At 43.6% G+C, this 57,195-nt stretch carries 59 protein-coding genes and 2 pseudogenes (2 of these 61 only partly in view); 17 read left to right on the forward strand and 44 right to left on the reverse strand.

Annotation, left to right across the window (positions count from 1 at the left end):
• A protein-coding gene (locus ACUN27_RS18825) for an SRPBCC family protein (protein WP_315950291.1) crosses the window boundary here: on the forward strand, positions 1-177 show its final stretch. The gene continues 252 nt to the left of window position 1, outside the view; the window shows 177 of its 429 coding nt (coding positions 253-429); its start codon lies beyond the left edge, outside the window; the stop codon is at positions 175-177.
• Positions 178-244: 67 nt separating this feature from the next.
• Here ACUN27_RS18825 and ACUN27_RS18830 read toward each other — a convergent pair whose 3' ends face one another.
• The 9 genes from ACUN27_RS18830 to ACUN27_RS18870 all read right to left on the reverse strand — a co-directional run bounded on the left by ACUN27_RS18830 (position 245) and on the right by ACUN27_RS18870 (position 9,865).
• Entirely contained in the window at positions 245-1,837 is a 1,593-nt protein-coding gene (locus ACUN27_RS18830; protein WP_445559402.1) for a hypothetical protein, read from the reverse strand.
• A gap of 18 nt (positions 1,838-1,855) precedes the next feature.
• A complete protein-coding gene (locus ACUN27_RS18835; protein WP_315950288.1) occupies positions 1,856-2,743 on the reverse strand; it encodes a carbohydrate ABC transporter permease in 888 nt (295 codons plus the stop codon).
• A 36-nt stretch (positions 2,744-2,779) separates the two neighbouring features.
• Positions 2,780-3,739, reverse strand: coding sequence for an ABC transporter permease (locus ACUN27_RS18840; RefSeq protein ID WP_315950286.1), 960 nt, complete (start codon positions 3,737-3,739; stop codon positions 2,780-2,782).
• A gap of 110 nt (positions 3,740-3,849) precedes the next feature.
• Positions 3,850-5,577 (reverse strand): sensor histidine kinase, encoded by a 1,728-nt coding sequence (locus ACUN27_RS18845; RefSeq protein ID WP_445559403.1) that lies wholly within the window; start codon positions 5,575-5,577, stop codon positions 3,850-3,852.
• On the reverse strand, positions 5,574-7,118 hold the full coding sequence (locus tag ACUN27_RS18850) for a response regulator transcription factor (protein ID WP_445559404.1): 1,545 nt from the start codon (positions 7,116-7,118) through the stop codon (positions 5,574-5,576). The genes ACUN27_RS18845 and ACUN27_RS18850 overlap by 4 nt, the downstream gene beginning before the upstream one ends.
• Positions 7,119-7,307: 189 nt before the next feature.
• Positions 7,308-8,273, reverse strand: a complete 966-nt coding sequence (locus ACUN27_RS18855; RefSeq protein WP_445559405.1) for a right-handed parallel beta-helix repeat-containing protein — start codon at positions 8,271-8,273, stop codon at positions 7,308-7,310.
• A gap of 114 nt (positions 8,274-8,387) precedes the next feature.
• Positions 8,388-8,732 carry a DoxX family protein gene (locus ACUN27_RS18860; protein WP_445559406.1) on the reverse strand — a complete coding sequence of 115 codons (345 nt, stop codon included), beginning with the start codon at positions 8,730-8,732 and terminating at the stop codon, positions 8,388-8,390.
• Positions 8,733-8,804: 72 nt separating this feature from the next.
• Positions 8,805-9,230: a MarR family winged helix-turn-helix transcriptional regulator gene (locus tag ACUN27_RS18865; RefSeq protein WP_315950281.1), complete on the reverse strand. Its 426-nt coding sequence runs from the start codon at positions 9,228-9,230 to the stop codon at positions 8,805-8,807.
• 161 nt (positions 9,231-9,391) lie between these two features.
• On the reverse strand, positions 9,392-9,865 hold the full coding sequence (locus tag ACUN27_RS18870; protein ID WP_315950280.1) for an SRPBCC family protein: 474 nt from the start codon (positions 9,863-9,865) through the stop codon (positions 9,392-9,394).
• A gap of 174 nt (positions 9,866-10,039) precedes the next feature.
• On the opposite strand from ACUN27_RS18870, the gene ACUN27_RS18875 reads away from it, so the two are divergent.
• A complete protein-coding gene (locus ACUN27_RS18875) occupies positions 10,040-10,372 on the forward strand; it encodes a nuclear transport factor 2 family protein (protein ID WP_315950279.1) in 333 nt (110 codons plus the stop codon).
• A gap of 147 nt (positions 10,373-10,519) precedes the next feature.
• The gene (locus ACUN27_RS18880; RefSeq protein WP_315950278.1) at positions 10,520-10,681 is read left to right on the forward strand and encodes a hypothetical protein; all 162 of its coding nucleotides are present in this window, start codon (positions 10,520-10,522) and stop codon (positions 10,679-10,681) included.
• Positions 10,682-10,733: 52 nt separating this feature from the next.
• Here the strand turns inward: ACUN27_RS18880 and ACUN27_RS18885 are convergent.
• From ACUN27_RS18885 to ACUN27_RS18920, 8 genes and pseudogenes are all read right to left on the reverse strand, one after another.
• A pseudogene (locus ACUN27_RS18885) lies at positions 10,734-11,212 on the reverse strand (GNAT family N-acetyltransferase).
• Positions 11,213-11,216: 4 nt separating this feature from the next.
• The gene (locus tag ACUN27_RS18890; protein WP_315950275.1) at positions 11,217-11,804 is read right to left on the reverse strand and encodes a histidine phosphatase family protein; all 588 of its coding nucleotides are present in this window, start codon (positions 11,802-11,804) and stop codon (positions 11,217-11,219) included.
• Positions 11,805-11,833: 29 nt separating this feature from the next.
• The gene (locus tag ACUN27_RS18895; protein ID WP_445559407.1) at positions 11,834-12,445 is read right to left on the reverse strand and encodes a class I SAM-dependent methyltransferase; all 612 of its coding nucleotides are present in this window, start codon (positions 12,443-12,445) and stop codon (positions 11,834-11,836) included.
• 140 nt (positions 12,446-12,585) lie between these two features.
• Positions 12,586-13,413 carry a carbohydrate ABC transporter permease gene (locus ACUN27_RS18900; RefSeq protein ID WP_315950273.1) on the reverse strand — a complete coding sequence of 276 codons (828 nt, stop codon included), beginning with the start codon at positions 13,411-13,413 and terminating at the stop codon, positions 12,586-12,588.
• A 14-nt stretch (positions 13,414-13,427) separates the two neighbouring features.
• Positions 13,428-14,318, reverse strand: a complete 891-nt coding sequence (locus ACUN27_RS18905; protein WP_315950272.1) for a carbohydrate ABC transporter permease — start codon at positions 14,316-14,318, stop codon at positions 13,428-13,430.
• A 74-nt stretch (positions 14,319-14,392) separates the two neighbouring features.
• Positions 14,393-15,751, reverse strand: coding sequence for an ABC transporter substrate-binding protein (locus ACUN27_RS18910; RefSeq protein ID WP_445559408.1), 1,359 nt, complete (start codon positions 15,749-15,751; stop codon positions 14,393-14,395).
• Positions 15,752-16,245: 494 nt separating this feature from the next.
• Entirely contained in the window at positions 16,246-17,679 is a 1,434-nt protein-coding gene (locus ACUN27_RS18915; protein ID WP_315950419.1) for a DHA2 family efflux MFS transporter permease subunit, read from the reverse strand.
• Positions 17,680-18,106: 427 nt separating this feature from the next.
• Positions 18,107-19,039, reverse strand: coding sequence for a helix-turn-helix transcriptional regulator (locus tag ACUN27_RS18920; protein ID WP_445559409.1), 933 nt, complete (start codon positions 19,037-19,039; stop codon positions 18,107-18,109).
• Here ACUN27_RS18920 and ACUN27_RS18925 point away from each other — a divergent pair.
• A complete protein-coding gene (locus tag ACUN27_RS18925) occupies positions 18,933-19,184 on the forward strand; it encodes an NACHT C-terminal alpha/beta 1 domain-containing protein (protein ID WP_379174349.1) in 252 nt (83 codons plus the stop codon). The two genes, ACUN27_RS18920 and ACUN27_RS18925, sit on opposite strands and share 107 nt — an antisense overlap.
• A gap of 352 nt (positions 19,185-19,536) precedes the next feature.
• Here the strand turns inward: ACUN27_RS18925 and ACUN27_RS18930 are convergent, their stop codons facing one another.
• The 8 genes from ACUN27_RS18930 to larA form a co-directional block, all read right to left on the reverse strand.
• On the reverse strand, positions 19,537-19,743 hold the full coding sequence (locus ACUN27_RS18930) for a hypothetical protein (RefSeq protein ID WP_315950269.1): 207 nt from the start codon (positions 19,741-19,743) through the stop codon (positions 19,537-19,539).
• 127 nt (positions 19,744-19,870) lie between these two features.
• Positions 19,871-20,689, reverse strand: a complete 819-nt coding sequence (locus ACUN27_RS18935) for an SDR family NAD(P)-dependent oxidoreductase (protein ID WP_445559410.1) — start codon at positions 20,687-20,689, stop codon at positions 19,871-19,873.
• 117 nt (positions 20,690-20,806) lie between these two features.
• Positions 20,807-21,385, reverse strand: a complete 579-nt coding sequence (locus ACUN27_RS18940) for a TetR/AcrR family transcriptional regulator (RefSeq protein WP_315950266.1) — start codon at positions 21,383-21,385, stop codon at positions 20,807-20,809.
• A gap of 133 nt (positions 21,386-21,518) precedes the next feature.
• Positions 21,519-22,808: an ankyrin repeat domain-containing protein gene (locus tag ACUN27_RS18945; protein ID WP_445559411.1), complete on the reverse strand. Its 1,290-nt coding sequence runs from the start codon at positions 22,806-22,808 to the stop codon at positions 21,519-21,521.
• A gap of 21 nt (positions 22,809-22,829) precedes the next feature.
• Positions 22,830-23,273 carry a GyrI-like domain-containing protein gene (locus ACUN27_RS18950; RefSeq protein WP_445559412.1) on the reverse strand — a complete coding sequence of 148 codons (444 nt, stop codon included), beginning with the start codon at positions 23,271-23,273 and terminating at the stop codon, positions 22,830-22,832.
• Between the two features lie 13 nt (positions 23,274-23,286).
• Positions 23,287-23,658 (reverse strand): VOC family protein, encoded by a 372-nt coding sequence (locus ACUN27_RS18955; protein WP_315950261.1) that lies wholly within the window; start codon positions 23,656-23,658, stop codon positions 23,287-23,289.
• A gap of 43 nt (positions 23,659-23,701) precedes the next feature.
• Positions 23,702-24,163, reverse strand: a complete 462-nt coding sequence (locus ACUN27_RS18960) for a MarR family winged helix-turn-helix transcriptional regulator (protein ID WP_445559413.1) — start codon at positions 24,161-24,163, stop codon at positions 23,702-23,704.
• A 156-nt stretch (positions 24,164-24,319) separates the two neighbouring features.
• Entirely contained in the window at positions 24,320-25,585 is a 1,266-nt protein-coding gene (gene larA / locus ACUN27_RS18965; RefSeq protein WP_445559414.1) for a nickel-dependent lactate racemase, read from the reverse strand.
• A 227-nt stretch (positions 25,586-25,812) separates the two neighbouring features.
• Here larA and ACUN27_RS18970 point away from each other — a divergent pair, with 227 nt between their 5' ends.
• The 4 genes from ACUN27_RS18970 (at position 25,813) to ACUN27_RS18985 (ending at position 29,857) form a co-directional block, all read left to right on the forward strand.
• Positions 25,813-26,238, forward strand: a complete 426-nt coding sequence (locus ACUN27_RS18970) for an SRPBCC family protein (RefSeq protein WP_445559415.1) — start codon at positions 25,813-25,815, stop codon at positions 26,236-26,238.
• Between the two features lie 149 nt (positions 26,239-26,387).
• Positions 26,388-27,722 (forward strand): spore germination protein, encoded by a 1,335-nt coding sequence (locus ACUN27_RS18975; protein WP_315950255.1) that lies wholly within the window; start codon positions 26,388-26,390, stop codon positions 27,720-27,722.
• Positions 27,715-28,794 (forward strand): GerAB/ArcD/ProY family transporter, encoded by a 1,080-nt coding sequence (locus tag ACUN27_RS18980; protein WP_315950253.1) that lies wholly within the window; start codon positions 27,715-27,717, stop codon positions 28,792-28,794. The genes ACUN27_RS18975 and ACUN27_RS18980 overlap by 8 nt, the downstream gene beginning before the upstream one ends.
• Positions 28,781-29,857 carry a Ger(x)C family spore germination protein gene (locus ACUN27_RS18985; RefSeq protein ID WP_445559416.1) on the forward strand — a complete coding sequence of 359 codons (1,077 nt, stop codon included), beginning with the start codon at positions 28,781-28,783 and terminating at the stop codon, positions 29,855-29,857. Before ACUN27_RS18980 ends, ACUN27_RS18985 begins: the two co-directional genes overlap by 14 nt.
• Before the next feature lie 72 nt (positions 29,858-29,929).
• Here the strand turns inward: ACUN27_RS18985 and ACUN27_RS18990 are convergent, their stop codons facing one another.
• Entirely contained in the window at positions 29,930-30,514 is a 585-nt protein-coding gene (locus ACUN27_RS18990) for a GNAT family N-acetyltransferase (RefSeq protein WP_315950250.1), read from the reverse strand.
• 185 nt (positions 30,515-30,699) lie between these two features.
• Between ACUN27_RS18990 and ACUN27_RS18995 the strand changes: the two genes are divergently transcribed.
• Positions 30,700-31,548 (forward strand): nicotianamine synthase family protein, encoded by an 849-nt coding sequence (locus ACUN27_RS18995; protein WP_445559417.1) that lies wholly within the window; start codon positions 30,700-30,702, stop codon positions 31,546-31,548.
• Here the strand turns inward: ACUN27_RS18995 and ACUN27_RS19000 are convergent.
• On the reverse strand, positions 31,511-32,272 hold the full coding sequence (locus ACUN27_RS19000; RefSeq protein ID WP_315950247.1) for a spermidine synthase: 762 nt from the start codon (positions 32,270-32,272) through the stop codon (positions 31,511-31,513). The two genes, ACUN27_RS18995 and ACUN27_RS19000, sit on opposite strands and share 38 nt — an antisense overlap.
• A 1-nt stretch (position 32,273) precedes the next feature.
• Positions 32,274-33,167: a LysR family transcriptional regulator gene (locus ACUN27_RS19005; RefSeq protein ID WP_315950246.1), complete on the reverse strand. Its 894-nt coding sequence runs from the start codon at positions 33,165-33,167 to the stop codon at positions 32,274-32,276.
• Positions 33,168-33,379: 212 nt separating this feature from the next.
• Here ACUN27_RS19005 and ACUN27_RS19010 point away from each other — a divergent pair, with 212 nt between their 5' ends.
• Positions 33,380-34,171 (forward strand): SDR family oxidoreductase, encoded by a 792-nt coding sequence (locus tag ACUN27_RS19010; protein ID WP_326061398.1) that lies wholly within the window; start codon positions 33,380-33,382, stop codon positions 34,169-34,171.
• A gap of 83 nt (positions 34,172-34,254) precedes the next feature.
• Here the strand turns inward: ACUN27_RS19010 and ACUN27_RS19015 are convergent, their stop codons facing one another.
• Positions 34,255-34,680, reverse strand: a complete 426-nt coding sequence (locus ACUN27_RS19015; protein WP_445559418.1) for an HIT family protein — start codon at positions 34,678-34,680, stop codon at positions 34,255-34,257.
• Between the two features lie 143 nt (positions 34,681-34,823).
• On the opposite strand from ACUN27_RS19015, the gene ACUN27_RS19020 reads away from it, so the two are divergent.
• From ACUN27_RS19020 to ACUN27_RS19030, 3 genes and pseudogenes are all read left to right on the forward strand, one after another.
• Positions 34,824-35,516, forward strand: coding sequence for a Dph6-related ATP pyrophosphatase (locus ACUN27_RS19020; protein WP_445559419.1), 693 nt, complete (start codon positions 34,824-34,826; stop codon positions 35,514-35,516).
• A gap of 175 nt (positions 35,517-35,691) precedes the next feature.
• Positions 35,692-35,841 (forward strand): annotated as a pseudogene (locus tag ACUN27_RS19025) (ABC transporter permease); the annotation flags it as partial.
• Position 35,842: 1 nt separating this feature from the next.
• Complete coding sequence (locus ACUN27_RS19030; RefSeq protein WP_445559420.1) at positions 35,843-36,376, forward strand: ABC transporter permease; 534 nt, start codon at positions 35,843-35,845, stop codon at positions 36,374-36,376.
• Between the two features lie 57 nt (positions 36,377-36,433).
• Here ACUN27_RS19030 and ACUN27_RS19035 read toward each other — a convergent pair whose 3' ends face one another.
• The 4 genes from ACUN27_RS19035 to zwf all read right to left on the reverse strand — a co-directional run bounded on the left by ACUN27_RS19035 (position 36,434) and on the right by zwf (position 42,540).
• Positions 36,434-38,065, reverse strand: a complete 1,632-nt coding sequence (locus ACUN27_RS19035) for a hypothetical protein (RefSeq protein WP_445559421.1) — start codon at positions 38,063-38,065, stop codon at positions 36,434-36,436.
• 121 nt (positions 38,066-38,186) lie between these two features.
• A complete protein-coding gene (gndA, locus tag ACUN27_RS19040) occupies positions 38,187-39,605 on the reverse strand; it encodes an NADP-dependent phosphogluconate dehydrogenase (RefSeq protein WP_445559422.1) in 1,419 nt (472 codons plus the stop codon).
• Between the two features lie 15 nt (positions 39,606-39,620).
• Positions 39,621-40,970: a glucose-6-phosphate isomerase gene (locus ACUN27_RS19045; RefSeq protein ID WP_315950235.1), complete on the reverse strand. Its 1,350-nt coding sequence runs from the start codon at positions 40,968-40,970 to the stop codon at positions 39,621-39,623.
• Positions 40,971-41,016: 46 nt separating this feature from the next.
• Positions 41,017-42,540 carry a glucose-6-phosphate dehydrogenase gene (gene zwf / locus ACUN27_RS19050; protein ID WP_445559423.1) on the reverse strand — a complete coding sequence of 508 codons (1,524 nt, stop codon included), beginning with the start codon at positions 42,538-42,540 and terminating at the stop codon, positions 41,017-41,019.
• Between the two features lie 134 nt (positions 42,541-42,674).
• Between zwf and ACUN27_RS19055 the strand changes: the two genes are divergently transcribed.
• On the forward strand, positions 42,675-43,553 hold the full coding sequence (locus tag ACUN27_RS19055; RefSeq protein ID WP_127457218.1) for a LysR family transcriptional regulator: 879 nt from the start codon (positions 42,675-42,677) through the stop codon (positions 43,551-43,553).
• 74 nt (positions 43,554-43,627) lie between these two features.
• Here ACUN27_RS19055 and ACUN27_RS19060 read toward each other — a convergent pair whose 3' ends face one another.
• A complete protein-coding gene (locus ACUN27_RS19060) occupies positions 43,628-44,086 on the reverse strand; it encodes a hypothetical protein (protein WP_315950233.1) in 459 nt (152 codons plus the stop codon).
• 15 nt (positions 44,087-44,101) lie between these two features.
• A complete protein-coding gene (locus tag ACUN27_RS19065) occupies positions 44,102-44,404 on the reverse strand; it encodes a hypothetical protein (protein WP_315950232.1) in 303 nt (100 codons plus the stop codon).
• A gap of 161 nt (positions 44,405-44,565) precedes the next feature.
• Here ACUN27_RS19065 and ACUN27_RS19070 point away from each other — a divergent pair, with 161 nt between their 5' ends.
• The 3 genes from ACUN27_RS19070 to ACUN27_RS19080 all read left to right on the forward strand — a co-directional run bounded on the left by ACUN27_RS19070 (position 44,566) and on the right by ACUN27_RS19080 (position 48,922).
• Positions 44,566-45,141, forward strand: coding sequence for a CBO0543 family protein (locus tag ACUN27_RS19070; protein ID WP_445559424.1), 576 nt, complete (start codon positions 44,566-44,568; stop codon positions 45,139-45,141).
• A 198-nt stretch (positions 45,142-45,339) separates the two neighbouring features.
• Complete coding sequence (locus ACUN27_RS19075) at positions 45,340-47,088, forward strand: ABC transporter ATP-binding protein (RefSeq protein ID WP_445559425.1); 1,749 nt, start codon at positions 45,340-45,342, stop codon at positions 47,086-47,088.
• Positions 47,089-47,119: 31 nt separating this feature from the next.
• Positions 47,120-48,922 (forward strand): ABC transporter ATP-binding protein, encoded by a 1,803-nt coding sequence (locus ACUN27_RS19080; protein ID WP_445560646.1) that lies wholly within the window; start codon positions 47,120-47,122, stop codon positions 48,920-48,922.
• 62 nt (positions 48,923-48,984) lie between these two features.
• Here ACUN27_RS19080 and ACUN27_RS19085 read toward each other — a convergent pair whose 3' ends face one another.
• From ACUN27_RS19085 to ACUN27_RS19125, 9 genes are all read right to left on the reverse strand, one after another.
• Positions 48,985-49,326 carry a DUF1801 domain-containing protein gene (locus ACUN27_RS19085; RefSeq protein ID WP_315950229.1) on the reverse strand — a complete coding sequence of 114 codons (342 nt, stop codon included), beginning with the start codon at positions 49,324-49,326 and terminating at the stop codon, positions 48,985-48,987.
• Entirely contained in the window at positions 49,307-50,602 is a 1,296-nt protein-coding gene (locus tag ACUN27_RS19090; protein ID WP_445559426.1) for an RNA polymerase sigma factor, read from the reverse strand. Before ACUN27_RS19090 ends, ACUN27_RS19085 begins: the two co-directional genes overlap by 20 nt.
• The gene (locus tag ACUN27_RS19095; RefSeq protein ID WP_445559427.1) at positions 50,599-51,033 is read right to left on the reverse strand and encodes a YciI family protein; all 435 of its coding nucleotides are present in this window, start codon (positions 51,031-51,033) and stop codon (positions 50,599-50,601) included. The genes ACUN27_RS19090 and ACUN27_RS19095 overlap by 4 nt, the downstream gene beginning before the upstream one ends.
• A gap of 119 nt (positions 51,034-51,152) precedes the next feature.
• Entirely contained in the window at positions 51,153-53,024 is a 1,872-nt protein-coding gene (locus ACUN27_RS19100) for a heparinase II/III domain-containing protein (protein ID WP_445559428.1), read from the reverse strand.
• 17 nt (positions 53,025-53,041) lie between these two features.
• A complete protein-coding gene (locus ACUN27_RS19105) occupies positions 53,042-53,548 on the reverse strand; it encodes a GNAT family N-acetyltransferase (protein WP_445559429.1) in 507 nt (168 codons plus the stop codon).
• A gap of 140 nt (positions 53,549-53,688) precedes the next feature.
• Positions 53,689-54,687, reverse strand: coding sequence for a 4-hydroxythreonine-4-phosphate dehydrogenase PdxA (pdxA, locus tag ACUN27_RS19110; protein WP_326061410.1), 999 nt, complete (start codon positions 54,685-54,687; stop codon positions 53,689-53,691).
• Positions 54,684-55,994, reverse strand: a complete 1,311-nt coding sequence (locus ACUN27_RS19115; protein ID WP_315950223.1) for a four-carbon acid sugar kinase family protein — start codon at positions 55,992-55,994, stop codon at positions 54,684-54,686. The genes pdxA and ACUN27_RS19115 overlap by 4 nt, the downstream gene beginning before the upstream one ends.
• A gap of 33 nt (positions 55,995-56,027) precedes the next feature.
• Positions 56,028-56,987: a 2-keto-3-deoxygluconate permease gene (locus ACUN27_RS19120; RefSeq protein WP_127457205.1), complete on the reverse strand. Its 960-nt coding sequence runs from the start codon at positions 56,985-56,987 to the stop codon at positions 56,028-56,030.
• A gap of 122 nt (positions 56,988-57,109) precedes the next feature.
• On the reverse strand, positions 57,110-57,195 hold the 3' portion of the coding sequence (locus tag ACUN27_RS19125) for a PrpR N-terminal domain-containing protein (RefSeq protein WP_445559430.1). Its footprint extends 1,756 nt past the window's final position; the window shows 86 of its 1,842 coding nt (coding positions 1,757-1,842); the start codon falls outside the window, past its right edge — the gene reads right to left on this strand; it ends in the stop codon at positions 57,110-57,112.

The raw sequence follows: 57,195 nt of genomic DNA on the forward strand, positions 1-57,195 counted from the left end.
ACGCCAAAGGACGAAATGAACACGATTGTCGAAGTGAACGAGGACGGTTTTGCAGATGACAAGGAGTCAATTCCGTTACTTGTAGGCAACAAAGAAGGTTGGGTATATACCTTGACATGCCTTAAGGGTTATCTGGAACACGGCATCTCGACCTTACGTGCAGCGTTAGTTCATTAGCCGATTCAAATTTAAAAAGGAAAGCACGCGGCACATGTCTGGATGCCTCCTGCTTTCCTTTTTCTTTTCACTTTTTGAAATTCTCTTCATATTTCTTCTGGGCTTCGGCCATTACCTTGGAACCGCCGGCTTTTTTCCATTCTTCCACATACTTATCGAAATCGCTTACAGGACGCTGTCCGGTAATGATATCGATATAAGTTTTCAGCGTCAATTGGTCAAGCGCATCGATGTTTTCGTTATACGCTGGAATCGCAATCGGCTGCATGATATCGTATTTTCCTTTGCCAATATGTTCGGAAGCCTTGCGTAAAGACATCAACTCATTAAGGGTCATATACGGAGTTTGGAAGTCATAATCGTTAAATGATTTGCCTAGGAACGTATACTGCTGACCAATACCGAACTTGATCTGCTCTTCTTCTTTATCGTAAGGAGGGAGATAACTGTAATCTCCTTTCTCTCCCTTCTTATAGGTTTTTCCTTTTTCCCCATACACTATATTCTCAAAAGTCTCCGCATCAAAAGCCGTCGCATCTGCAACCTGCAAATATTTGGCCATTTTCTCCTTGTCATTTTCCATATGCTTGCCGAATTGGCCGCCTGAACTTGCGATTGGGTTTAACTGGACGGTGCCCTGTTGTCCGTCAGGACCTTTGGGGCCAGCGGTTAACACCCAATTGGCATTCGGTACATTGACACGAAGTTTATCGTAATATTTTCCATCAAAAAAAGCGGCTTTCGTAATAAATTGGTACCAGGAAGCGGTTACAATTCCGGCTTTGCTGGAGATGATCTTATCGTCCACATTCTGTCCTTTGTTTAGCACAAATTCTGGATCGAGCAGCTCTTCCTTGTACCATTTATTAAGCAGCGTAAGCGCTTGTTTCGCTCCCGGCTCAATCTCTCCCCGAACGATTTTTCCGTCCTTATCGGTAAATGTACCTGGATATACACCGAAAGCACCGAATACCGGGCTGAAGATATCTTTCACGCCTACAGCTTGTCCCGTCCAACCGTAGGTATCTTTTTTGCCGTTTTTATCAGGATCATTATTGCGGAATTTGCGCAAAGCATCTTCAAACTCTTCCAGCGTTTCAGGGTTTTTCGTGATACCCACTTGATCTAGCCAATCCTTACGCAAACCAACGACCGTACGATCCGGCCCCAACGTCTGGATGATCGGCATGGAATAATTTTTACCGTCTCTCTTATATAACTTCAACGGATCATCACCTAGATGCTTCTTCAACCAAGCCCAATAATGCGGGGCATTCTTCTCAATCATCTCCTGCGGAATTTCGGCAACAGCTCCCTGATTCACCAGTTTCTCATATTCAGGAAAACCTAGATCCACCCAAACATCCGGGATTTCTCCAGAAGCCACTTTCAGCAGAAGCTCGTCTTTATAGTTGTCTTTCGAACGTGGGAGTTGTTCAATATCAACATTGAACTTGTTCTCGACATACTTAATCGCATAAGAATCTTTGACGGTTTTATCGAAATTCTGATTCAGATAGCTTAACTTCATTTTTTTCTGGACCTGTGGTGCAGCGGTTTGCTCCCCTTTTACATCATTTCCCGTTGAACAACCAGCCAGTACGCCCCCAAACAAGGCAAAGCTTAATGTCACTGGAATAACCTTTTTCAATCTGATCACCCTTTCTATTCTCATTGTTTATCCTTTCACGGCACCGATCATGATCCCTTTTACAAAATACTTTTGCACGAAAGGGTAAATCACTAACATAGGAATGACAGAAAACATAATGACGGTAGCTTGCAACTGACGAGTAGAGAACATATCCTTCTGATCAAATTGATAGAGCATTGCGTTTAATTGATCCATATTGTTATCCACGATGATTTTTCTGAGGACGACCTGCAGCACCTGCTTCTTCGGGTCGGTTATGTAAATTAAAGCGTCAAACCAAGCATTCCAATGCTGAACCGCGATCCACAAAGCAACAGTAGCCAGAACCGGTTTGGATAAAGGCACAATGATTTTACGAAAAATAAAGAAGTATCCCGCTCCGTCCACACGCGCAGACTCTTCCAAGCTGTCCGGAATCGATCGGAAGAAATTCCTCATAATTAACGCATTGAACGCACTAATCATACTCGGCAACACAAGAGCCCAGATGGAGTTATAAATGCCAAGCTTTTTAATCAGCAAATAATTGGGAATTAAACCTCCACTGAACAGCATGGTGAATAGTACGAGCGATGTGACGGTTCGGTTAAAAGGCAAATCCTTTTTGGATAATGGATAAGCGAACAACGCGGTAAAGGTTAGACTTAGACTTACGGCCAGAACTGTACGCAGAATCGTGTTGCCATAACCGTTCCAGATCGCTTTGTATTGAAAAATAACGTGGTAGCTTTCAAAGGAAAGCTTGCTCGGAAAAAGCAGCATCCCTGTCGTATATAGAGTGTTTTCGGAACTGATCGAAGTCACCACTTGATTCCAAAAAGGATACAAGGTGATTATCGTAATCACAATCATAACCAGGTAGAGCGAGAATTCGCCGATTGTCTCTGCGGTTGTTTTTTTCGTATTATTCATAGGCAGTTTTCCTCCATCCCCTTAATCCTTACAGCCTTACCAAAGGGTATGGTCCTTTCCTCCCATCATGTGAACGGCTTTATTGACAAGCACGATTAGCACAAGGGCCACGACGGATTTAAAGAGCCCAACCGCTGTCGCATAGCTATAGTTCGTTTCCAGTAAACCCTTTCTATATACGAAAGTATCGAGAATGTCTGAAACTCCGTACACTTTGGGGTTATACATATTGAAAATTTGGTCAAAGCCGGCATCAAGCACATGAGCCATACGAAGGATAAGCATAATGGAGATAACGGGTAATAGCATAGGAAGCGTAATGTAAATGATTCTTTTGAAACGGCTGGCACCATCCATAATGGCTGCTTCCTGAAGCTGTGGGTCGATCCCGGCTATCGCTGCAAAATAAACAATGGAACCCCAACCGAATCCTTGGTAAATGTCCGTTAGGACCAGGATAGTACGGAAGTAACGATCGTCTGCCATGAATAAAACCGGATCGCCACCGAATAGTTTGACAATCGCATTGACAGGACCGTTCAGCGAGAAGATGCTAATGAATATCCCTGCCAAAATGACCCAAGACATGAAATGAGGTAAATAGGAAATCGTCTGAACGAGTTTTTTAAACCGTTCTCTCGTGATTTCACTTAATAAGAGGGCGAAAATAATCGGAATTGGGAAAGCAAATACGATTTTATACAAACTGATGATCAGGGTATTATTGAGGACGCGATAAAAATTCGGATCTGCAAAAACTTTTTCAAAATGATCAAACCCCACCCATGGGCTCGCCATAATGCCCTGCATAATTTTGAAGTTTTTAAAAGCCAGCACAACGCCATAGATCGGGATGTAGTGGAAAATAAGAAAATATAGCAAACCTGGAAGCAGCATAAAGTAAAGAACGCGATAGCTTTTCAATTTTCGTCTGAATTCGCTTTTCGCTCTGGAAACGGTTTCAACTCTTGGGTTTGCCGCAATGGATTCCTGCAAAAAACCCTCTCCTTTCCCATCAATTTGAAATGAATGCGCATTCACTTGTTATTTAATATAGCACAGCGATGATTTCATTGATTTATCTCATTTTTTAGAAAATTATTGATTTATTGTGATTTCGTGTTTTTATATTTCGGAATCGTCATGATCATCGTCGTTCCTTGCCCAATTTCACTGATCACTTCAATGCCGTATTCTTTCCCGAACACGAGTTTAATGCGCTCGTTCACATTTTTTAATCCATATCCCTTGGACTGTTTAATCAGAATCTCACCAAGTCGTTGTTTATCAATACCAGGCCCGTTGTCCGTTACATGAATGTCAATCGTGTCCTGGTTAGCAAGAGCCTTAATTATCAGCTTGCCTCCGCCTTCTTCCTTTTGGTCGATCCCATGCACGATTGCATTCTCGACAAGCGGCTGAATGGATAGATTCACCGTATCGTACTGATAGACATCTTCTTCAATTTGGTAGCTGACTTCGAAGCTGTAATCGTGCATCACTAGCTGAATTTCCACAAACGACTGAGTGTTCTGCAGTTCATCCTTCACAGAGGTCATACTTTCACCACGGTTTAAAGCAGTCCGATAGAAGCGGGATAACATCGTGACAACATGGCTTATATCCGTAGCCCCGATCTTCAATGATTTCCAGTTAATGACGGACAACGTGTTATATAAAAAATGGGGATTTATTTGGGCCTGGAGGGCTTTAAACTCCGCTTCTTTCTGAATAAGTTTGTTCTGGTAAACTTCTGTCACCAGCTCATTGATCCGGCGCAGCATGATACCGAAACGATTCGTTAATTCCCCTATTTCATCCCTACTGTCGCTTCGAATATCCATTTGCAAATTTCCGAATTGCACTTGCTTCATCCATTTATTTAAGTGATAAATACGCTTGATCATGGTATGAGAAAATATGGATATAAGGGCAACCAATATGATCATACACGTCATAATGAGTGTAATCGTTGCTTTGACAATGCTGGTCGCATCCATGGCTATGTCCTGTTCCGGTATGTAATAATGAAGCGTCCAATTGGCTTGGCGAAGAGGCTCCTGAATCAGGATATAACGAAGGCCATCGATTTCTACCATATCCTTGGCGTTTACTGGAACCTTCAGCATTTGTTGTTGGATCTCCACAGCTTCATCGTTGTTGGAATAGACAATATGATTATTTATGTCAGAGATAAATAGTCCATCGTGTGCGGACTGTGCCGTTGTCATCGTAGTAAGCGAATCAAAAAAGCGCTCCTTATTCAGCTTCATATACAGGATTCCGGTCATCTGATTGTACAGAATCGTTGGGAACGGTCTGAATACGGCCAGTTCAGATCCTTCAAGATACCAACCTGTTTTCTTTTGTTCGGCTATGTCCTTATACCACGGACTTACCTCCTTAATCCGGTCCAACGAAAGAATAAACTCACCATATTCGGGCATTTTGCCAGATGTATAGACGGTGAGCTGCAGGATGTCCGTATTCAAATTTCTGATCATGCTAAAATAGGGGCTCACATAGTTTCTTAGATCCTCGGAAAGAGTTGTAAGGCTTGTATAGTTCGTAGCAAAAATACGCTGCAGACCTGTATTCATGACGACGGAATCCACTGTCCGCTCAACCTGTTCCGTCTTATCGTTCATCCCTCTAGCTAACGTACCAACCGTATTCTGCAAGCCTTGGATCGCTTGTTTCTGGAGAAATAGCTTGGATTGATTGTACGAATAAGCGCCTAGCAGTGCTAGAGGAATTAAGCTAACAACCAGGTACGACAGGATCAGCTTTTGTTTGAAGCGCATATTCTTAAACACGTCCAGCCAGTGACTCATGCGGAGTCCCCTTCCCGGTACTTGGCCGGAGTTTTCCCGTAATAATTTTTGAATATGGAACAGAAATAAGCGAAGTTTGTATAGCCTACCTCCTGCGAGATATCGGAAATTTTCTTAGTGGTACTCCGAAGCAATTCACCCGCTTTGTCCAACCTGTAGCAGGTTATATATTTCACAAGACTGGCTCCGGTTTCTTTCTTGAACAGGTGGCTTAAATAACTCGGGGATAAATAAGCCTTCTCCGCCAAAGAATCCAAGCCGATATCCTGCCCATAATCGCGGTGAATGAGCTTTAGCACCTCTCCGATCACCTTTCTGGGGGACTCCGTAGACGTTTTCTCCCGCTTTTCAATCAGTTCGATCATCAAATCTTTCAGTTGGACCAGGTTTTGTGTCGTATAGATTTGCTCGACAAACCTTTGAAAGCAAGCATGGTGTTCACGTTTATACGTTTGGACATATTTCTTTGCAATTTCCGTGCAAATGTATTTCACATAAATGGTGGAAAGTCTATTGCTATTTCGAAGAGACTCGAACATTCGTTCGATTCCAGTTCGAATCAAATGAGATTCGCCATAGTTGATGTAAGTTGAGATCTTTTCGAGTAAACCGTCAATATCCGCAGGTTCCTCCTGCCGTTGAGCGCAGGTTTGTTCGGTAAACATCATGGCTGTTGCAGGCAGGAAAAACTTGTGTTCCAACACTTTTTCCATCTCCTGAAATTCGGCTGAAAGCAACTGGAAGCCGTTAAGTACTTTACTGAAGATAAGCACATGATCAGCAGAATACTTTGCAAGCAGGAACTCTTGCAGTTGTTGGCCATACGGCTCTAAGCTCGTGTTATTATCCCAACTATCTTCAATATGTAAGAACAGCAAACTCTGATATTCATTCAGATTTACATACAAACATTCCCAAGGAAGCTTTGATTTCACTTCGGATTCGAATCCATGATCAACAGAATCAAAAAACTTCCTTTGCATATCCAATAGAACCATACGATATCTTGTATTTTCATCTAGCCAATCGAATACACTCTCACCCGCTATCCCATTGCGCGTAGACGCGCTACCTTGCAATAAGTTAAGCAGCGTTTGCTCCTGTACGTAACGGCTTCCTATTTCGTACACCTGCTGAAGCTTAAGCGTTCTTTCCCTTTGCTCCCGATCTTCATCACATAAGTGGACAACCTGCGTCACAACCTCCAGAAACTCAGATACCTCAACGGGCTTGAGCAAATAGTGAACAACATGAATTTGAATAGCTTGTTTGGCATACTCGAAATCCCCGAATGCGCTTACAATAATAACTTTAAGTTTGGGATTTAGTTTCTTGGCCTTAGTTGCAAGCGCCAGACCATCCATAAAAGGCATGCGGATATCTGTGAACAGGATGTCCACTTCGTTGGCTTGCAAGTACTCCCATGCTTTGACACCATTTTCCGCTTCGGCAGTTTGTAAAGACAGTCCTAACGTTTCTATTAAAAACTTAATGCCTTCGCGTTCAATTTTTTCGTCGTCAACAACCAATGCTTTGTACATCCAACCACCTTCCGCATCCAGATTTACCCATTAACGGTTACTTAGATGATACATGGATTGAGACATACACGCCATGTGATAACTTTTATGCGTTTGTGTTTTTTTATGATTCATAACATACGAAACAGGCTGCCGCGTGTAACTCTGCGCCAACCTACTTGCTCCATGATCCATGATCCGAGAGAATACTTATTCCTTGATCGTGTTCTGGATAATCGTATTGTTTTCTCCTTGATCTTTAATGTTATGTGGGTTATTGCGCTTAAATTGATTTTCGAATACAAAATTTGCAGTTTGTGGATGGTGTATAAAAACGCCGTTATCTTCATTTTTTTCAATCTTATTATTCTGAATATCATTAAAATCAGATGAAACTTGAATTCCGCTTTGCTTATTATCTTTGATCTCATTGAACCCGGCAAAGTTATAATTCAAAGCGATGAATAAGCCGTTTTCGCGATTCCCTTTTATTTTACTATCCAAGACCATTGTATTCATGCTCTGCGCATTCACCCCGTTATTCCCATTGTCAGTTATCTTATTATCATAAATAAGGTTGTTATCTACCCGATTCACCAGAATCCCGTCGCCTTTATTATGGGAGATCTGATTACCAATAATCGCATTATGACTACCATCAAGGACCTCGATGCCTTGAGCTGAATTGTGTTTCAGCTTATTTTTAATCACCCAGTTGCCTGTGACCGTTTGAAGATAAATCCCCGATCCTGATTCTGCGATTCCAATTCGCTCGACTACATTCTTCATGAATAGATTGCCCACGGAATTATTCACAAAAATACCAATCGGATCAACGCCACCAGTTATATGGTAAATTTTATTACTAAGAATATGGTTCGATTTTGCGTTAATAAGCTGAATGCCGCGTGAAAAATAGTTTTTAATTTTAAAACCGTAGATTTCGACACCGGCTACTCCATTTAACTCAAATGCTTCAAGCTCCATGCACCTTCCATCTAAAATCGCAGCATGTTTATGCTTCGATATGATGCGAATGTTGTTTTTAACACTTGATACCTGTACACTTTCATGGTACACGCCTCTATGTACCAATATGACGTCACCTTCATTCGACATCGTAACCGCATCTTGAATGGCCGTCGGACTGTTGGGAAATACCTCAATGATCGCCATTCTATCACCTCAATCGATAAGAATTCACTATCTGTTCTATAGTAAATTCAAAACGATGTTGATTAGAAAGGAACAATTGACCAGTCATTTTAGTATTTTTATACAGCTTCACTTTCAGAGGTTTAAATGATATAAAGCAATTCCAAATGACAGCAGACATAGGATTATGACAGGGAACGATTTGGTAAATGGATCGCGTGCAATCACAAGCAGAGTAAAGGCTGCGGCCAGCATTGTCGCTCCTAGAAGCAAACCGGCTAACAGGGCAACGAGGGGATACCATATCCCTACGATCATACCAATTGAGCCTATGATTTCAAAGAAACCTGTTAAGAAATTAAAAATGGAAGGCAGGCCAAATCGGCTGAATTCCTTTGCCATTTTACCTGAGATGATTCTCGTTCCTGTTATCATGAAGAAAATACCCAAAATAACTTGTAAAATATTAGCTATTATCATTGTTTTCACACTCTTTCATTTTAAAATGATTAAATTTATATGCTATAGCATATATTTGAGTTGCCAAGGCACTCATTCATCTTTTACGGTTGCATATAGTTTGCTTAGAATCTCATGCAACTGTTGAATTTCATCGTCACTCAGATATTTGGTTACATGATCGTGAGCGGCCTTTACAATCGGCATAAGCTTGGTTTTGAGACTCATTCCTTTATCGCTAAGGAACAAGTTGTGGGAGCGTTTATCCGCTTCATTCTGAATTCTTCTTACGATTTCTTTCTTCTCCAGTGAATAAATCATCCTCACAACGGTAGTTTGATCTCGATCGATGGCTTCAGCAAGCTCTTTCTGGCTCGTCGCTCTTTCTGTATCAAGTACAAGGAGGATTCCCCATTGTTCCGGAGTTACTTCATATTGTTTAAGTATTTTTGTGAAAAAATTAGTCATCTTAACATCAGTTCGATGAACAAGAAATCCAGTGAGATTACTCAGCTCCATCTTATGCGCTCCCTTCTTTATCAAATTAATATATGCTATAGCATATAAAATAACTTAAAAACGTTTGTTTGTCAAATGGACCGTTGAGCAGAGAAAATTATGATGAATCCAGCGGCATAATTGAATTTTATCCTACTGCCGCTGGTTAATATTGCCTTACGTTAAATCAAACTTGCCAAATGCTCCCCAAGGCGGTCCATGGTCTGTTCAGCTCCTGGAGCGGCGTAAACCTTCACCTTGTCAAAGGTAGCTACTGTTTCTTCAAAAACCGAGCTATATGTAAGTTTGGTCTTCCCATCCAAGTCTTCAAAAACGGCTGTTGCGGTAAAATGAGGAAACACAGCGTGTTTAAGCACAATACGTTCTGGTTTATCGACTACGAGGATCTCATTCGTATTAGGAAAATTAACGCCATCAGGACCATGCATGATAAACTCCCATGTACCTCCTGGTCTCATTTCGAATTTCTGAAAAGTAGACGAAAAACCTCTCGGCCCCCACCATTTCGACAACTGCTCTTCGTTCGTCCAAGCATCAAACACTAGTTCACGCGGAGCATTAAATACACGGGTGATCACAATCTCGCATTCTCCTACTTGCGCCGCGGCGATGTTTGTTTCATTGTTGTGGCTCATGTCCCAATCCTCCCAAATATTCAGCTTGATGTAATCTAACTCACTAAGTAGTTAAATCATAACAAATACCAGTGAAGACATCCATTGAATATGTATGTTGTTACTCTTCTACAATGCGGCTAATTTGTTTATACTATACTTCTGCCACGATATTATTTTTTTGGAGGAAAGCACATGGAAAACTCGGTTGTAGAAAGACAATTACAGGCATACAACGATAAAAATATTGATTTGTTTATGAGCTGTTATAGTGAAGATGTGAAAATCTATGATTTTCCTGACACCCTTACTATGGAAGGTCAGGTTGCTATGAGAGCGCGTTATGAAAAATTGTTTGAGACCTTCCCCAACATGTTTGCAACGGTGGATAAAAGAATCCATCATGGCAAATATGTCATCGACCATGAGCAAATAACCGGTAGATTAGAAGGCGCCATTTTGGAAGCTGTGGCTATGTACGAAATAAAGGATGATATGATTATTAAGGTTTGGTTTCTTAGGAATTAAGCTGCTGTTCCGATATCTCCACAGGACCTGCAGGCCCTGCTTTTCAAGATGCGTGGAAAACAAAATAATGGTAAAATACGTATAGGCAGATGAACTCTGCGCATGCTAACACACAGATTTCCAAAATGTCATTTGGGAGGCAACAAAATGGATGATTATTTCTTGGTTAAAGACGGTAGAGTTGTACGTTGGGACGGGCTTACACTTGGTGGAACGAAAATCCGAGCTGATGAACTCATTGAGTCTTTTGGACGTAAAGCTTTAGATGAAATCGAACAGTATGGTTTTTATACGATAAAGAAATCTTAATACGTCTGCTCGTTAAAGAAAGAGACTGCCGTTGGTTCCGGCAGCCTCTTTTTCATATCTGGATCCAAAAACGTCTAACCACATTTCCATGATCCTCTATATATTCTGATTCAAACTTACCACCATTTTTTAGAATAGTTCTTTCTCTTTCATCCGTTCTAACGTTAAGGCCAAGAGCTGAGTGGCATATCCTTTTCTTCTTGCTGACGGCCGTATGCCATATCCGATATGTCCACCGCAATTAAGCAGTTTTTCATTAAGTCTATGCCTAACATTTGCGGCGCCAATAATCATTCCAGAATCATCGTCTAATAGCCAGTAGGTGGAGTGCGGCACAAAACTTCCGTCCGTTATCTTCTCTTCTGAATCTTGTGAGTATAAGAAATTCAGCATGACGGTGAAATCATAAGGCTCCTTCTCTACAGTCCAAGGAACAATATCTTCACCACTCGCTATCCAATCCTCATAAAACGACATATATTCTTCCTTATACTCAGCCGAAGGTTTTACCAACCTAATCGAATTTTGCATTTCTTCACCTCTTGTTTGATGTCCATAACCTCGCAACACTTCTTAATTCCTTTTCATTGAATTCAAGTTTGTAGATATCAGGTTTGCTTGTTTGTTTCCAAAATTCAAACCCATAATTTGAATCAAAATACTTTAATATGATGGTCATAATATTCCCATGTGTCCCAATAACAATTTTCTTACCTTGATAGTCAGACAGTAATTTCATTATAATAGGTATCGCTCGTTCTTGAGCTTGCCTTGTTGTCTCTCCCTCAGGCATGCAAAAATCAATGTCTGTGAACGATTTTTCAATTCCAAGTAGTAGCTGTTCATCTGGTATTGGATAAGTTAGGCTCGCAATAGGTCTTTCAATGAGTTCATCATACTGGATAATTTCTTTCTTTAGCAGCTCTGCTAATGGAGTTACCGTTTCTTTTGCTCGATGATAGGAACTAGAAATGATAGCGTCTATCTTCTCGTTGCCTAACAACTCTGCCACTCTTTTGGCATCTGCTTTTCCTTGTTCTGACAGGCTTGCTCCTCCTGCTCGTTCAAGTTCAAGTGAAAAGGGTGCGATACCATGACGAACAAAATAAATGTGCGTAGCCATATATAACCATAACCTCTCTAACAAATTTTTTAATGAATGTCCGTCGGTTTATCCCATGAAATTAAATAACGGTAATAAAAGCGGCGCCGGACAATTGCCCCTGGAAGTATCTCGTGGACTGTTCGACGAATCTCCGTAATTGATTCTTTAGGTTCTGCAATCCGCACATTTGGATCTCGCATCCCGCCATGGGCTCGGTCCATGATACGGATTGGGAGAAGCAGCAGTCCCGAGAGGATAAAATCCAACATTGACTTATCCGCCGCAAGCCCAATGATGAGAAGCCGGTCACCAGGTGCGAGTACTTGTTTCATTTTTAACAATGCGCTTCTTAAATCCATATGGTGCAAAGTCGCGACACAAATGACAGTAGAAAAGCGTTCTTTATGAGAAGGGATTGGCATGGTGAGGAAGTCACCGTTTACGAGTGTCACATTTGATACTGCAGCAAGCCGCGTCCGTGCACGTTCAATGGCTTGCGAATCGGGGTCAATGCCGACAACCTGCCCAGCGAAGGGCGCGAGGCGTTGAAGCAATAGTCCGTCTCCACATCCGATGTCGAGTACTCTGCCGCCACGAAGCTTGGCGTTGTCCACCAACTCTTCATGAAATGCTGTATTATGATTCCAATATATCTCCATTCGCTTTCTTCGCTCCCTTCCTCAAATCTCTTTGTTTAGACACTTTAAATCTAATAAAGTTTCATTATTCCTCCCTAATTTCTACCAGTTATTGCAAAAAGCCGCCGAGCTATCGCTCAGCAGCCTAATATTTCGTCCGTTCATCCCTTCACAGCAGAACTGACCGTCAATGCGTTTTCCACTTGTTCGGTGAAAATTAAATATAACACGACCATCGGCAAGCTGGCGATCGTCATGACAGCCCCCATTCCACCCCAGTCGGTCGCATGAAGACCTTGAAAATAGATGAGTCCAATCGGCAAGGTCATTAATTCCTCTTTTGTTATTAAAATCGATGCCAAAAAGAATTCATTCCACGTTCCCATAAACTGTAGAATAACAATGGTGGCGACGGCTGGAGTGAGAATCGGCAGCATGATACGAAAAAATGCGAGGTATATTGAAGCGCCATCCATACAAGCCGATTCTTCCAACTCTTGTGGGATTCCACGCAGGAAACCGTAAAAGACCATCGATGCAAAAGGGAGCCCAAACGCTATGTAAGGGATCAGTAGAGCGCCGTAAGTATTCGTCAAGTGAAAATCTTTCACGATAATCGCCAAAGGAATGATAATGACTTGAATCGGAATAAACATCCCTATAATCATGTATATCCGTACCGTTTCCCGAAATTTCCATCGAAGCCTGGCAATGGCATAGGCAAACATGACGGCGAACAAGACAACACCTATCGTTGTTATCGTTGAAACAATCATGCTATTGGTGATATAAGTCGGGACACTGAATTTATTCCAGGCATTCACATAATTTTCGTATCTAAAGTGCGTTGGTAGTCCGAAAGGATTGGTTACGAAGATTTCATCATTGTTTTTCAACGAATAGGAAACCATCCAAATTAACGGATAGACGGAAATAACGAAATAGGCCCATAAAAAGGACTGCAGGACGACTCCAACGATTTTGTTCATACTATGACTCTCCTTTACCCTTGTTCCAATCCGGTTTCTCTGCTATCAAACACTTTATTGATGATTATGGTGGCGATTAGGCTAATCACAATCAACAAAACCGAAATGGCACACGCATACCCATATTGATTGCCCGAAAATGCATTCCGAATGATCATGAACGTTATCGTATAGTTTGTCGTTCCTGGTCCGCCATTTGTCATAATAGCCATTTGCACATAAGCCCCTATCCCAGCTGTAATGGCAATAATAAAGCAAAACTTGAACGTCTCTTTCATTAATGGGAGCGTGATGTGCCAATGCGCCCTCCATTTGCCTGCGCCATCAATTCGAGCAGCCTCTGTATAATGTTCTGGAACGGATTTCGCGCCGGCATATAGCAAGGCAAACTGAAACCCCATATACTGCCAAGCATTAACGAAGGCAATTGCAATAATGGAGACGCTCGGTGAGTTCAACCAGTCTTGACGATAAGCGATCCCAAGTGCTTGAAACAACTTATTGATGATTCCGTTAACCGGGTCATACATAGAAAGCCAAAGTTGACACACGACCGTGACCGACAGTACTACAGGAATGAAGTATGCGGTTTTCAGGATTTTTCGTCCCTTCACCGTGGGATCCGAGCAAATTAGCGCCAACAACGTACCTAGACCGATTTGGAAAATGACTAGCACCAGGGCGAACAAAAGCCCGTTTCGCAGCGATGTCGTCAATAAATAATCTTGACTAAGGTCGATGTAATTTCGGATGCCAATAAAAGTGGCTTCGCTAAGCCCATCCCATTCAAAAAAACTGCGATAAACGGTCTGAAGAATGGGATAAAACACAATGACACTATAAAGCACAATAGCCGGGGTTAAAAAAATGAGGATAGCCCATTTATTTCCTAAGTATTGTTTCATCTCTATGCTCCCTTTCTTGAAAAAAACTCACACCGACTTACAGGTCGATGTGAGTCATCAGGTACTGAAAGGATTTATTTCTTCAGCGATTTATTGAGATTCGTAACAAACTGATCCGCTGTAAATCCTGCTACAATTAAGTTCTGCGAGTTGTCGTCAATGCTAAGATTCACATTTGTATCATTCTGTACGGTTGCGAAGCTCGTGATATTGGGGATCACTTCTTTACCAAGACGAGACAGCATTGCAGGCACTTGCGCCGTGATCGGCTTATCCACCTTGATGGAGACAATCGGTGTACCCACTTGCGTATACTTGTACTCTGCATATTTACGCGCCATGAATGCCGCTACTTTAATTGCGGCTTCTTTGTTTTTTGTTTTGGCGGAAACGGCGAAGCCTCCTGGTCCCCCTGCCCCATTCATGGCAAACTTGGCCTTTTCGTAAGTGGCTTCATCTTTCGCTGGGAAATTCATGAACTCTACATTGTCTCCGAGATTTTTTTGTGAGGTAGGAATTTCCCATTGACCATTAACGAACATAGCTGCCTTGCCTTGATAAAAAAGTGAAGAAGCTTGATCATAGTTCGTCTGCGTCGCATTTTTAGCAAATAAGCCTGCCTTTTGCAGCTCCTCTACTTGCTTGGCGGCCAGTTTCAGAGCTTCCGGCGTTTCTGCCGCGCCATTGAGGGCTCCGTAGCCTTTCGGCTCCTCGCGAGTCATGAAGCCTTGCAACAAGGCGTTGCCAATCCATTTCTCTTTGGAGAAGATCGCGAGTGGAATAATTCCCTTCGCATTGAATTTTTTAGCGGCATCCTTCAATTGATCGATCGTTTTGATCGGCGCCTCAATGCCTGCTTCAGCAAAAAGCTTTTTATTATAGTACAAAATAATAAATTCAGTGCCGGCATACGGATAGCCATACACATGGCCATCTGGTGCAATAAGTTTTGCTTCGTTGCCTTTGTTCAAATCTTTCTTGAATTGTGCAGTTTCCGGAGCATCATCTAAGGTCAGAATATTGTTCGACTTGCTTCCGATCTGCATGATATCCCAATTCGTGTCAATAATATCAGGCAAATCTCCGGTTGCCATTTGCGTTTTGATTTTCTGTCCATTATCTTGCAGACCAGGGACTAGCGTAACTTCAATGTTTGGCATTTCTTTTTTAAGCTCCGCAACCGCGTAATCATAAGGCTTCGATGTGTCATCGTCGAAATGATTGGTATAGATGCTAATCTTAACAGGAGCATTTGCTGGTGTTGAAGCTGTTGTCGCAGCCGTAGCAGCAGGAGTTGCCGCGGCAGGTGATGCCGATGTTGCTGGCGTTGTTTTTGAGCCCGCATCATTTTTCGTTTCCGTTCCACACGCTGTAAGTGAAACAGCCATGATTGATGCGAGTCCGATGCTGCTCAATTTCGTCCAATCCCTCATTTCGAATACCCCCAGTAATAAAGTCAAGATAATTGTAGCGCTTACATGACTGATTGTAGGGGAAAAATGATTACACGATAAGGTACGATTACGCCTTATAACGTACAAAAAGCCCGTTTTCTGGCGGACAATTTTCAGAAGAACGGTCTTTACTCCTTGTTTATAACTTACTTTTTTTTGACGGGGCCAAATTAGGCAAAATACTTTCGACATATGATCTATCCAAGAATATATTGGTAAACGTAGACCCTCCCCCTTGCCGCACCGCCGTTCCCCTATCGGCGAGGCGGTCTTTTTATATGTTCAGTTTAGCGATCGAGCGGAAATCTCTCGTCAACGCGAGAAGCTGGCTCCCTTTCAGATAAAAGTCGTCTTTCACCCGCCAAGTATGGCTCTGTTTATTTTTACGACGGATAATAATTCAACATACGTCTATGGAAGATCATTTGTGAAACAAAAAAAAGAAGCCCGCCTGAGCGAGCTTCTTACTAATCTTAATGCATAGCATTCATCGTCGCGTGCTTCACAATGACACGGCGGATGAAGAAGGCTACGGCTAACCCGATAAGTGTCACAATCATAGCGAAAATGAACACGTTCTGGGAACCAAGCATCATGGCTTTTGCAGCCTCGATGGGTTCACTTGGTTTGGAAGAGCTATCTAGATACTTCTCCATACCGCTAGTCAGGATACTGATTGCAATTGCTGTACCGATCGCCCCTGCAACCTGTTGCAGCGTGTTCATCACCGCTGTTCCGTGCGGATAAAGTTCCGGCGGAAGTTGGTTAAGTCCGTTCGTCTGAGCCGGCATCCACACCATGGAGATCCCAATCATGAGTCCGATGTGCAAGACGACGATAAACGCTACGGAAGAGGCAACCGTGATACTGGAGAAAAACCATAACATCACAGCTACTATGGCAAGACCAGGGATTACAAGCCATTTAGGTCCATACTTATCGAATAAGCGCCCCATACGTGGAGACAAAATACCATTCAACGCGCTACCCGGAAGCAGCATGAGCCCTGTCGTAAAGGCAGATAGTTTCATGCCATTTTGTAGATACATCGGCAAAATGATCATAGTCGATAAAATAATCATCATACAGGACAACACAAGAAGCAGTCCGATGATAAACATTGGGTATTTGAAAACGCGCAAGTTCATCATTGGCTCGCGCATTGAGATCTGACGAAGTGCAAACAATAAAAGAGAGATTAGACCGATTATGATCGATGTAAGGACGATTGCGCTAGTCCAGCCGCCCTCTCCTTCGCCTGCTTTACTGAAGCCAAACACAACGCCGCCGAAACCTATGGATGATAAAATAATCGATAGTATATCAATACGCGGTTTTGTAACCTCGGTGACGTTTTCCAGGTTTCTCAAACCGATCAAGAGTCCAATAATCAAAAATGGAAGAGATAACCAAAAGATATAGTGCCAAGTTAAATATTCGATTAAAAGTCCCGCCACAGTTGGGCCGGTTGCCGGTGCGAACATGATGACTAGACCAACGAAACCCATCGCTGCTCCGCGCTTCTCCGGAGGATAAACGACTAGAATTGTATTAAACATGAGTGGAATTAATAACCCCATTCCTGCTGCCTGAAGAACACGAGCGACCATCAACATTTCAAAATTGACTGCCAGAGCTGCAATCAATGTTCCAACGATCGAGCTTGAGAGCGACACAATAAAAAGCTGCCTTGTTGTAAACCATTGCAGCAGTAAACCAGTCATCGGCATCAGAATTCCGAGAGTCAGCAAAAACCCTGTCGTTAACCACTGGGCAGTGGCAGCTGAAATCTGGAACACATCCATCAAATTACTAATAGCTATATTGAGTGCCGTCTCACTGAACATGCCTACGAAACCGCAGATCAGCAGCGACGCCATAATAGCCTTAGTATTATATTGCTTCATTTGTTTCTTCACTTCCCTCTCCTGAAAACTAATTGAATAGTTCTCTATCTTTATAGTCCGCTTAAAAATACAACAGTCTGTCGAATTATACAAGTGCAAAAATAAATTAAATGATATTCTCCTTTCCAGAAAAAGAAAACACCTCCAAATGACACAGGGAGGTTCCGTTCATCATTTTAGTCCAATTAGGGTTAGAAGACTGGACAACATGGTCAGTTTTTTTGATTGTTTGACTTGTTTCGCACTAGATCGCGGCGTCCACTTCCAGGCATTGTTTTCAATTGCTTTAATCTCCTGTCTATGCTCATTCATCGTTTCCTCAAAAAAATAAGGATCATGATGCAAGGCGCACACCTCCAATTCCTTATTAGGATGACTTCCCTTCGCTTTAAGCTCATTATACGAAAACAACTATGACAACAGTCTGTCATACTTGTGGGTACCGATTTAACATTTTTTCTATTTTTACTTTGAGCAGTTGCCTTAACGACAGGGGTTCAAGAACCTCCACATCTTCACCAAAACTTAATATCATTTCAACTAACCATTCAACTTCTGAAGGATTGATAATGGTAATTGTAAGCGTGCCATCTTCATTAAAATATTTATCTTCCGCATAGAAACAATCTAAAGCATGTGCCAATGATCTCCCAGAGAAATGTAGAACAGCTCCCACGATTTCATCTTTTCGATAATCCAAAGAGAGATCTTGTAGAAAGGCTGAATGAATGCACGGATAGATCTCAGGCAAGGTGACCAAATCTATCATTCTTGTAAGTTTAAATACGCGATAATCCTTACGAACTCTACAATACCCATGCAAATACCAAGAATAATATTTAAATAGCAAACTAACTGGCTCAACGATCCTATGAGCTCTCTCATTCTTAGAATTCATATATTCGAATCGAATGACTTGCCGCGTCGTTATCGCGGCACGAAGCGTATGTAACGTTTCGTTGTTGGCTCGCCAGCTTCCTAAATCCATGGTTAAGCTCGGCATTTTATCCTTTTGAATGGTTTGAAGCCTATGGATCGTCTCCGTTGCTCCCTCATCTTTGAACACCGTCGCCGTACTGTGAAGTAGCGTGATTAAGGACTCAATGTCGTTGTCATGCAATAAAGTTTTCTCCATTTTATACTCTTTAATAATTCCATATCCGCCGTTGACGCCCTGATAAGATACGACAGGGATTCCAGCCGCACAAATAGCCTCTATATCTCGATAAATGGTTCGTTGAGAGACCTGATACTTGTTCGCAAGCTCTGAAGCGGAAATCACTTCATTATTCAAAAGCGCATACGTAATCGAAATTAATCGTTCTAACTTCATCTCATCACCCTTTAAACTCAAGAACATATGTTTGTATATATTACACCATAATTGCCCAATTGGTTCAAGGGGAACAGCGAAAAACTGCATTAGCCTTCGACTCTACTACCCAGACGCCTCTTCTTCACCTCATCACATCAACCCATTTATTACTCAACACCTACCACTATAGAATCACATAACGAAGTTGCGACTGTAACCGTATTCTACGTTGTACTTCTTGCAACCATTTAGCTGAAATTTGGCTTCTGATCAGCTTTTTATTGTACTTTATACAACGAATCTTGAATTAAAACGCTTCCATCACGACTTTTCGCAACAAATGGTTGTATATTGTGCAACGAATGAATGCCTCCGCGGTCAAACCACACTGTTATGTTGTATAAAATACAACGTATGCCTTCGAATTCGCTGCTTAGCTGTCTCGACAACACCTCACCCACATCCCCATCACCATTCCTTAAACTATAACGGGAATTAGTACGGCCTAGCTCATCAATAAGGTTAAGAGAAACTTACTCCGATCACTCATTCCTAGCTTGATTGTAGTCTGCCCATAACGGGCTGATGTATTTTTCTAAGGCTTTTTTTACGTCACTTCTTCGGCTCTCTTCAATGTTTACAGTGTCATTTAAAATATCATTTCTTATTCGTATAAGCACATACAAAGGAGGCAGTGAAGCCTCACGCAGAGCTTTTATCATCTCTTCTTCTTGCGGCGTAATATCCATTATCGCACCTCTTCCTTAATGTAAAAGATACTTCCATTCTATACCCTACCATAAGTGTTAGGGTCAAGACCATGAAAGCCAAAAAGGCAGTCCGCTATAACCAGCGAACTGCCTTCTTCTATATATATTAATTCGAGTCTGCTTCAGCTGACCGATCATACCACGCGTTGAGTTCTTCCAACCGTTTGTTGTAAGCATCACGAATGGAATAAGCAGATTGGGACCCAACCGGAAGCCGCAGCGGCGCATTTCCTTCATTGATGACGGAAATAATATATTGGACCGCTTTGGCCGGATCGCCAATTTTGATGTTTGATAAGTTTTTTTCATACGCTTCGTAGTACGGGATATACTCCGGCTTTTTCTCCGTCTGCTCCAAGGAGTGTCCGAGAAACTCAGTGGCAAAAACAGCCGGCTCGACAATCGTCGTCTTGATGCCAAAGCTTGCAAATTCCTTCGCGAATGCTTCAGAGAATCCTTCTACTGCAAACTTGGAGGCGGCATATAGGCTGAACGGCGGGAAGGAAACAACTCCGAAGAAAGACGAGAAATTAATATAATGTCCGGATCCCTGACGTTTGAATACAGGAAGTGTCGCACGAATGACATCCAATACACCAAATACATTAACGTCGAATTGTTTCCGAATTTGTTCTTCCGTGTACTCCTCTAGCATACCGAATAGTCCGTAGCCCGCATTATTCACGACAATATCGATTTTTCCAAATACAGCAACAGCTTCTTGAACAGCGGCTTGAATTTGGTCGGGTTTGGTGACATCCAGAGCGACAAGATGAACACGATCCGGTGCTAATGCTTTAAAATCCTGAATAGCTTCAAGTTTGCGCGCTGTAGCGACTACTTTATCCCCAGCTTGAAGCAGCTGCTCCACAAAATGGCGGCCGAATCCTGTCGAAGTTCCTGTAATAAACCATACTTTACTCATCATCTATTTCTCCTTTTTGTCTATCTAATTTTGTCAATGATTTTTCTCTAATGCTAGATAGAGCCTAGAAATATCAAGAATGAACATTCTAGAATTTACAAAAAAATAAGGCTCCAATTAACTATCTAGCAACGACATAGCGGAACCAGCTATGCGGTGAAGCTTCTCTTTGTCGGTAGAGGTTCGAGCTAGTACACGCAAACCTAGCATTGAGTTATGCATTTCTTCAGCAAGCTCACTTGCGTTACGAGTCGAAGCGAACTCACCACTTTCTTGTCCCCGCTGAATCAGTTCAGCGAGAAGCTTCTCCACCTTATCGAAGCTTTGTACTGTCTTGACATCCACTTCGTGATCCCAAGGAGCAACCTCTACAGCCATATTGACAAGCAGGCAACCTGGCGGCTTGTCGTCTTTTCCTTCAATCATGTAGTCAAACAAAAAACGAATAGCTTGCTTAGCACTATCGGCGCGGGTGATGCCTGATTGAAATTGCCCGTTCAAGTACTCATTGTAACGTTCAATGGCTTGTAGAAACAGTTGATGCTTGTCGCCAAATGTATCGTACAAGCTTCTGCGATGAATACCTAAATGATCAACCAGATCATTGATCGATGTTTTCTCATAGCCTTGTTCCCAGAATAACTTCACAGCTTTCAGCAACGCCACATCGACATCAAATTCCTTGACTCGAGGCATTTCACATCACCTCCCTTCTGAATATAGTTATATCACATTGAGAACGTTCGGTAAAGAATTATTTTTACCGAACGTTCTCATATTCCAGTTAAAAAAGGATTATTCCAAACAAAATGGAATAACCCTCTAATTTTCATGCCGGTACTCCGTGCCGGATTAGAACAGACTTAACAAGCTCACTACCCGCGGCTTTCTCCGGAAGCCTTACGCCTGCTGCAATGAGACTCTCAGCTACCGCGGCATAGTCCCCTTTAGCGTCCTGATCATGCATCGAGCCCCACATACAGCTATTGAGCGGAGTCCCCCCAAACTCATTACGAATTTCGATGGATGCCCCACGCCCAAGCAGCAATTGGACAATTTTGTTGTCCCCCCGGATTGCAGCACGATGAAGGGCTGTCATCGAATGCTCATTACGCCGGGCATCTGGTTGAAAACCAACATCCAACATGAGTCGCACGGCCTCTATCCGATGATCCCATGCTGCGTTCGCAATCATACTGTGGTATTCCGAATCTAGCGATTGGATGATATTCCGATGCTCGCTTAACATGGCATTGACGGTTTCGGCATCCGCCTGCATACAAGCGTACAGCAACTTCTGCTCAACAGAACTGTACGGCAACAGCAACTCCGTAATGGCATCATGACCCAGGTGCATCGCAAGAAAAAGCGGCTTAGCTCCAGCGCTGATCAAGTACTCGTAAATGTGCCCACCATTCGATTCACCGGAGGTAAACTCCCCTTTTCCCACCTGAGATTGAAGGGCATACGGATTCTCGTTAAAAATCCCGCGAACAAGGTCAAGGTCTCCCAGCTGAATGGCCATAAAGATATCCGTCTGAGCACCACGTTTAATCAAATGTTTGCATTTGTCAGGTTTATTAACCGCATATTGAGCAGGTGTACTATTGTGGTCAATATCCCGCTTATCAATGTCAGCCCCGTGATCCAGCAGGAAATCGATGACGTCAGGTGAGTCGGCATAATGCAGCGGAACCTGCCCATCTGGGCCACGCTGATTGACAACCTCTGGGTCCTCTTCCACCATCTTTTGCAAGACATCAAGCATGCCTAATGCTGCAGCAGCGTGTGGATCGACACGAGCTCCTCGTTCTATTAGGTAACGGGACAATTTATGATGATCATGATGCAGAACACCAAATCCGCCGGCCCACCAGCTGCTCTTGGCATTGATGTCTGCCCCGAATTGAAGCAGCACATCAACCATCTGGCGGTTACCTCTGTATGAAGCGATCACAATCGCTGGTGTATCAAAAGAAAAACTTGGTTCGTCTATCCGTGAAACTAGCGATGGATGACTTTGCAGAATCTGTTTTACAGCTTCCGGGTCATTACGATCAACCGCCTGCTTGAATTGTTGAATAACCTTCACGTCCAGATCATTATTCAATTCCGTCACGTAAGCATTCCTCCTCCTTTGCTACGACTTGAGATTATAGAAAATCTCCGTTTCTAGTTTGGTTTCATCCTCATTCCAATGTCCGTACACTTCCATTAAAGGAAGCTCATGAATGTCACCTGAAGCTTTTACTTTTGCACGAATGCTTTCATAAGTTTTATCAAGTTCACTATAGGGCCCGATGTGTTTGCAATAGGCATATTTTTCTAAAATAACATCCTTCTTTTCCAATAATGAATCTTCATTCGGAGGAAGAACTAGCTCAATGCCGGCAAATATATGGTGACCATTTTCATAAACTACGTGGTTCGTTCCCTTATAAGAGAGCCCCTTCTCACGTACTTCCTTCCAAATTTTATCCAACAGTTCGAAAATCGTATCACTGTACCTTTTTTGTTGATCATGCGTTTTAGAAAAGCCGAACAATGTAACCATTTTTCTTTGATTGAAAATGACTGGTTCCATTAGGATCTCCCTTCTACTCTCGATAAAAGGACAGCACCCAGCACACGCCGTTCCGGTCAGTCACTATCGCCAGCAGACCGTTAAACGGAGCCTCGTATACTTCGGTAAGGATAGTCCCGCCGGTTGACAATGCTCCGTAAATCGCACGGAACGATTCTTCCGAATCGATTTTCAGGAAAACTCTCACATAGTCACCTTTCAACGTTGGTTTCGCCGCTTGAACATCGGCAAATTTAAGTGTTGCCGCCCCAACATGAAGGTCCGCGTTTAACACCACTTCACCTTGCTTGCGCAGAATAATAATCTCACCACCAAAAATACTTTGGTAGTATTTAATTTCGTCTTTACAGTTCTCCACTACGATAAAAGGGATCGCAATCATCATGTACATCCTCCTTAAATTTATACTCCATATAAAGCACTTGCCTCTACACGTCTTCTTGTTCACTCAGATTATGAAGGACAGTCTTCAATAGGTCGTTCAACAAGTCATACTCCTCATCCGAAATACCTTTTCGGGTCTTGCTCTTGACGCGGCTTAATGCTTCTTGTACTTTGGGCACCACCTCACGACCTGACTCTGTCAAATAGAGTAGTTGATAGCGATTGTCCGCGGGATCGGCTTCCCTCCGAACATATCCTTCTGCTTCCAGCTTTGCAATGGCTTTAGCCGTAGTCGTCTTGTCAATGAGCAGCCTCTCGCTTAGCGATTTCTGTGTAATGGGCTGATGAAAAGCTATTGACATGAGGAAGATGTACTGACCGCTTCCAATGCGATAAGGTTGCAGCTCGGATGAGATCAGTATTTGCATGTGTCGATATATAGCAGAGATGTATTGCCCGTGTGATTCCGTGCTGTCCTTATTACCAGGCTTCCAGTGATTGCTCAATTTACGCCTCCTTAGATAGGATGTCATTGCAACTAATTTCAGTATATGGCATATAGGATGTTATTGCAACTAATTTTATACATATAGGCTTGACACCCGTGCAGTTCAACCATTTTAGAGGTCAAAACGCAAGGAACATCAAGCTTTTATTGAACTTTACTCTTCATTCACATATGGAATTGTTAAAGGTCCCAAAGGCAAAACGGCTACCGTCATCTTCTCGCCATACTTCTCTTTCAATTGCTCCAATGTAACTTCAATATCATGAGAAGTTTTTAACATCGCTTTTTCAACGTCTTCGTCGGCTAATGAAGAGTGCAAATAAACATCTGCCCAGACCTGAATAACGGCTTGTTTTTGTACTTGCCATTGATCGAACTTTTTAAAGCTTCCGTCGTTAATCATTTCGAGAATTTCATGTGGTGTTTTACGCATCTGTAAAATTTCTGCATAATTGCCGTGGTTCGGAATCCCATCCGAGCATTCTGAGGCACAGATGATGGTTCCACCCTCTTTAACAATCTTATGGGCCGCACTCATCCCTTTGACTGCCTGATACAGATTCTGGTCTAACGGGTAGCCTGAATTGGAAGTAATGACAACATCAAACCGTCCCTCAACCGGGATCATGGCATGCTGTTTGGTGAAAGCACACCCTTGGTCATGGGCTTCAAACAACTCACCGGCAAAAACTTGCGTGATTTCCTTCGATTTATTCAGAGTCACATTGAGCATAAAATGGGGCTTGCACATCCGATTGACTTCACGGGTCATATCCTGCAGCGGATTATTTACCATATTCCCCCACGTTGCCAAAGGGTCTCCGATCATTCGGGCGTTATGAAAGGTCAAAATGGTCTCAATTCCAGCAATACCAGGCATGATCCCTTTCGGTCCTCCGGAAAAACCTGCAAAAAAGTGAGGCTCAATAAAACCTGTAACAATTCTGAAATCTGCCTCTACATACTCTTTATTGAGATAGACATCGCACCCAAACTGGCTATACCCCACCTTCACAAGTTCATCGTTGTTGTGGCAATGGTGATTAATCACGCGTACATTGTCGACAACCGTCTTGCCCAACATTTGAATCAGTTCTTCCTCGGTTTGATCGCGATGCGTTCCCGTACCGTTAATGATGACAACATTTTCTTTAGGCACGTGAGTCAGTTCTTCAAGAATCCACGGGACCAACTTCTCGTTAGGTGTTGGACGTGTAATATCACTAATGACAATGGCAACCTTGTCCGTAGATTTGACCAACTCAGCCAAAGGCGGCGATCCAATCGGATGTCTGAGAGCTTCCAGCACGGCTAGTTTCTCTTCTTGCAATCCATCCATATGATAAGGCTCGATAATCTTGGAATGGTCTGGCACATCAACAGCTAAAGTTCCTTTACCGTACAGCAGGGTCGTCTGCATATCTTTCCCTCCATTGTGAACATGAATTTGAGTCGTAATATTATTTACAAGAGTTATGAAAGCGTTTAATAGTAAAATTATAACATAGACAACTAGTAATAGACTTCTCCATTTTTACAGGAATAACCTTGACGCCTACGGGACAACTTTAACATTATGGCTAACCGTTATTTAATGGTATAATTACCATTGTTCATCAAAATACTTAGAGTGAGGCGGTAATCGTTATGGAAACAGCTAAACAGACAGTAACGGTTGAAACTACAGTACATGCACCAGTTGAACAAGTGTGGGCATTTTGGACACAACCAGAACATATTACACAATGGTCTTTCGCCTCTGATGACTGGCACGCGCCAAGAGCCGAAAATGATTTAAGGGTTGGCGGAACATTCGTTACAAGACTCGAAGCCAAGGATGGAAGCTTTGGATTTGACTTAGGCGGCGTTTATGATGAAGTGAGAACGCATGAATTCATTTCTTACACCATGGGCGATGGAAGAAAAGTTGAGATCTCATTTATTCGTCAAGATAACGATACAAATGTAATTGAATCATTTGATGCTGAAAGCGCAAATCCTGTTGAAATGCAAAGAGCTGGCTGGCAAGCGTTTCTAGATAACTTTAAAAAATATAGCGAAACTGCCAAATAAGATTTGGCCATATGATTTGATATGAATGAAAACCTCCCTTACTTCCGGGAGGTTTTTTGTCATTTCATTTGCTGATTAACTTTGTATATATTCCTTGCCGGTGGGAAATTATAACAAAAAGTTTTGAAAGATAAAGGGGACTCAGGACAATGAATCCATTAATAAAAGAAATTACAGCTAAGTTTCTGAATAACGATGATTTCTTTCTTCAACAGGATTATTTTATGAATAACTCTGTTATCTTAATGGGCTTCAACACATTGGTCGACTTGACTGAGTCTCGAGAAGCTATGCATATGTACATAGAAAAGGCAATTTCTGTAAATATAACAGAGGAAGAATTATTAAGCTTGTTCGGGGAAGTCAAAGAGAGTGATATTAATGTTCTCATCTCATCTATTTTGCAGGGAAAATTAATCATATTTTTCGCTAAATACAACAAATTTGTTGTGTCGCAGCCGATACCCAAATTGCTTAATCGGTTTACTGAACCTCCTACGAATGAAAACGTGCTTCAGGGGCCGCTTAGTTCCTTTGTCGAAGACATTGAACAAAACATTGGTATTGTCAGGAAACAAGTAAGCACAGATCAACTTTTTGTCAAATCGGTTTATGTGGGCAAGGATGAGAAAAAAAAGATTTCGCTTCTGTATTGCGAGAACTATGTGCAAATGGAGTTGGTGAATAATATTGTTCGTCAACTCGAAATGAACCTGGATAAGGAAGTTCACAATTTACAAAACTTATCAAAAACGATGGGATTTTCCGCCTGGGAATCCTTCTCTAAATTTAAAACGACAGAACTTCCTCTGGAGGCAGCTCAATGCTTGCGTATGGGGAAAGTCGTACTATTTGTAGATAGATTACCTTTAGCACTGATTCTGCCTAGTTTGTTGTGGGATATGTTTGCAATGGAAAACGATCGCAATTATCCGCTCCCTTTAATGCTGTCAGTCCGATTTTTGCGAATCATTGGCGTTTTGATGACGTTAATTGTTCCTGCTTTATATGTAGCCTTAGTAGCCGTTAATCCCGAGGTGTTAAGAATAGAACTTGCGTTAGCGGTCTCTCAAAGCCGTGATAGCGTGCCATACCCTGCCCTTGTAGAAATCCTGCTGATCCTAGTTATTCTAGAATTAATTGTGGAAGCCAGCGTCAGATTACCCAAAAGTATCGGGCCCACAATTACCATGGTAGGCGGGATTATATTGGGTCAAGCTATCGTTGCTGCCAAATTAGTGAGTAACCTCATCTTGATTATCCTGGCCGCCACGACAATTGCGAATTCAACGGTGGTTGGATTTCAAAATTCGCTCTCCATCCGTTTATTTAAATATTTAATTGTGGTTTTAGCTGCCATGTACGGAGTGCTGGGTATTTTGGCGGGTTTAGTCCTGGTATGTGCCTACCTGGCAAGTCTAAATACTTTTGGAGTTCCCTATATTCAAATCAATGTGGCAAAGGATCGGAGCAATCATGGATAAAAGCATTTCCGTCATGCTTATGTACCTTCTTACTCATTTGGGGCTTATTTTTTTCCTATATCCGGAAGATATTATTGGAAGTACAGATTCCGCACATTGGATTCCTATTGTAATAGGAATTATTGTCCACTTTGTTGTTATTTCCATCTATATGAAGGGTTTAAGCTTCTACCCGAAGTGGGACATTATTCGGATTTACCTCAATGCGGGAAAAGCAGCTGCTATCATTTTTCTTTTACCGGTTACACTTTATTTTTTCATCATCGCCATTCTAGCCGTTCGCGCTTACTCTGAAATCATTTGTATCGTTTTTTTATCCAATACCCCATTATGGTCAATCATGATGTTATTACTTTTTGTGTCAACGTATCTTGCAGCTAAAGGGATTGAAGCCATTTTTCGCACTGGGGTACTATTGGCTATTATTTTTCTGCCTTTAATTTCTATGATTAGTTTCACTTCGTTTCAGAACATTAATTGGTACTACTCCTTTCCCCTTTTCGAACAAGACTTCTCGTTCCTGATGAAACCCTCTTATTTTAAAAGCTTTTTTGCCTTCGCAGGTGGCTTCTTGTTTCTAGGCTTCATTCAGCCTGTTATTACATATCAAAGAAAAAAAATTCTTCTTGCAGCCCTTTTTCTTATTCCCTTCTTTATCTTCTCCGTCTATATTCCTATTCTCACCTTCGGGGAGGCAACAGCAGTAACTCTTCATTTTCCTTTTGTCGTTGTTGTGGAGACCATTAATATTTCTTGGTTCATGTTTGACAGAGTGACCATGTTTTTCTTGCTTACACTGATTACTTTCAGCATGCTATTCATTTCCATAACGTTATGGCAGGCCAATCGCATTATAAGCAAGTGTTTACCAATCATTAAGCCGTTTTATCTACTGCTCGCGATCTCGGTTGTTATCTTTGTTTCCAGTTTAATGATTCCGGATTGGAATAGCGTCGGCAATCTATTTCTATGGAACACTCCTTTAAGATTTTTTGTTTTAGTTTCCATTCCGTTGTCTATTTATTTTCTGGGGCTTCGTTTTAAAAGGAAGGTGGGGCATGAACTCAATTAAGTCTTCGTTGCAAGTTATTGTACTTCTAGGTATTGTAATTACTCTGAGCGGCTGTTGGGATAATAAGGACATAAATCATCGTACTTTACCACTGGTTATGGCTATAACTAAGCAAAATGATGAGTACAAAGTCATCCTGCAAGACCCTGAGTTGGATCAGAATACGATAAAAATGAATTTAATCAGCCAGACTGGTAAAACAATCAGCCAAGCGGTAGATAAAATCAGTATGAATAAAGAAAAACAAATCGATTTATTCCATATTAAAGTCATTCTTATTGAAAAAAAACTTGCACAGCAAGGGTTGAAAGATATTATCGCTGGTTTCATGAGAAACGGGGAAATTTCGCTTAAAGCGTACGTTGTTATCTGCGATGAAGAGATTGAAAAGTATTTAGCCAATGAAAAGAAAACAACAGTCCCCAAACAAGCGTTTGTTTACGACTTTTTCGAAAAAAATGCGGGTTGGAACCCACAGATTGCTCGAGCACAGATCTGGCAAATTTATCGTAGTATATATTCGTACACCAATGATATTGCAATCCCTATTATTAAATCAGGTCAATCCTCCCCATGTGACTATATAGGCTCATCTGTTATTAAAAATGGGAAGATGGTTGAACAGATCACATCCGACGAAACTCTTCTGTATAATGCCTTCAACAAGGAAAGCACCCAGGGAAAAATCGAGGTCATGGATCATGCGAGTGTCTTAATTGTTAGTAATTCGATGAAATATAATAGCGAGCTTGTTGACAATAAACCTTATATGCATACACAAATCAAATTGAAAGTTGTCGTCCTGGAGACAAAAGGAAATCCATCCCAAACGCTCATTATACAAGAATTAGAAAAGCTAATTACAGAAAGATTTCAAATGCTATTTTCAAAAATCCAAAAAAGTGAAGCTGACATTCTAGGAATTGGGCAGCGTTTTCGTACTATCATTCCAAGAAAAGATTTGCAGAATTGGCGAACCGAATACTACCCTCAGCTGAAAATGGATCTTCAATTTCATACAGATATCCAAAATGAAGGTTTAATTAAAATGCGTTCAAAGTAAACAAAATGACAGATAGAAGGAACCTTTGGTTGATTGATTACCTCAGGTTCCTTTTTCGTTTCTTTGATCACTCTAAAACTCAATACCACGCACTTTTGCAAAAACCATCGTATCTCTCAAAGAACCATCTTGTGCACACTTCTCTTGTCGAAGAATTCCTTCCAACGTATATCCCTGACGTTCAGCAACACGTGAGCTACGTGTATTTCGTCCGTCACATCGAATTTCAATTCGATTAGCGTGCAACTCATGGATGGCATAGTTCGTAATGGCCTCTACGGCTTCCGTCATATAACCTTTATGGCTAAAAGGTGTACGCAACCAATAACCAATTTCAAATTTGCGCGCTTCCCAATCAATGCGGTGTAAGCCGCTGCTGCCAATGAGCTGACCCGTTTCCTTCAGAAATAGAAGTAATCGGAGATCAGTCCGATCTAAAAATTCCAGCCTGGCACGTCGGATGTTTATTTCAGATTCTTCAACGGTGGGAATTTGTCTGGCCCACGGCATCCAAGTACGCAACTCTTCCATACTTTCCCTAATTGCTTCGTTAACCATCGCGCCATCTCCCCATAGGGGGGCTCTTATTAGCAAACGTTCACTCTCAAAGCTCTCTGGTATCGTATATAATATCGGGCTGGATGCTTGAATACTCATCGCAATTACCTCCTATAGGATTGGTTAACTTTTCTCTTCCGCAAATTTTCTCCATAACTTCTCCACATCTATGAAACAATCCTTCCCTTCCTCTCCCTAAAGCAGAAATTCATTTCTAAATAATGAGTTCATCGAATATATTGGGTTCAAGCAATTGTACGGAAATGGACAGGAGGTAAACGCTTATGGAATATTGTTCTACGACAGAGCCGTCTAAGCGGATATCAGATTTGATAGCTCTTGTAATAGAAACCTATGATGTCCTTCAACGGGAGTCGGATCTGACCCCTTCAAATTCCGCGATCACGAAACCGATTTCTATTTTCACGGAGGCACTCAGGCAAATATACACACCGGAAGAAGTAAAGTATGTGATGGGGAATGTTGAAGTCGCCACACGCCAAAAAGGGTTGCTTGCCAAGCTGTCCGAAGCCGAGTACCTCATGGAGTTGTTCGACTCCCGCCACCTCTGCGAGCAACCCGAATTCGGATTAGCGAGCTTATTCCAATATAAAAACTGGAGAAATTACGACAGTCTTGTCGGCGAGGAACTGAAGCAGCTCCGAAGGATTATTCGGTCCGAGGAAATTTCTGCACCTATTGTTTTTGTCGGAAGCGGGCCTTTGCCGCTGAGTGCGGTACTGCTTCATCTTAGGTGGAATGTGAGCGTCATCTGTGTGGATATGGATCCGGATGCTTGCGAAGCAGCAAGTTCCTTGATGGAACGCATTCATTTGAGCGATAACGTGCATGTCGTGCAAGGAGATGGTGCGGACTTCGATTATGCTTCTTACCAGCATGTGTTTATTGCAAGCCTTGTTACGCAAAAGGACAAAACACTTGAACAAATCCGCCGGACGAATCCGAACGCTTTGGTCGCCATACGAACTGCGGAAGGCATCCGGCAGCTCATGTATGAAGCGATCAACGAGGAAGCTATCGCCGCGGCAGGATGGCGTCTGCTTGGCCGGACATCGCCGATAGCAAATCGAGTGATTAATTCAGCTCGCTTTTATCGACTTTGTCCTGAATGATATACCCTTGACCGAGTTCTATCTGCGTAAAGCCTGCCATATGGCGTGTTTGGAACCTTATCGGCACTTGACTTCCTACAAGTAAGAAGTTTTGAATATCAGCGATGTCTTCTGACGGTAGAGAAAATGCTTTTATATAAGCAAATTCTTCATTTAGCGTTGAATGAATCGCGTTCACGAGCTGATCATTTTCACCTTTACCGAACAGATTCATGACAATCAGTCCTGAAGGATCAAGCTTTTCTTTGCAAATTTCAAAAAATTGCTTCGAAATCAAATGAGTAGGCGTTCCTTTTTCAGTAAAGGCATCCAACACAATTGCATCATAAACATGCTGCTTTTCATTTGCGAGGATTTGACGGCCATCACCTATCCTGACATTATCCCCGCCGTATCCAAAAAACTTTTTGCTTAACTCCACCACGGTCTGATCTATTTCTACCACGCTGCATTGCTTCTCTGAAAAATAGCCAGCTATCGTCCCGATCCCGTGTCCGATAATAAAAGTTTTTTCGAGCGACGGGATATTATTCTCAATTAAATGAATAATAGCTCGCGGATATTCAAATAAAATGCGTGTCGGATCATTCAAGTCCATCGCACCTTGGATGGCGCTATTAGAAAACTCTAAGACACGAAACCTTCCCTTTTCACCATACAACTCGGTAGTGTCGTAAACGGAAATCTCATGATTAGGGCTAGAAGTTTTGAAAAGTAACTCCAAGTTATCGATCCCTTTCTGGTTGGACTGCTTTTTCTTTCATAAAGCTGACGAATTTCTGCGTGGCCGGTGACAGAAACCGGTCTTTTTTGATATGCAGTCCGACTTCCCATAGCCAACCTTCCTCTTGGATCTGTATCCATCGCAGATCTTCCAGGTGCAATCCGGATGTTTTGGGCAGCACAGAAACGCCAAGACCTGCCGCTACGAAACCTGCCACTGTTGGAAGATCCTCTGCATCGTAGGTGGATGCGAGAGTGAAATTCATATGATGGACACGGGTGAGGAGCGAATCTCTTAAAGAGCAGTTATGTTTCAAGCCTACGAACGGCTCGCCAGTCATTTCTTTTAAGCTTATGGATTCCCTGTTCGCAAAACGATGATCGAAAGATACCACCAAATACAAGGGCAGCGAAAGGATCGGTACCCATTCATAGGTGTCACTAACTGGTCTTTCCGAGGTGATCATCACATCGGAGAAGCCCTTTTCGACCTGCTCCATAATCGCCCCCTTATCTCCCTGTGTCAACTCGAAGGTGATTTTCGGGTTGGCTTTTTGGTATTCACGAATCAATTGAGGTATTAAACCTACACCTAATATATTTAAATAAGAAAGATAGATGATCCCCGACTCAGGGTTGGAGCATTCCTCAATTTCCTGTTTTCCTCGCTCTACTTCTTGTAAAATCTTCTCAACTCGCTTCGCGAACATGGTACCGTAACGGTTTATTTGCAGGTTCCTTCCCTTCCGCTCAAACAAAGGTACGCCTAGCTCAGCTTCAAGCTTTGAGATGGCATGACTAAGTGCAGGCTGGGTGACGGATAAGGCTTCTGCAGCTTTCGTCAGATGTTCGATCCGAGCAACTTCCAAGAAATATTCTAATTGAGTAAGCTCCATATCGCCTCTCCTAAATTCATTATTTTTATCATTCCTGTTACTATCATACATACTGCTTATGATTGAATCAAATCTGAAGAGGTCCATTCATGAAAAACAATAATGTAATTTATTATTAATATAAATTAGACTTATTATTCAATCGGACGTAAGCTAATACCTGTGACCAAGGTTCACATCATTAGAATTTAACATACAGGAGGATAATCATAATGAATCTTTCTTCATATGAGTTTGAACTTCAAGGAAAACGCGCACTAGTAACGGGTGGAACTAAAGGTATGGGCTTAGCGATCGTGAAGAGGCTTGCAGCAGCCGGTGCTACCGTGCTCACAACAGCACGCCAGCTCCCAACGGATAACGAGAATCCAAACGTCCACTTTGTTCAAGCTGATATCACGAAGCCGGAAGGTACCGCGGTCATCATGAAGGCCGTGTATGAGAAACTCGGCGGTATCGACATTTTGATTAATACGGTAGGCGGTGCCTCCACTCCTCCCGGCGGTGCGCTGGCATTGACGGAGGAAGACTGGATGGAAACTCTGAATATGAACCTTCTTGGTTCCGTACGCTTGGACAGAGGCTTGCTGCCCCTAATGGTCGAGCAAGGCAAAGGTGCTATTATTCACGTAAGCTCCATTCAGCGAAAAATGCCGCTGTACGAAACAACTTTGGCGTACGCTGCATCCAAAGCGGCCCTTACCAATTACAGCAAGGGCCTGTCCAAGGAATTTTCCCCGAAAGGGATCCGCGTAAATACGATAGCCCCTGGCTTCATTCAAACTGAAGCGGCGGATCGTATGATTGACCGTATCGCTACTGCAGCTGGAAGCCGCGAAGCCGCTCTAGAGGAACTGATGAATTCCCTCGGGGGCATTCCGATTGGGCGTCCCGGCTTGCCGGAGGAAGTGGCTGAGCTTGCCGCCTTCCTGGTGTCTGACCGCGCTGCTTCTATTACGGGAAGCGAATATGTGATTGACGGCGGGACGTTGTCAACCATTTGATTTTCATTTGATTTTTCGTGCATCATCGCTGGAAAAATGAAAGAGCTCTAAGGACTTGAATTTCCTTAGAGCTCTTTGCATCATTATCCAAGGTTATCAATCGCGTTTGCTAGTACCTCTCTAGTCTCGGTAAATCGTTCCCTTGCGCCAGTATCCAACGGGTCAATCCATGAGAACCCATCATTCTCATATCTAGCCCATATGTGCATATGGTAGTGCCCTAAATCGCTAAACTTACCCCCATTTTGCATCATGCTGATTCCATCCGGATGGAATAACGTTTTTAATCCTTTCGATAGTTTAGCTGAGGCCTTCATCACAGAAAGGGCTGTTTCTACATCCAAATCGTCAACGTCTGCATAATGTTTTTTAGGCAAAATAATGCTATGTCCCTCACTGCATGGGTCATTGACTAAGATGCACGTCACGTGTTCATCCTCGTATACGACATGAGTTGGCTCAAGACCCTGTGCTAATCTACAGCCTAAACACTCTAAAACATGATTCATTGATTTTCATTCCCTCCTGAAGCTACCTTGGCAAAATTTTTCTTATAAAATTCTTCACTGCTTCCATGCTATCCTGCCAATGGAGAGGAATCATGATAGAATTAAGCAATGAAATCATAGATATATAAAAGGGGATGCTAGAAATGACAACAGCTGTAGACTGGAAAAATGGAGCTAATGGTCAAACATTTATCGCCTCTTTTAGCGGAGGAAAAGATAGTGTCTTGGCGCTTTACAAAGCAATGAAGGTAGGAAAAACTCTTGGCCTGATCGTTATGCTGGAGGAGGAAGGAAAACGTTCCCGCTCACACGGAACGCCACCTGATCTTCTACGTGCACAGGCCGAATCCATTGGATTGCCTGTCTATACGGCACCCGCGAGTTGGGATGACTACGAAGAAGTGTTTATTCATCTTCTGGAAGATGCTAAGAAGCAAGGTGCGGAAGTGTTAGTAACGGGAGACCTCGAATTGACGGCTCATGGTTGCTGGCAGGACAAAGTATCGAGCGTTGCCGGATTAAAACTGGGCATGCCGCTTTGGGAAATGGATCACCGTGAAACTGTTGAGGAATTCATTCACTTAGGATTTGTTTCAATCGTTGTTACCGTAAATTTAGCATTAGGAATGCGAGAAGAAGATCTTGGTCGAACGCTAACCCTTGCTTTTGTGGAGGAGCTTGTAGCCCGTGGGATTGATCCTTGTGGAGAAGGTGGCGAATTCCATACCACTGTCATTGATGGTCCCCTCTTCAAACAACGCATAAGCGTTCACAAAGGTGAGATTGTCACGCATGGCGAATATGCCTTTTTACCATTGACGCTAGACCAAGCCTAGTAGAGACTTCCCATGAAATTCCGTTTATATACAGTTTAAAAATGCAAGTATAATCCACAGTAATGCATCATGTTATTTCCCTGCGAGAAGCTGGTATTCATTTGACGGAAATGAGTGTACCGAAGCCGACCCTCGATATCGAGGACTTCTGAAGATTCGGCGCACGCCAGAACAATTGTTCGATGTCACGCTACAGCCCATTATTTTCACGCTCATGTTCACTTACGTCTTCGGCGGTGCCATCTCGGGCGACGTAGTGAGCTATTTGCCCATCATTATTCCTGGCATCCTCGTCCAGAGCGTTATCACGACCTCCATCGTCACAGGTGTCCAGCTGCGAGAAGATATGGATAAAGGCGTATTCGACCGATTCAAGTCACTGCCTATCGCCAGGATTGCGCCTTTGGCAGGAGCACTCTTGGCAGACACTATCCGGTATATTATTACTACAGTTCTCACCTTTTCAATGGGGTATCTCATGGGCTATCGTCCTGAAAGTTGGTTTGGGACACGTGGCGATCGCTTCGCTTCTTGTCATCTTCTGCTCTTGGGCTATTAGCTGGATCTTCGCCTTCTTCGGCTTAATTGCCCGAACAGCCTCAAGCGTTCAAGGGATATCGATGCTTGTTCTCTTCCCTCTTACGTTTCTTTCGAATGCATTCGTTCCTGTGGATACCATGCCAGGTTGGCTTCAATGGTTTGTTAAAATCAATCCGATCTCTCACCTCGTTTCCGCCGTAAGAGAACTTGCCAACACAGGCACTGTCGGCTGGGATCTCACCATCTCGCTCATCGGAGCGATTGTCATTGTGGCCTTCTTTGCACCTATTACGGTAATTGCGTATATGCGCAGGACTTAACAGATAAGGTTAAAACAGCAAGGCTGCCACTCCATTACGTGGCAGCCTTATTCATCGTTAGAAAGTTGCAGGTGACATAAAATAGGAATACCATAAATTTGTCATAAAGACATCGAGAAGCACAAAATAAAACAATTCCAAACCAATATTACGATCATTTAACCCTTTTCTCCATTGCCGCGTACTTACATAAGCAAGTAAAGCCGTAATAATCAGCATACATAAGTAAACCAAGATTGGCTGTAAGGCTTCGGGCATAACTTGAAGCGCCACAGCTTTTCGGTAATCTTGAATAAATAGCGCCTTAACTACGATATACATGGCAAGTGATATGAAAAAATGCAGCCGCTGGCGGGAATCATATTGATGCTGCCAAAAAGCGCTGAGCACCAGCAGATAGATCCCTGGTAAGAAGATCCACTTCAGGCTTAGAAACCACGTTACGAGACTGATCCCCCATAGCAGCGGAAGATTCTCAGCAGCTGTTCGCAAGTCATCTGCTGTTAGCCGGTTCATCCTCTCCTGGTAAGGCTGTTGATCTGTCGCATAGTAAACGCGGTAAGACGCTTCGTTCACCGGATCAAGCCAAACAGCAATTCGAGCATCCGGCTCTTGCGCGAGGTTCGGATATTGAGCGAATCCGCCGAATTGGCTGATTTTTGTTGATGATTCCAACTGCGTTTCATGAAAGCTTAATTGATACACTTCTTGGCTGCTCATGCGCCTATTTTTCTCATAAACGGATGAAACGACCAGTGTAGCTTCGCCAGAATCCGTTTCAGAGAATATAGGCTGTAAGATCGTATCTGAATCACTGGTCTCAGAACTTGGAAGATCTATTCGCTCATCTTGCAGGTCCGTAGGCTTATCCCAAGGAAAAGTGAGCATCTGTAAACTACTTTTGCCTGACTTAGCTGAGCTGATCGTATAGGCGACCCTGAGTAAAGAGTTGTCTGCATACAACGTATAATCCTCCAAATACCTGTTAACCAGCTCCAAATCTTTGAGCTTCTCCATGACGACCGTTTTCCCGGATTCGGTATCCAACTTGACAACGTGCAGGGCGGTGTTCCCTTCCCTACTAGTCGCATAAACAGCGGATAGCATGCCGTTTTTATCCATAAAACCTTGTACCTGTTTAATTCCGCTAGCGTTCAACTTTATCCAATTTGGTGCATCATCTCCAGACGATATACCCACAAAGAGCGCCTCATCGTTATACGTGAGAAGTACACTTTTCCCCGTTCCCCCCTGTATGGCCTGAACGCCATTCATTTCGGTTTCAGTCAGCAATTTTTTCGGGGACCAGTTCCCATTTTTCCATTCACTCGTGTACAGCTTGTTGTTTGCGCCGATCCAAACGGCTTTTCCCTCACCAATAAGACGATAGGATTGAAAAAACTCCGAGTCTGGCACAGATCGCACCACGGAGCTGCTCCGCCCCTCATTGTCGATCTTCACATAGATCAGTTCATTTCCTGAACGGTAGGCAAATGTTTTGGGACTGGTCATTTGAACAGGACCTGCTTGGGAAGCGAGTTCAGGTAATAATGTCGCTCGTCCATAAGGTTCTGCGAACGGCATCACCTGTTCTCTTGCCAGCATCACCATATGTATCATTCCGATCAAGAGCATGGCCGCCAGAAACGGCACAACAGTAAACAACTTCCATAAAGTACGGTTTCTCAATCCAAAACTCCTCATCTTTGTGTTAGTCTAACAGCTTATTAGACGTAAGTACCTATCCGATTGTTGCGCAAATAAAAGAAGCCGCAATTATGCGGCTTCTTCTTACACACGACTAAGCGATTTATTCGTTGGTTTCCATCCATTGAAAATGGAAGCTGCCTTTTTTATCTACACGTTCAAACGTATGGGCTCCAAAATAATCCCTTTGTGCTTGTAATAAGTTAGCAGGCAGTCTCTCTGTGCGATAGCTATCATAGTAGGCTAACGCGGAAGCAAAAGCAGGAACCGGAATCCCTCTTGTCACAGCTACCGAAACGACTTTTCTCCAAGCATCTTGGTAATTATCTACGATTTTGCCGAAGTATTCGTCAAGGAACAAGTTTTTCAATGCAGGGTCACGATCATAAGCATCTTTGATATTTTGTAAGAATCTTGCGCGGATAATACAACCGCCGCGGAAGATCATCGCAATGTTTCCGTAGTTCAAGTCCCAACCATAGGCGTCAGAAGCGGCTCTCATTTGAGCAAAACCTTGCGCATATGAAGCGATTTTGCTTGTGTACAGTGCTTTGCGCACAGCCTCAATGAATTCTTTCGGATCCCCATCATAACTTGACGCCGCAGGGCCATTCAGACGTTTACTTGCAGCTACGCGCTCTTCTTTCATTGCTGAGATAAAACGGGCGAACACGGATTCAGTAATAATGGATAATGGCACACCCAAATCCAACGAGCTTTGGCTTGTCCATTTACCAGTTCCTTTTTGTCCAGCCGAATCGAGGATCACATCCACCATCGGTTTGCCTGTTTCCGGATCTTTTTTCGCAAAAATATCAGCTGTGATTTCGATCAAATAACTATCGAGCTCACCATTGTTCCATTCCGTGAAAATATCATGCAATTCGCTAGTACTTAAGTTCAATACATCCTTTAATAAGTGATACGCTTCGCCGATAAGCTGCATATCGCCGTACTCAATGCCGTTATGAACCATTTTAACATAATGCCCAGCGCCGTCTGCTCCAATATAGGTGGAACATGCATCTCCATTGACTTTGGCCGAAATAGCCGTCAAGATTGGCTCGACTAGTTCGTACGCATCTTTTTGTCCACCCGGCATAATCGAAGGTCCATTCAGAGCTCCTTCTTCACCGCCCGAAACACCTGCACCGATAAAGCGGAATCCTTTGGCTTGAAGTTCTTTATTTCTCCGCTGTGTATCCGGGAAATATGCGTTACCGCCATCGATGAGGATATCACCTGGGCTTAAGTAAGGGATCAAAGAATTGATGGTATCATCCGTAGGTTGGCCTGCTTTAACCATAATTAAAATTTTACGCGGCGATTCAAGGGATTGTACGAATTCTTCAGCGCTGTAAGTACCTACAAAGTTCTTTCCAGGCGTTTCCTCCAAAAGTTCATTCGTTTTCTCTGGTGAACGGTTATATAAAGCAACTGAGAAACCTTTGCTTTCGATATTCAAAGCCAAGTTTTTCCCCATAACGGCCAATCCAACTACGCCAATTTGCTGTTTACTCATCGTAATTTCCTCCTCTTAGTTCTGCTCTGTTGCAGCAATACGTTTTTGTAGTTCGGCTTTCTGCGCTTCAAAACCAGGTTTGCCTAGCAGAGCAAACATATTGATTTTGTATGCCTCAACGCCAGGCTGATCAAACGGGTTCACCCCAAGCAGCAAGCCGCTGATTCCGCATGCTTTCTCAAAAAAGTAGACCATTTCGCCATACGTATATTCATTCAGTGCATCCAATTCAACAATCAGATTAGGAACGCCTCCGTCAACATGGGCAAGTCGTGTGCCTTCCGCCGCCTTCTTGTTCACTTCGTCCATTGTCATGCCCGCAATAAAGTTCAAACCATCCAAATTGGCGGAGTCCTTTTCAATCGTCAACTCGACTCTCGGCTTCTTCACTGAAAGCACCGTTTCGATCAGATCGCGACGGCCTTCTTGGACATATTGCCCCATGGAGTGCAAATCAGTTGTGAAATCGACGGATGCGGGATATAGCCCTTTCTGGTCTTTGCCCTCACTCTCGCCGAACAACTGCTTCCACCATTCAGAAACATAATGTAAGGACGGCTCAAAGTTGGCCAACAGCTCAATGTTTTTCCCTTTACGGTAAAGGGCATTTCGAACCGCTGCATATTGATAGCTTTCATTGGTGGACAGATCGGCATTATTATATTTCTGTGCTGCCGCCGCGGCTCCAGCCATCATTTGATCAATGTCGAGCCCAGCTGCAGCAATCGGCAGAAGACCTACCGCAGTAAGTACGGAATAGCGACCACCGACATCGTCAGGAATGACAAAGGTTTCATAGCCTTCTTCATCCGCCAGCTTTTTCAAAGCACCTTTAGAAGCGTCAGTAGTGGCATAGATGCGTTTTTTCGCTTCATCCTTCCCATACTTTTTCTCCATATAATCTCGCAGGATGCGGAATGCGATAGCCGGTTCCGTCGTTGTGCCTGATTTAGAGATGACATTCAAAGAAATATCCTTATCTTTAAGCAGTTCTAATAAGTGCGTGATATACGTCGAGCTGATATTTTGACCGGCAAAATAGACTTGCGTATTTCCATCCATTTGATTATGAAAAGTGTGAGACAACGCTTCGATCGCGGATCTTGCTCCCAAATAGGAGCCACCAATACCAATAACGATCAAAGCATCGGAATTGGAACGAATGCGCTGCGCCGCCTCTTTGATTCTTGCAAACTCTTCTTTATCGTATTGAAGCGGCAGATTCACCCAACCCAGATAATCAGAGCCAGGACCTTTCTTCTCATGAAGCATGTCATGCGCCACTTTCACAAATTCACCGAAATAATCAACTTCATGCTGCTGGATAAACGGTAATGCGCTGGAATAATTAAATGAAATAGCCATCTGGAACCTCTCCTTTTAGACCTGCATGCAGGGAATAAATCGTAATTTAGTTTGTATGATGGGCAAAATATTTTTCTTCACTTGGTTTATTTTCTTGCTCATTTTTGGAATCAAACCACCAATGATGGCCATTCGCCGCCAATAAGGCATCGGATTCAGCGGGGCCATTCGTGCCCGCGGCATAAAGATGAAGCGGGACTAGATTTTCTTGGAAAGCATCCAGGATCGGTTGAACCCAAGCCCAAGCCAATTCGACTTCGTCCCAATGCGCAAAGAACGTAGGATCTCCTTGCAAGGCATCATAGATCAAGTTTTCATAAGCTTCGGGAACATCCTCTTGACTTTCGTGAAAGTCGATTTGAATAGGTTTGTATTTCCCGTTCTTGGAAGGATCTTTCGAATTTAATTGCAGCGTAATACTTTCATTTGGACTAATTTCAAATACCAATAGATTAGGCACTTGGCTTTCATCATGATGTTGAGTCAGATTCGTATTCGGCTCTTTAAATTCAATGACGATCCGTGTTGATTTCTCATGCATTCTTTTTCCTGTCCGGATATAAATCGGAACGCCCCGCCAGAAGAAATCGTCGATCTGCAATTTAGCGGCAATAAATGTATCGTTCATGGATGTGCTGGCAATCCCTGGCTCCGAAGTATAACCTACGACTTGCTTGCCTCCAATCGAACCTTCTTTGTATTGCCCGCGGATCACATTGGCGTCAACATCCTGTTTAAGCAGCGGTTCGAGGTTTTCCATCACTTTTTTCTTCTTAAACCGCACCAACTCGGAGTTGCTGACATTAGGCAGGTGCATGGTAAGCATCATTAGCAATTGCAGCATATGGTTTTGGAACATGTCTCTTACCGCGCCAACATGATCGTAATAACCTGCTCTTTCTTCAACACCAACGGTTTCGTTTGCCGTAATCTGAACGTTCGCAATGTAATTATTCGCCCATATCGCGTGAAGGACGGGATTGGACTGCTGAATAACCTCGAGTTTCTGCACCATAGGTTTGCCAAGATAATGATCAATACGATAAATTTCATTTTCGGCAAAAGCTTTGCTTAACTGTTGATTTAAATCCCGAGCGGATTGCAAATCATGGCCAAACGGTTTCTCTATTACTAGGCGTTTCCAACCATCTGCAGAACCCAGACCGCTTTCCTTGATATTCGCAGCAATTGTTTCAAAATATTCAGGTCCTACGGATAAGTAAAACATGCGATTCGGTAAAATGCGGAGTTCTTCTTCCCGTTGTTCAATGAGCTGCAGCAGCTTCTGATAATCTTCTTTACGGTCTATGTCAAGTACACTGTAACGGAATGTACGTAAGAAGTTTTTCAATAATTCAGGATTGTTTGCTTTACGCCTGGAGAAAGTATGGATAGATTGTTCAACATTCGCCTGGAAGGCTTCATCGGAAAACTCTCTTCTTCCAAGACCAATTAAAGAGAAAGATTCCGGTAGTTTATTATCGACAAACAAATTATACAGTGCAGGGTAAATCTTTCTTTTTGCCAAATCCCCTGTCGCTCCAAATAAGACAAATGTAGTAGGCTCCATTTTTTCTCTTCTCCTTCCAACAGAACTCCCTCAGTCATTCAGCAGTTCTGGTTTCTTTTTCGTAACTCCACTATAATATAATTACCACCTATAAAAGAAATCATTATATTTCAGAGGAGATATAGACCTGATCTATGATAAATAATTACGAATTGTACAAAGTTTTTTATTGGGCAGCGAAAACAGGCAGTTTAACACAGGCGGCCAAAGCCCTGTATATCACCCAACCAAGCGTGAGCCACGCCATCAAACAGCTGGAAGACAGCTTTGGTCTCGCTTTGTTTTACAGGAATTCCAAAGGTGTTGCTTTAACGCAAGAAGGTGCGATTCTTTATTCCTACATCGAGCAGTCGCAGAACTTCATTTCGAGAGCTGAGGAGAAGATGGCGGCGCTTAAAAATCTGGACAGTGGCGAGCTGCGGATCGGCGGAAGCGACTCTCTCTTCAAACATTATTTACTTCCGTATTTGGAAGAATTCCATCAGAATCACCCAGGTATTAAGCTGCACTTGAATCATGGTACTACACCGGAAATCATCTCTTTTCTTAAAGAAGGCAGGATTGATTTGGGCGTTGTTCGTATGCCTATTGTTGATGCCCAGCTTGAAGTACGGGAAAGCATTCAGCTTAAGGATTGCTTTGTAGCGGGGCCGCGTTACGAACAGCTGAAAGGCGAGACTTTATCCCTGGAAATGCTGCTGCAATACCCCGTCATTCTATTCTCGCGCAACAGCCGGGCACGAATGGCTATTACGGAATTATTCCAAAGCTACGGCTATAAGCTCAAGCCTGAAATCGAGGTCGGCAGCGTAGAGCTTCTCATCGAGTTTGCACGGAAAGGACTTGGCATCTCTTACGTGACGAAGGAATTTATTTCGAAAGAGCTGGAAGAAGGTTCCCTCTTCGAAATTCAATTGGATGTGAAGCTGCCGCCTACGCATGTAGGTATTATGACGATGCGCAACATGCCTCTTTCCATTTCAGCAAGAAGGTTCATAGAGTTGGTTCAATAGAATTTAAATAAAAAAAGAGGCTCTCCCTCGGTCATTAAATGACTCTGGGACTGCCTCTTTTTTGCTGAAATTTTTTAGTTAGATGGTATAATTCGAAAGTTTTTATCCAAATTAACAAGCATCATGAAATTGCGATTAAACGTAAAGATACGTTTCACTTGGTAATAGGACATAGTCACCGCAGTGAATGCTTCACTTAAGGAGAACCGCAGTTCGGGCCTGTCGAGCAATAATCTACGCGATTCCCCTTCGAATTCAGGACTGCTGGAGATTACAGTCAGCTTGCCTTTACTCACAGCCTTATCGATTGCACTCAGAAAATATTCGGCCCGCTGATAGCTGTAGGCATTGCGCAGCCATTCGTGCAGATCAAAGATAATCGAATTGGTTGTCACGTAATTACGTTCCAGATCATGCAGATCTAAAAACAAAGAACGAGCTTTCGCATAACTGGGATCTTCAGGATTCATAAACGCGGCTAAAGCTGTTCCATCCAGGAAAATGGCATCCTGTATATTCATGTGGTTATCCATATGTCGTCAGCACTCCTAATCCTCTAATTTGCATATCCCATCCAAATACAATAACGGGTTATCTTCCTTTTGATCCACCGAAATGTGGGTTAATTCATAGGGGGAGCTTTCCAGGTATTGGGCAATGATGCTATTGACGATTTCCTGTACGGTCGTATTCTGCATATCGGCGATTGCTCTAAGCTCATCATAAGCTTGCGGACTAAGTTCGATTGTGTCTTCTTCTTGCTCTTCACTTCTTGAAGTAATGAATTCGGAAGCGGTAGATTTCGCTTTTTCGAGTTGATTTTGAATGAAGCGTTTGTATGTATTCGCCATCTTGATTCACTCCTTAATTATGCATAGCTTTTAAACAATTCGTCGTATTTTGTCGATTTCAGGGGGTGGTATCGATACTAAAAAGCTAAATTTTCCATTCATCCCGTGTAAAATCGTGTGAAATGCGCATAATAACAAAAAGACATGCAGGGAGATCTTCTATGACACCAGAGCAACAGCATGTGTACGAGGAATTATTAAATAAAGAGAAGTCGCTTTCCAACTCTTGGATCGATTATTGGGTACAATATTCCAACGCCCAGACATGGGAATTCTGGGCCAATCTGGCTATGTTCGTTATTCCCCTGGTCATTCTCTGGTTCGTTCTAGACCGAAAGAAGGCGCTGCAAATTGGATTCTACGGTTTCAGCGTACATGTCATGGCTACCTATATTCATCTGTATGGTGAAAGGAATAATATTTGGGGATTTCCATATAAAATCATTCCTTATTTGCCAACAAGCATTACGATGGATGCTTCTTTTAATCCGGTTGTGCTTATGCTGCTATATCAGTGGACGCTGAATCATAAGAAAAATTACTATTTATTTGGTGCACTGATGTGTGCAATCTTCGCTTTCGTTTTTAAACCATTGTTATCAACTGTTGATTTGTTTCATCTGTACGGCAGAATGAATTACTTTTATTTATTTCTGCTATACTTCCTGGTTACCATCCTTGCCAAGTTGATAACGGATTTGTTTCTCCATTTTCAAAGAAACTCTAGAAATGCCTAGTAAAAGAAAGGCTCTATCCCCTTGTGCTGATCGAGGGTTTAGAGTCTTTTTTTCGCAGCTTGTATACGGCACTTTTTTCTAATAGAGAAGAATAAAACCGCCTTTTTTCCAGTTTTAACAAATACCTAGGATGACAATACACCAAAATCGGAGTAATGTTCAAGTGAGGGGCTGACCACGGAAAAAGGAGTGTACACGATGGGTTTTATGAAGATTTATGTCAGTAAGCACTGGAAGCTATTTCTGGTTGCTGTCTTTTTCGTGACGTTGGAAGCGCTCGCGGATTTGCTGCAACCGACGATTATGTCCCACATCTTGGACGTGGGCGTTGCGGAGAAACGACTGGATTATGTGCTCCGTATGGGCGGATTGATGCTGATCATCACCGCGTTCGGGGCTGTCGCAGCCTCGATGCGCAATATTGTGGCAAGCCATGTTTCACAGAAATTCGGCACGGAGTTAAGACGGGATTTATTCGAAAAAATCCAATCGCTTTCGTTCGCGAACATCGAGCAATTCGAGCGCGCGTCCTTAATTACGCGATTAACGAATGATATCACGCAGGTGCAAAACTTTGTAAATGGACTTATGCGCATTTTTGTTAAAGCTCCCCTTCTATGCATCGGGAGTCTCATTATGGCCGTGCGACTCAACCCTAATTTGTCTGTCGTATTGCTCATCGTTGTCCCGATCGTCGGCGTGCTCGTTGCGTTGAACTTGAAAGTGGGATTTTCTCGGTTTGTAGGCGTGCAAAAGGCGCTGGACAGCGTCAATCGGGTTATGCGAGAGTATCTATCCGGCGTACGCGTCGTCAAAGCTTTTAATCGTTTCGATCACGAGACGGGTAAGTTTCAACAAGCCAATATTGAATATCAGAATAAATCCATAAAGGTGACGAGGCTGCTGGCTATTTTTAACCCCTCTATCCTGCTCAGTGTCAATTTCGGGATCGCTGCCGTGCTATGGCTGGGGGCCTGGCGCGTGAATAACAGTCAAATGCAAGTCGGACATATCGTCGCATTCGTCAATTACATGACACAAATTTTGTTTGCGCTGATGACGATTTCCATGGTTTTCAACTTATTCGTGCGAGCAAAAGCTTCCGCCAATCGAATCGGCGAAGTTTTCGATCAGGTCAATACCATGACATGGGAAGTCGCTGCTGCTCTGCCAACCGGGCGTCAGGGATGCCAGATTGATTTTGAAAACGTTTCGTTTGCCTACGAAGGTGCTTCTGGAGATCCTGTGTTGAAAAATATCAGCTTCACGTGCCTACCGGGTGAAACAATTGGTATCATCGGATCTACCGGGTCGGGGAAAAGCAGTCTCGTGAGCCTTATCCCCCGATTCTATGATACGAGCGCAGGTACGATCCGTGTTGATGGTGTAGACATTGGGAAGCTTGACCCGGCTAAGCTGCGTGATCAGATTGCCATTGTACCGCAGAAATCTATATTGTTTAGCGGAACGATTGAAGAGAATCTGCGCTGGGGCAATGAGCACGCAACACTTGACGAGATCATACAAGCTGCCAAAATGGCGGAAGCACATGGCTTTATTACTTCGTTTCCCGAGGGTTATGAAACGATGCTTGGTCAACGCGGCGTGAACTTGTCTGGCGGCCAGAAACAACGATTGTCGATTGCCCGTGCGCTCGTTCGCAAACCGGATGTGCTGATTCTTGACGATTGTACAAGCGCCCTGGACACGACAACGGAGACAAACATTAAAGAATCTCTCAAATCTTTCGCATCTGGTGTCACCTGTTTACTCATTGCGCAGCGGATTACCTCAGTGATGGATGCTGATAAAATCATAGTGATGGACGACGGCGAAATTGTTGGCATCGGCACACACGAGATGCTGATGAAGAGCTGCCGCGTCTACGTGGAAATTTTCCAATCTCAATTCGGAAAGGAGCTGCCTCATCATGTCAAAGCCGAATGAAGGGTCGCGTCAATCAGCCCCTGACGTCCCGATGATCACGGGGCCGATTGGTCGTGGAGGCCGCGCTCCTGCCGTGAAGCCGAAAAATTTCAAAGGCACCCTACGCCGTCTATGGTCCTATTTAGGCACCGAACGAAAATGGCTGACGATCGTCTTTCTGTTCATTATTGCCGACTCCGCCTTAACCCTAGCCGGCCCTTATCTCATTGGTGTAGCCGTTGACGCAATGGCAGTAGGCCAAGTTAACTATAGCGTCCTTGATGTGACGCTGATCGTTCTCATCTCTACGTACATCGCTGATGGCGGGCTTACCTTCCTGCAGAGCTGGGTCATGGCTGGTCTGGCACAGCGCGTAGTAAAGCGACTTCGGCAAACGATGTTTGCGAAGCTGCAAAAGCTGCCTCTTGCTTTCTTCGACGGACGCTCTCACGGGGATATCATGAGTCGGCTATCGAATGATATTGACAACGTGAGCAACTCAATCTCACAGTCCACTACCCAGCTGATGTCAGGATCAATAGCCATCGTTGGATCGTTAGTGATGATGTTGATACTAAGCCCCACCCTGACCCTGGCGAGTCTCATTACCGTGCCTCTCGTGTTCTTGCTCGCCAAAACCATTACCAAGCGAACGAGCGTGTTATTCAAGGGACAACAGGCACAGCTCGGTAAGCTGAATGGTCACATTGAGGAAACGATTTCCGGACTTCTTGTTGTTAAAGCCTTTAACCGTGAGAAGAAAGCTATCGATGAATTTAATAACGTGAACGAAAAGCTTTATGAGGTTGGGCTAAAAGCTCAAATCTGGTCCGGTTTTTTGATGCCTCTCCTCAGCGTTATCAATAATATCGGCTTCTCCGCCGTTGCGATTGTCGGCGGTATTCTAGCCGTCAAAGGTCACATCACCGTCGGCGTTATTGCCAGCTTCCTGAGCTATTCGCGCCAATTCGTGAGGCCGCTTAACGAGATCGCGAACACCTACAACGTGCTGCAGTCGGGTGTTGCAGGGGCAGAACGTGCTTTTGAAGTTTTGGATGAAGCGGAAGAAGTTGAAGATGAGCCAGGCGCTATCGAACTGGTAAAACCCGTCGGGCACGTCACTTTCCAGGGCGTCACCTTCGGCTATCGGCCGGATATGCCGATCATCAATCAAGTCAGCTTTGATGCGCCGGCTGGCAGCAGCCTTGCACTCGTCGGACCGACAGGCGCAGGCAAGACGACGATTGTCAATTTAGTGACCCGGTTCTATGACGCCACGAGCGGCACGATCTTGATTGACGGAAGAGATATCAAATCCTATACGCGGGACAGTCTCCGCCGCAGCTTCGGCATCGTGCTGCAGGATACGTATCTGTTCTCCGGCACCATTAAGGAGAACATCAAATACAGCAAGCCCGATGCCAGCGATGCTGAAGTGGTTGCTGCTGCTAAGCTCGCGAATGCAGATGCCTTCATTAGCCGGCTGCCGAAGCGTTACGATACCCCGCTCTCCGAGAACGGCGGGAATTTAAGCCAAGGGCAGCGGCAATTGCTTGCGATTGCGCGCGTTATCCTGGCAGATCCCTCTATTCTCATTCTGGACGAGGCGACGAGCAGCATTGATACGCGCACGGAATTGCATATTCAGGAAGCTCTCCTCTCCATTATGAAAGGCCGCACGAGTTTCATTATTGCACATCGATTGAATACAATTCGGGATGCGGATACGATTATGGTTATTGATCGTGGCGAGATCGCCGAGCAAGGCAGTCATAACGTATTGATGGGCCAAGATGGCACGTATTCCAGGATGTTCTCCAATCAGTTTAAAAATCTCGAAAGTACAGCGGAATAGATACACTACAGCCCCAGAATGCTTTTTAGCATGCCTGGGGCTGTTTTCTTGATGTTATTCGTTTAAAGTCCCGCAACAGCTTGGCTAACTAAGGAAGACAACAGCTCGGGATCGAAGGATTGCCCTTGCTTCAGCTTCAAGGTCTTTCTTTCCGGAGGACCTTCAAATAAACCATTCGGGAAGGTTAGCTCACTAGCATTAAAGATCGTGAAGCTTACTGTATCTTTGGACGAGGAGATGACAGCGGCGTATTTTCCATTTTTCAAAAAATGCGGTTTCTTATATTGCATGCGTTCATGCACGTCCGGAATCACCTCTTGAACAATTTGACGCAATTTTACAGACATCTCCCTCTGCCACGGTTCTTTCAACGCCTCAATAAAATCAGTTACTTCCGGATTCATGTTGTAATCGCTCCTTTGCAATTTTTGCAGATTTGATTTCTTCCACTCGTTTGATTAAAAGTTCTTTTTCACGTTCATTTCTTGTCATGGATGCTGCGCGATCAAATTCTTTGCTGGCCTCATCGTCCCGTCCTAACTTAACCAAGAGATCACCGCGAACACTTGGCAACAAATGGTATTCCTTTAAGAATGGCTCCGACTGCAGCTCGTCTACGATCTGTAACGCGAAAGCTGGACCAAACGCCATTGAAATAGCCACAGCCCGGTTTAACTCAACAATCGGCGATGGCGATACTCTCGAAAGCGCTTCGTAGAGCGCAGCAATTCGGACCCAATCCGTCTCAGCTGCTGTTCGCGCCTGTGCATGACAGGCCGAAATCGCTGCCTGAAGTGAATATGGACCAAGAGCCTTGCCTAGCTTCCTGCTCCTTTCTAGAGCCATCAAACCTCGGCGAATCAGCAAGTAATCCCAACGAGCTCGATTTTGATCCATGAGAAGCACGGGTTCTCCCTCTGGGGTAACCCGTGCTTTAAACCGGGAAGATTGAATCTCCATCAAGGCGACAAGTCCATGTACCTCAGGTTCCTCCGTTGCAATCTCAGCTAGAACACGTCCAAGCCTCAGTGCCTCCTGACATAATAAGGGACGGATCCAATGCTGCCCCGATGTTGCCGAGTATCCTTCATTGAACATGAGATAAATGACTTCAAGCACCGCAGTCAGACGGTCCTTGAGCTCCTCAGTCGGTACTTCAAAGGGAACCTTTCCCGTACTCAGTGTTTTCTTGGCCCGCACGATTCGTTGGGCAATCGTTGACTCGGCGACGAGAAAAGATCGCGCAATCTCTTCCGTCGTTAGCCCACATAACAGGCGGAGGGTCAGTGCAACTCTTGCTTCCTGCGATAAGCTGGGATGGCAAGTCATAAAGATCAAACGGAGGATGTCATCACCGATCTCTCCATCCCAGTGCTCACTTTGCTCATTTTCTTTAAATAATTCCATATGGTGTCCAATCTCCATATACTTTTGATCACGCAGTTTATTTCTACGCATATGATCAATTGCCCGCCGTTTGGCCGTCGTCATCAACCAAGCGCCCGGATTGTCTGGAATAGTGTGATCTGACCATCGGTCGAGAGCAATGACGAGAGCATCCTGGGCAAGATCCTCTGCGAGACTTACATCGCGCACCATTCGTGTTAATCCTGCGATAATTTTAGGCGATTCGATTCGCCATATGGTATCAAGGGTTCGATGAGTTTGGGACAAGTTCACGCTTTATACTGCTCCCGTATTTGCTCACGAAGGGCTGCGTCTTTCGCAATTGTTTCCGGATTATCCGCTAATTCCTCCATCTCAAACACCTGTCTAAGTTCAATTTCCCCTTGGCCAAAACCATGAGGATCCGGCATGCGCATCGCCCACTCGATGGCTTCTTCCCTGGACTTAACTTCAATTAATGTATATCCGGCGATCATTTCTTTGGCTTCAGTGAACGGCCCGTCAACAACTTTCGGTTTGCCCCCAGGTTCCGGGTAGGAAATCCGTATGGCGCTAGAGCTTGGCTGCAGACCATCCGCAGCGAGCAAAACACCTGCTCTCACTAATTCCTCATTATACTTTTGCATAGCGTCAAGTAGTTCTTGACTTGGCTTATTCCCTGCCTCTGAATCTGTTGTAGCTTTAACGATCATCATGAATCTCATAAATGTATCCCTCCGATTTTTGTTTTGGTTTTGCCAGCTGCATGACATCTATGAAAGAATTTTGCGCTCTATAAGGACGACGAATTAAAAACGGAAGAATCGACACGTTATATATTTTTTTATTTACTTATTTTGATAATAGATTCGCCTTGATTTACAGCTGTCTGAGCATTAAGCATGATCCTGTACAAGCGGTCACCCCATACCTCTCTCATGGCTTCGTCATCGAGAACAATTGTGTCTATTGAAACCGAAAATAGTTCTCCATTATATCGGATAGTTAACCTATGAAGGTTCACATCTTGCAGCGCAATGCAGCCTATCCCCTCGATCTGCGGAGCGTGTGGGGTCATTAACATTAGTGTAATATCGTCTGACATGCGCGTTAATTGAAAATAATCTTGAATTTCAATATACGGATTTGAGTCACGAATGAGTTTAATCGCACGCTTCCAGCTAGTGATTCCCGCAGATTCCGGGTAGGCTTTCGCTATGTTCATCGTGATCGAAGCCAATGTCTCGTCTTGGTGATAATGGACTTGATCAGCTTCATACTGTCTGCCAGCCAGTTGCTGAGCCCCATTCACAAGTGGCAGATTGTGATAAGCAGACTGCATCGTCCACAGGCTGTATCGCTCTGAAAAGAAAGATTTCGACGTATAGGAACCTACCCCGGGATCAATAATCATGGGAGAACCATCGCAATATACGATAAAATGTCCAATGTCATTGTGATTATGGCTCTCATCATTGTGTCCACCCTTAGCAGCGAGATACAGCCCCACGGACGAGCCTTCCTGCTCTCGCGCAACCATGACTTGAATACCGTCAAACCAAGTATCCCTCAGGTAAGGAGATTCACCGATATAGTGCTCCATTTCTGCGTAATGAAAGATAGCTGACAATTGACGAAACATGATTGAATAGTGTACGAAAGTTGATTCCTCATGCTTTTTCTTCAACTCAATAGCTCCAAGTCCAGACAGCCTAGTATCCTCAATTCTGCGCCCATATCGATACATGAGATCAGCAGGAATGTGAACTTTAGGCGAGCTATCCGCAAAGTTGGCATAAAAGCAGCCATCGATATACGCTTTGTAAATGTAACGACCCACGTTTTGAATCAGTGGCTCTTGAAAGACGTCCAACTTTCCATTCGTGGCTCCATAAAGCAGTTCCAGACCATCGAACAGCATGCCTCCAGCATAGATCCAATATTTCGGCCCTTCTTCACACCCGCCATCGGGATCGAGTCGTTGGATGTACATATCCAAACTGCGCATCGCTTTGACAACCGCTGCCTCACGACGCTGCTGGTCGTCTTCTAAGAGTAAAAATGCCATCAGGCAATTGGAGTTGCACCACGGATTCCAATTGTTCAGCATTTTCTCTTGATTGAATCCCATCCACCAGAAATCAGTACGTTGTAAGTATGGATCAAGAATCCGAGTTTTCACTTCAAGATGTATACGCTCACAAATCATCCTACTCATGGCATCCAGTTTATTTTTCAGCAGATAATACGTCCAAGCCAGCAGTGAAGCAGTTTCAGCAGCGAACAGTTCAATGATTCGGTCTGATACATCCGGAAGCGGATCCTGTCTCCTCATCATATAACCATGTCCGGGGATTCCCCAGAATGTTTCTTCACATATACACCAGATCCCGTTGACGATATCATCCATAAAGCGTCCATGGTTCTCGATACATTCAGCAATAACCAGAGAAGCAAGATCCTGTCTTCGTTCCAATAAAACCGTGTCATATCTGACGCGGTTCCCAGTTCTACTGAAGTCCATGTACTGTGTGGCAGTGATCGTTGGCCATGAATAATTGAGCCTGCTTTCGCCCTTATTTATCCAAAAACGTTTCAGATTCTGTGGAAGCTCACACCATTCTGATCGATCTTCACTAGTTGGAAAAGGCTTATAATTTTCCCTGGACAGCAAAACCTCTTTCACAATTTCAGCATCATAACAATCTGCTAACATCGATTTCATCCTCTACATTAGATGTACAGAACCATTAAATCCTCATCATAATAACGCCCGTTATACTTCAAAGCTTTACGTTCCACGCCATAAATTTCAAAACCTAAGGACTTGTACAGTTTCTTGGCAATAACGTTGTCAGATAGAACCATTAAATTGATTTGCTCCAATCCCTCATAACGACTAGCTCTTCCAATCAGCTCCAGCATTAGTTTTTTTCCTAAACCTTGCCCGCCTGCTTCCGGAGCGACATACATCCCATAGACATTTCCCTTATGACTGCTTTTCATGCCGCTCTCTCGAACAAAACTTACACTGCCAACCAGCGATCCGCTTTCATCAAAAGCGCCAAGAACGAATTTCCCATCCGCGGGTCTAACTCTCTCTACGAAGGTTTCGAACGTAAACTGTACTTCTCTTTCATAGGTCGAGCCAAAAGCCTCAGGACTGAGTTTCAAAGCTTTTAATCGTAATGCTTGATACAGCCTGGCATCGAAATCCTCCAAAACTCTTATCTTCATCATTCGATTCCTCCTGTCTTCTACTACTAATTACTTTAATTTACTATTCTTCATCACGTTATTAAACCCTTTTAAGATCTGACGGCAAAAAAACCTCTGAACACGGCACAATGGCCTTATCCAGAGGTTGATTAACCGAACCCTTATTGTTCGCGTTTAGGAGCTAACTCAATCGCTTGCTTAATCGCTTCTTTCAGACTTTGCTCGTCCGCAATGCCTTTGCCGGCAATATCGAACGCCGTACCGTGATCTACGCTGGTTCTAATGATCGGAAGACCAACCGTAATATTGACACCGGCTTCTAGGCCTAATACTTTGATCGGACCATGTCCTTGATCATGATACATGGCAACGACGATATCAAAATCCCCCCGCGTTGCGCGGAAAAATAGCGTATCCGCAGGTAGAGGTCCTACGACTTGAATGCCTTCTTCCTGCGCTTTCTTCACGGCTGGAACAACTTTTTCGTCTTCTTCGCCATAGCCAAAAAGTCCGTTCTCTCCCGCATGTGGATTGATCCCGCAGACGGCAATTTTAGGATGCGCATAGCCGGCTTTTTGCAAAGTTTCATGAGCCATTCGGATGACTTTATAGACACGATCCGGATTGATCATACGCACAGCATCTAGAATACCAACGTGTGTCGTGACATGAATGACTTTCAATTTAGGCGCGGAAAGCATCATGGAGAAATCCTCGGTGCCTGTCAAATCCGCCAAAATTTCGGTATGACCAGGGTAAATGTGTCCACCCTTATGAAGCGCTTCTTTATTTAGCGGAGCGGTACAAATAGCATCTATGGCTCCAGCGTTAGCCAGTTCAATCGCCTGTTTCAAATACATGAATGCAGCATGTCCGGCTTCCTTGGATACTTGACCTATCGGAAGATCGGCCGGCAATAAGTTTAGGTCATAACAGTCTACAGTTCCGTGCTCAAACTGCGCTTCTTCCACAGAAGCAATTCGGCGTACACGAAGACCAGTTTGAACGAACTGATCCGCTCTCTCCAATAATTTAGCATCACCAATGACAAAAGGACGGCAAGTTTGATAAATTTGAGCATCTTTCAGTGATTTCATGATAATTTCCGGGCCTACACCTGCTCCATCACCCATCGTGATGCCGATAATTGGTCTATTCATTGAAATGTTTCCCCCTTTAATGCTTTTTTAGCATTGGATAAGCTATGCTCTTTCCCGAAAGCTCCCGCTTTTGTAACCGCCCATACGGGTTGATTACGAACAAGGAGGCCTAACGGGATCCCTGGTTCAATTTCTTTTATCAGTTGTATAGAAGATACGCCCAAATGCTTACATACACCCTTAGCCGTATCTCCTCCTGTTAAAATAACCCCTTGTAGCTCGATACTCTCCATAATCTCGGAGGCAATCTCACCCAGAATATGCGAGATCTCGTTGGATACTTCCGTCGAATCTAATCCTCTTTGCAAACCTGCTGACTTCGTCAATCGAACTTGTTCAGGAGATGAACTTGCGCATAGAGAAACATCCAAACCGTTTCGTAATGCGGCCTGAAGCTCTTTTCCACAACGTTCAATCTCTGCCTTTAAACCTTCTTCGGAAGCAATCGCTTGTACCGTATTTAATTCTACGGCGATGACTTGCGGATCCCTGTTATAAGCGGCCACTTGCTCGCGAGTCACCTGTGAAATGCTTCCTGCGACTAACATTACAGGTTTTGTCCCGCCTGATACTTGCGGGGCAGAATCGTTTTTATGAACAGGAAGGGATAAAGCGTCAGGCAGGAAATCAGCCAATCCTGCTGAACCCGCCCATAGTACTTTATAGCTGGTTTGGGCAACCCATTCCGCAATATGCTGAACATCTTCTTCGGTTGCAGCATCAAAAACGATGAGTTCTGATTTTGCTTCAAGAAGTGATTGAATGTTCAGGTGCACCTGATCTTTTCCTGCATGTAGGATTTCTAAAGGAATAAGGCCGACTTTACGTTTGGATTGCGAAGCAAATAATTTCACTAAATCGGATTCTTTGACTGGGCATTTCGGGTCATTGGCGATTTCGGTTTCACTGACTGGAACGCCGTTCAGATAATGTACGCCCTGCAAAGTGGTACGGCCAATCTTAGGGAAAGCCGGGGTAACGACAGCAAAGTCGTAAGGAATGACATCCATTACAGCGTCGATTTCAACTCCCAGATTTCCACGAAGGGTAGAGTCCATTTTCTTATAAATATGTGGGAAAGACGCATGATCAATGTGAATTGCTGCTTCTTTCACTCTGGCATACGCGATCTCTTGTGCAACAGAACGGCTGTCGGTATCGATGACGATAGCCTCCATCGTCTGTTGTGATTTAGATACTTGCTCAGTATCGAAAAACACTTGCGTTTGCAGCCCTTTTCTTGCAAATTGTACACCTGAGTCGGAAGCTCCGGTCAAGTCATCTGCAATGATGGCAATTTGTTTCATGGTGCAGTTCCTCCCATGCAAATCTCGAACGATTTAATTGATTTGACTCTTAGCTCCAATTTTTTTGGCATACCAAGCCGTTACGATCGGTACAAGGATGGCTGTCACGATCACGCAAGAGGCTACCAATGCAGTTGCAGATGGTACGAGCGGAGCATATGCGGCATTCGCCGCGGCTACTGCGGCCGGTACACCTGCTGCATTTCCTGCCGTCGAAGCGGCCGATATACCGGCAATGCCGTTTCCGCCAATCAAACGGTCAATAAGTGTCAAAGTAAGACCCGTTACTGCGACGACGCCAATACCAAGCAATACGCCAAGGAAACCAGCTTTCCAAACCGTTTGAAGATTCAACCCTGCTCCCAAAGCAAAAGCAAAGAAAGGAACTAAGACAGGTACAGCTTTGGACAAAAACTCACGCATTTCTTTGTCTAGATTCCCTAAGATCATACCAACGATTAATGGCAAAATCGCACCAACGAATGTCTGCCATGGAAATGCGGCTAAACCTGCGATACCTAATGAAATCATGGTAAAGAATGGCCCCGATTCCAAGCTCATGACAGAGTAAGCGCCAACATCTTCTTTCTTGCCGAATTGCCCCATTAAAGCCATGTACAATCCGCCGTTTGTATCATTCATGGCCGCTACGATAGCTAATACCGAAATGCCGGCAAAAAAGCCCTCGCTTATCATGCCGTTGCCTAGAAACTTAGCCGCTATAAATCCTACAACGATTGCGGTTAAAATCTTAGTTCCAAGCAAGGTTCCACCCTTTTTCAAAATGTAAGGGGTTGCTTTAAAATTGATGGTTGACCCCATACAGACATAGAACACAGCTAAAATTGGCAAAGATCCTGTCATCAATGCGCCTGTGAAAGAACCAAATGTTTTCCCCATTGTAGGGAATAATGTTGTAATAATAGCCCCCAGAATGAGCGGAACAATCATCATCCCACCGGGAATCCGATCAATGGCTGCCTTAATTCTCATGATGTGCTTCCTCCTAAGAAGTTTTGTTGAGCCTGCAGTTGCAATTTGCAACACATATTAACTTTGTTGCTCATGTGATGATTATAAATCAGGAGTTCCACGATAACAACGGGGTTAATCGTTTAAATTTGCAACACATCTTTCAACTTTCTCCAAAGGGTGGATCGATTAATTCCTAGTCGTTTCGCGGCTTTCGATTGGTTCATCC

It is taken from the genome of Paenibacillus sp. WC2504 (genome assembly GCF_052682475.1).

What these genes read in the sequence shown, in the direction of transcription:
- ACUN27_RS18835 (WP_315950288.1), bottom strand. Translation starts at nt 2,743, where the DNA reads ATGAATAATACGAAAAAAACAACCGCAGAGACAATCGGCGAATTCTCG.
- ACUN27_RS18845 (WP_445559403.1), bottom strand. Translation starts at nt 5,577, where the DNA reads ATGAGTCACTGGCTGGACGTGTTTAAGAATATGCGCTTCAAACAAAAG.
- ACUN27_RS18850 (WP_445559404.1), bottom strand. Translation starts at nt 7,118, where the DNA reads ATGTACAAAGCATTGGTTGTTGACGACGAAAAAATTGAACGCGAAGGC.
- ACUN27_RS18855 (WP_445559405.1), bottom strand. Translation starts at nt 8,273, where the DNA reads ATGGCGATCATTGAGGTATTTCCCAACAGTCCGACGGCCATTCAAGAT.
- ACUN27_RS18860 (WP_445559406.1), bottom strand. Translation starts at nt 8,732, where the DNA reads ATGATAATAGCTAATATTTTACAAGTTATTTTGGGTATTTTCTTCATG.
- ACUN27_RS18865 (WP_315950281.1), bottom strand. Translation starts at nt 9,230, where the DNA reads ATGGAGCTGAGTAATCTCACTGGATTTCTTGTTCATCGAACTGATGTT.
- ACUN27_RS18870 (WP_315950280.1), bottom strand. Translation starts at nt 9,865, where the DNA reads ATGAGCCACAACAATGAAACAAACATCGCCGCGGCGCAAGTAGGAGAA.
- ACUN27_RS18875 (WP_315950279.1), top strand. Translation starts at nt 10,040, where the DNA reads ATGGAAAACTCGGTTGTAGAAAGACAATTACAGGCATACAACGATAAA.
- ACUN27_RS18880 (WP_315950278.1), top strand. Translation starts at nt 10,520, where the DNA reads ATGGATGATTATTTCTTGGTTAAAGACGGTAGAGTTGTACGTTGGGAC.
- ACUN27_RS18890 (WP_315950275.1), bottom strand. Translation starts at nt 11,804, where the DNA reads ATGGCTACGCACATTTATTTTGTTCGTCATGGTATCGCACCCTTTTCA.
- ACUN27_RS18895 (WP_445559407.1), bottom strand. Translation starts at nt 12,445, where the DNA reads ATGGAGATATATTGGAATCATAATACAGCATTTCATGAAGAGTTGGTG.
- ACUN27_RS18900 (WP_315950273.1), bottom strand. Translation starts at nt 13,413, where the DNA reads ATGAACAAAATCGTTGGAGTCGTCCTGCAGTCCTTTTTATGGGCCTAT.
- ACUN27_RS18905 (WP_315950272.1), bottom strand. Translation starts at nt 14,318, where the DNA reads ATGAAACAATACTTAGGAAATAAATGGGCTATCCTCATTTTTTTAACC.
- ACUN27_RS18910 (WP_445559408.1), bottom strand. Translation starts at nt 15,751, where the DNA reads ATGAGGGATTGGACGAAATTGAGCAGCATCGGACTCGCATCAATCATG.
- ACUN27_RS18915 (WP_315950419.1), bottom strand. Translation starts at nt 17,679, where the DNA reads ATGAAGCAATATAATACTAAGGCTATTATGGCGTCGCTGCTGATCTGC.
- ACUN27_RS18920 (WP_445559409.1), bottom strand. Translation starts at nt 19,039, where the DNA reads ATGTTCTTGAGTTTAAAGGGTGATGAGATGAAGTTAGAACGATTAATT.
- ACUN27_RS18930 (WP_315950269.1), bottom strand. Translation starts at nt 19,743, where the DNA reads ATGGATATTACGCCGCAAGAAGAAGAGATGATAAAAGCTCTGCGTGAG.
- ACUN27_RS18935 (WP_445559410.1), bottom strand. Translation starts at nt 20,689, where the DNA reads ATGAGTAAAGTATGGTTTATTACAGGAACTTCGACAGGATTCGGCCGC.
- ACUN27_RS18940 (WP_315950266.1), bottom strand. Translation starts at nt 21,385, where the DNA reads ATGCCTCGAGTCAAGGAATTTGATGTCGATGTGGCGTTGCTGAAAGCT.
- ACUN27_RS18950 (WP_445559412.1), bottom strand. Translation starts at nt 23,273, where the DNA reads ATGGAACCAGTCATTTTCAATCAAAGAAAAATGGTTACATTGTTCGGC.
- ACUN27_RS18955 (WP_315950261.1), bottom strand. Translation starts at nt 23,658, where the DNA reads ATGATGATTGCGATCCCTTTTATCGTAGTGGAGAACTGTAAAGACGAA.
- larA (WP_445559414.1), bottom strand. Translation starts at nt 25,585, where the DNA reads ATGCAGACGACCCTGCTGTACGGTAAAGGAACTTTAGCTGTTGATGTG.
- ACUN27_RS18970 (WP_445559415.1), top strand. Translation starts at nt 25,813, where the DNA reads ATGGAAACAGCTAAACAGACAGTAACGGTTGAAACTACAGTACATGCA.
- ACUN27_RS18975 (WP_315950255.1), top strand. Translation starts at nt 26,388, where the DNA reads ATGAATCCATTAATAAAAGAAATTACAGCTAAGTTTCTGAATAACGAT.
- ACUN27_RS18980 (WP_315950253.1), top strand. Translation starts at nt 27,715, where the DNA reads ATGGATAAAAGCATTTCCGTCATGCTTATGTACCTTCTTACTCATTTG.
- ACUN27_RS18985 (WP_445559416.1), top strand. Translation starts at nt 28,781, where the DNA reads ATGAACTCAATTAAGTCTTCGTTGCAAGTTATTGTACTTCTAGGTATT.
- ACUN27_RS18990 (WP_315950250.1), bottom strand. Translation starts at nt 30,514, where the DNA reads ATGAGTATTCAAGCATCCAGCCCGATATTATATACGATACCAGAGAGC.
- ACUN27_RS18995 (WP_445559417.1), top strand. Translation starts at nt 30,700, where the DNA reads ATGGAATATTGTTCTACGACAGAGCCGTCTAAGCGGATATCAGATTTG.
- ACUN27_RS19005 (WP_315950246.1), bottom strand. Translation starts at nt 33,167, where the DNA reads ATGGAGCTTACTCAATTAGAATATTTCTTGGAAGTTGCTCGGATCGAA.
- ACUN27_RS19010 (WP_326061398.1), top strand. Translation starts at nt 33,380, where the DNA reads ATGAATCTTTCTTCATATGAGTTTGAACTTCAAGGAAAACGCGCACTA.
- ACUN27_RS19015 (WP_445559418.1), bottom strand. Translation starts at nt 34,680, where the DNA reads ATGAATCATGTTTTAGAGTGTTTAGGCTGTAGATTAGCACAGGGTCTT.
- ACUN27_RS19020 (WP_445559419.1), top strand. Translation starts at nt 34,824, where the DNA reads ATGACAACAGCTGTAGACTGGAAAAATGGAGCTAATGGTCAAACATTT.
- gndA (WP_445559422.1), bottom strand. Translation starts at nt 39,605, where the DNA reads ATGAGTAAACAGCAAATTGGCGTAGTTGGATTGGCCGTTATGGGGAAA.
- ACUN27_RS19045 (WP_315950235.1), bottom strand. Translation starts at nt 40,970, where the DNA reads ATGGCTATTTCATTTAATTATTCCAGCGCATTACCGTTTATCCAGCAG.
- zwf (WP_445559423.1), bottom strand. Translation starts at nt 42,540, where the DNA reads ATGGAGCCTACTACATTTGTCTTATTTGGAGCGACAGGGGATTTGGCA.
- ACUN27_RS19055 (WP_127457218.1), top strand. Translation starts at nt 42,675, where the DNA reads ATGATAAATAATTACGAATTGTACAAAGTTTTTTATTGGGCAGCGAAA.
- ACUN27_RS19060 (WP_315950233.1), bottom strand. Translation starts at nt 44,086, where the DNA reads ATGGATAACCACATGAATATACAGGATGCCATTTTCCTGGATGGAACA.
- ACUN27_RS19065 (WP_315950232.1), bottom strand. Translation starts at nt 44,404, where the DNA reads ATGGCGAATACATACAAACGCTTCATTCAAAATCAACTCGAAAAAGCG.
- ACUN27_RS19070 (WP_445559424.1), top strand. Translation starts at nt 44,566, where the DNA reads ATGACACCAGAGCAACAGCATGTGTACGAGGAATTATTAAATAAAGAG.
- ACUN27_RS19075 (WP_445559425.1), top strand. Translation starts at nt 45,340, where the DNA reads ATGGGTTTTATGAAGATTTATGTCAGTAAGCACTGGAAGCTATTTCTG.
- ACUN27_RS19080 (WP_445560646.1), top strand. Translation starts at nt 47,120, where the DNA reads ATGATCACGGGGCCGATTGGTCGTGGAGGCCGCGCTCCTGCCGTGAAG.
- ACUN27_RS19085 (WP_315950229.1), bottom strand. Translation starts at nt 49,326, where the DNA reads ATGAATCCGGAAGTAACTGATTTTATTGAGGCGTTGAAAGAACCGTGG.
- ACUN27_RS19095 (WP_445559427.1), bottom strand. Translation starts at nt 51,033, where the DNA reads ATGAGATTCATGATGATCGTTAAAGCTACAACAGATTCAGAGGCAGGG.
- ACUN27_RS19100 (WP_445559428.1), bottom strand. Translation starts at nt 53,024, where the DNA reads ATGTTAGCAGATTGTTATGATGCTGAAATTGTGAAAGAGGTTTTGCTG.
- ACUN27_RS19105 (WP_445559429.1), bottom strand. Translation starts at nt 53,548, where the DNA reads ATGATGAAGATAAGAGTTTTGGAGGATTTCGATGCCAGGCTGTATCAA.
- pdxA (WP_326061410.1), bottom strand. Translation starts at nt 54,687, where the DNA reads ATGAATAGACCAATTATCGGCATCACGATGGGTGATGGAGCAGGTGTA.
- ACUN27_RS19115 (WP_315950223.1), bottom strand. Translation starts at nt 55,994, where the DNA reads ATGAAACAAATTGCCATCATTGCAGATGACTTGACCGGAGCTTCCGAC.
- ACUN27_RS19120 (WP_127457205.1), bottom strand. Translation starts at nt 56,987, where the DNA reads ATGAGAATTAAGGCAGCCATTGATCGGATTCCCGGTGGGATGATGATT.